This is a genomic window from Amycolatopsis sp. H20-H5 (assembly GCF_035828755.1).
Classification (GTDB): domain Bacteria; phylum Actinomycetota; class Actinomycetes; order Mycobacteriales; family Pseudonocardiaceae; genus Amycolatopsis.
The window spans coordinates 5,731-61,013 of sequence record NZ_JAYMZS010000038.1; the positions used below are offsets into that span (position 1 = coordinate 5,731).

Consider the following 55,283-nt stretch of genomic DNA (forward strand, 5'->3'; position numbering starts at 1 on the left):
GGCCTCGGCGGGTGCCAGGAGGCGGATCGCTTCCTGGACGGCGACGTCGGTCGCGGCCAGCCGGTCGGCGACCTTCGCCCGCAGGGCCAGGGCCAGCTTCCGCTGCTGGGTGGCCTCGGTCTGCTTCGAGTTCGCGTCGGCCAGCGCGGCCGCGGCCTGCTCCCTGCGGGTCTTGACCTCTTCAGCGGCACCCCGCTCGGCTTCGGCGCGCTTCGCCGCGGACGCCTCCTCGGCCTTCTTGTCGGCGGCGGCACGCGCGCGCTGGGCCTCGGCGTCCTGCTCTTCGCGCTTCTTGGTTGCGGCGGCGGCCGCCGCAGCGATCTCCGCACGGCTTTCGGCGAGCAGCTTCTCGCGCTCGGCCTGGGCCTCCTTCGCGAGCTTGTCCATATTCCGCTGGGATTCGTGGGCGTACTTGTCCGCCTCGGAGCGGGTGGATGTCGCGTCGGCTTCGCCTGCCGAGCGGAGATCGGCGATCTCCTCCTCGGCGAGCTGCATCATCATGCGGACGCGCTCGGCCATCGCGCCCGCGCCGGACGGGCTGGAACTCATCCTGACCAGGGCGGCCTTCGTGTCGGCGAGCTCCTTCTGCGCGTAACTCAGCGACTTCGACAGCTCGGAGGCCGTCGCGACCGCTTCATCGCGCTTGCGCGCAGACGCCTTGAGCTCGGCCTCCAGCTTCGCGAGGCGTTCGTCCACCTGGTTCTGGTTGTAACCGCGCATGCCGACGGCGAACTGGGCCGTCCTCGCCGCGGGCTGGGACTTCTCGGGAGCGACCATGCGCACACCTTAGTGAGCCAGCGGCTGACCGCAAGTACCGCCAAACGGCTGTACTCACCGATTGGCGCTCCCGGATCGGCTTGGCATCGTGCACTGTTGACAGGTCGTTAGCAGCGCGGCGAGGAGGCCTGGTTGAACGTCTCGGCAATCCTCGACGACATCGGGCGGCACTGGCACGTCTACATCACGATGCCTTTCATCGCCGCGCTCATCGGCTACCTCACCAAACGCGTGGCCATCGAGATGATGTTCAAGCCGCTGGAGTTCGTCGGCGTCAAGCCGATCTTCGGCTGGCAGGGCGTGATCCCGGCGAATTCACGGCGGATGGCCACCACGGCTGTCGATCTGTTGACCAGGAACCTGGTCGACCCGCAGGAGATCTTCTCGCGGCTCGACCCCGAGGAGATGGTCAAGGAGCTCGAAGAGCCGCTGCTGAAGGCCGTCGACGACGTCACGCGCGAAGTCATGGAGCAGTTCCAGCCCAGGCTGTGGGAACTCATGCCCGTCCGCGCCCAGCAGTTGCTGATCGACCGGGTCCGCGCGCAGGCGCCGAAGGTCGTCGCCCGGCTGATGCGGGAGGTTTCGACCAATATCGACGAGGTCCTCGACGTCGACGACATGCTGATCGAGGCCATGGTCCGCGACAAGGCGCTGACCTGCCGCCTGATCAAGGAGGTGGCGACGCCGGAGTTCAAGTTCATCGCGCGGTCCGGGATCTACTTCGGGTTCGTCATCGGGCTCGTGCAGTTCGTGGCCTGGGCGCTGACGAAGGAGCCGCTGATCATGCCGATCTTCGGCTTCTTCACCGGCCTGATCACCGACTGGCTCGCGCTCAAGATGATCTTCTACCCGCGAGCGCAGCGCGGTTTCCTGTTCTTCCACTGGCAGGGCATGTTCCAGAAGCGCCGCAAGGAGGTCGCCCGCGACTACGGGACGCTGATCGCGGACGAGGTGCTCACCGTCCGCAACGTGATGGAGGCCGTGCTCACCGGCCCGAAGTCGGACAAGCTGTTCACGATGATCCAGCGAGAGGTCCAGCGGACCATCGACGCGCAGGCCAGCCTCGTGAAGCCGCTGGTCGCGCTGACCGTCGGCGGGCGGCAGTACCAGGAGATGAAGAAGACGGCCGCGGCGAAGGCCATCGAGTACCTGCCCGAAACGGTGAAACACGTGGAGAGTTACGCCACCAACGCGCTCGATGTCCGCAACACGATCTCCGAAAAGATGCAGCAGCTGACCCCGATCGAGTTCGAAGGCATCCTCCGGCCTGCCTTCAAGCAGGACGAATGGAAGCTCATCGCGGTCGGCGCGATCATCGGCGGCCTCGTCGGCGAACTGCAGGTCCTGCTCTTGCTCCACTAACCCACCACGGCCCCACCACGGCCTCAACGGAGGCGCTGCACGCCGCTGGCTCAATCCCGGATACGGTCTCGCTCAGCGAGACACGGGGAGGCCTGGAAAGTGGACGCCGTCGTCGCCGACTTCGGCGAGCACTGGCAGGTGTACGTCACCATGCCGTTCGTAGCGGCGCTCATCGGCTATGTCACCAAGCGGGTGGCCATCGAGATGATGTTCAAGCCGGTCGAATTCGTCGGCCTCAAGCCGTTTCTCGGCTGGCAGGGCGTGCTCCCGGCGAACGCCGAGCGGATGGCGTCGACGGCCACCGAGATGCTCACGAACAACCTCATCGACCCTCAGGAGATCTTCGCTCGGCTCGATCCGGCGCAGATCGCGAAGGAGATCGAGCAGCCGCTGCTGCGGGTCGTCGAGGACGTCACGCGTGAGGTGATGGAGCAGTACCAGCCCAGAGTGTGGGAAGTGCTGCCGAACTCCGCGCAGCAGCTGCTGCTCAAACGCGTCCAGTCCGAGGCGCCCAAGGCGATCACGAAGATCATGCGGGAGATCTCGGAGAACATCTCCGACGTCCTCGACCTCAAGCACATGGTCGTCGAGAACCTGGTGCGCGACAAGGCATTGCTCAACCGGCTGATCCGCGACATCTCACGCCCGGAGATGCGGTTCATCGCGCGGTCCGGGATCGTCTTCGGCTGCTACCTCGGCTGCGTGCAGCTGCTCGTGTGGGCGCTGACGAAGTCGCCGATCGTGCTGCCGCTGTTCGGCCTCGGCATCGGCTGGCTCACCGACTGGCTCGCCCTGAAAATGATCTTCCTGCCGCGCGAACCCCGGCGATTCTTCGGTTTCTACACCTGGCAGGGCGTGTTCCAGAAGCGCCGCGACCAGGTCGCGGCCGACTACGGCGACATGATCGCGCGCGAGATCATCACCATCCCCAACCTGCTGGAAGCCGTGCTGCGCGGCCCGAAATCGGACCGGTTGTTCGCGATGATCACCCGCGAGGTGCGGCGCACGATCGACGCGCAAGCCAGCGTCGTCAAGCCGTTCGTGGCGATCGCCGTCGGCACGCGGCGTTTCCAGGAGATGAAGCAGACGGCGGCGACGAAGGCCGCGGAGCGTGTCCCGGAGACCATCCGGCACGCGGAGACGTACGCGATCAACGCGCTGGACGTGCGGAACACGATAGTCGACCGGATGCGGCGACTCAGTCCGCTGGAGTTCGAAGGCCTGCTGCGTCCCGCTTTCCGGCAGGACGAGTGGAAGCTGATCGCGGTCGGCGCGTTCATCGGCGGGCTCGTCGGCGAACTCCAGGTGCTCGTCCTGCTCCACTGACCCACCGCCACCTCGACGGAGACGCGACGCGGCGCTCCGCCTGAGATACGGTTTCCCTCTCAGCTCTGGTGAGGAGATCGTGTGGACGCCGTCCTGGCCGACCTCGCCGAGCACTGGCCGCTCTACGCCGCCATCCCGTTCATCGCCGCGCTCATCGGGTACGTCACCAAGCGCGTCGCCATCGAAATGATGTTCAAGCCGCTCGAGTTCGTCGGCCTCCGGCCGCTGCTCGGCTGGCAGGGCGTCGTGCCGAAGCACGGCGGGCGGATGGCGGCGGTCGCGACCGAGCTGCTGACGTCGAACCTGCTCGACATCAAGGAGATCTTCGCCAAGATCGATCCGGCGATCATCACCCGCGAGATCGAGCAGCCGCTGCTGCGGGCCGTCGACGGGATCGCCCGCGAGGTGCTCGAGAAACACCATCCGCGACTGTGGGAGATCATGCCGACGATGGCGCAGGAGCTGCTGATCAAGCAGGTCCAGGCGTCGACGCCCCGGCTGGTCGCCGAGTTCATGGACGAGGTCCGCGAGCATCTCGAGGACGTCCTCGACGTCGAGGACATGACCGTGCAGCGGCTCACGAGGGACAAGGCGCTGCTGGTCCGGCTGATCCGCGAAACCTCGCGGCCGGAGATGACGTTCATCGCGCGCTCGGGCATTTTCTTCGGCTTCGGGCTCGGCCTGATCCAGGCGGTGACCTGGGCGTTGACGAAGGAACCGCTGGTGCTGCCGATCTTCGGCGGGTGCATCGGGCTGTTCACCGACTGGCTGGCGATCAAGCTGATCTTCCTGCCGCGCGAGCCGGTCCGGGTCGGCCGCGTCCTCGTGCAGGGCAAGTTCCAGCGCCGGCGGGCCGAGGTCGCGCGGCAGTACGGCGAGCTGATCGCCAACGAGGTGCTGACGGTCGGGAACCTGCTCGACGCGATCCTGCGCGGGCCACGCTCGGATCGGCTGCTCGCCCTGGTGGAACGGCTGGTGGACGAGGCCGTCGACGAGCAGACGAGCCGCGCGAAGCCGATGGTCGCACTGGCTGTCGGCGGGCAGAAGCTCCGCGAGATCAAGCACGCGGCGGCCGAGCGGGCGCTCGCCGAGCTGCCCGCGACAGCGCGCTACGCCGAGGGTTACCTGACCGAGGCGATGGACGTCGCGAAGATGGTCGAGCAGCGGATGCTCGCGCTGACGCCGCTGGAGTTCGAGGGCCTGCTGCGCCCGGCGTTCCGGCAGGACGAGTGGAAGCTGATCGCCGTCGGCGGCTTCATCGGTTTCCTGGTCGGCGAGCTCCAGGTCCTCCTCATGCTCGGCTGACCGCCGCAACTCGTCGACGAGTTGGGTGGTTGTGGGCTGGTGACTCACCCGGAAGGATTACGGTTGGGAGGTGGCGTCCGAACCCCAGCAGCAACTACCCGCGGTCCACGAGGCCTGGCTGCCCCGTGAGCACGCCCTGCACCGTCCCCGTCACGGCGGCAGGCAGCTGACCGCGCTGGTCAGCGCGCTGCTGTTCTTCACCACCCCGGCCCTGCTCTGGGTGTTCGGTGTGCGGCCGGGCGAGATCGAGAACCACAAGCTCGCGAGCTTCCCGAGCGTCGCCAGCGGCTGGAGCTTCTTCACCGACCTGCCGACCTGGGCCGTCGACCAGCTGTCGTTCCGCGGCGGCGCGATCGCCGCCGCCGACGGCATCAGCCGCGGCCTGTTCGGCGAGGACGCCCCACTCGACCAGTCCCTGCCCCCGCTCGCGGGCCCGATCCCGGTCGCCCCGCCACCCGCCCAGCCGAAGACGGCGCCCGCGCCGACCGGCTCGCCGAACAGCCAGGCCGGGTACCGCCGGGTCGTGCAGGGACTCGACGGCTGGCTCTACTACGGCTACGACGCCGACGCTAAGTGCGAGCCCTCACGCGAACTCTCGGAGACGATCGACAAGATCAACGAGCTCCGCAATGCCGTCGAAAAGTCCGGCCGCAAGTTCGAGTTCGTCATAGCGCCGGACAAGTCGACGATCGTCCCGCAGTTCCTGCCCGGCACGTACCCCGGCAAGGACTGCGCGCAGGCCGCGCAGGCGACCACCTGGAACCGGCTGACCACCGAAACCGGCGCGCTGGACCTGCGACCCGAGCTGAAGGCGTCCGAGGGCCGCATCGGCCACCCGATCTACCCATCCAACGACACCCATTGGCTGGACGAGGGCGGGCTGGTGATGACCCGCGGCATCGCGAACGCGATCCAGCCCGGGATCACCCGGTCGTGGCTCAGTACGCCGGTCGGCAAGTACGACACCGCCGCCGACCTGCCGCCGCTGATCAACAAACAGGGCACCAAGACGAACACCCTCTACAGCCTGATGCCCGATGGCGTGGTCGAGCGCGCCGGCGAGCCCAACGGCGACATCGACAGGCCGGTGTACCGCTCCGCGAGCCCGCTGCTGGGCACGGTGAACCAGAAGACGCTGATCTACGGCGACTCGTTCACGAAGGCGTCTTCGCGCTACCTGTCAGGCGCGTTCACGAACCTGACGATGCTCGCGCACTTCACCCAGAAGACCAGCCGGGCCGAGGCAGTGGACGAGTTCGTCAACGCGCAGGTCGTGGTGGTCGAGGCCGTGGAACGCAGTGTGGCGGGCGGTCAGCTGGCGTTCATCGACGACGGTTTCCTCAGCGCGGTGAAGCCAGCGCTGGCCGCGCATCCCCGCTAGGCGGATCCGCCTGACTGCAGTGATCCCTGAAGGCCACCTTCACGGCGTTTAACGCCGTGAAGGTGGCCTTCAGGGGCGAGCAGTCACGAGCTCTTGCTCCGCCACCACTCGCACCCGAGTGCTCCGGGCGCGCGACCACGCGATCACGCGGCAGGCCAGGTAGATCAGGAACGAGATCGTCGTGACGAACGCGCTGACCGGAAGGCCCGGCGCCAGCGACAGGATGATCCCGCCCAGCGCGGCGACCTCGGCGAACACCACCGCGAGCACGGTCGCCTTCCAGGGGCTGGAAGTGACGCGCGCGGCCGCGGCGGCCGGGGTCACCATCAGGGCCACCACCAGCAGTGAGCCGACGACCTGGACGCTCAGCGCGGTCGAGACGCCGACCAGTAGCGCGAACACGATCGTCAGCGTCTTGATCGGGACGCCGCGAGCGACGGCGACGTTGCGGTCGACGCTGGCGAACAGCAGGGGCCGGTAGACCGCCGCGAGCGCCAGGAGCACGAAGATCGCGGCGCCGATCAGCATGGTCAGGTTCGTCGAGTCGATCGTGATGATCTGGCCGGTCAGGATGCCGAACTTGTTACCCGACCGTCCTTTGTAGAACGACAGCAGCAGGACGCCCATGCCGAGCCCGAACGACAGGATCACGCCGATCACGGAGTCGCGGTCGGAATCCCGCGCGCCGAGGATGCCCAGCAGCAGCGCGGCCACCACGGCCCCCGCCAGCGCGCCGTACTCGACGCCGATGCCGAGCAGCAGCGCACCCGCCGCGCCGGTGAAGGCCAGCTCCGCGGTGCCGTGCACGGCGAACGACATCCGGCGCATCACGACCAGCGGCCCGAGCACCCCGGCGACGAGCCCGAGCACCGCCGCCGCGATCAGCGCGGTCTGAACGCCGTCGAGCCCGAGCAGGTCGATGGTCTTGCCGAAGTCGAAAAGACTGTTCAAGGGGTCAGCTCACTCGCTCGGCCGCGTCGTGTTCGCGCAAGTCGTGTTCGTGGTGGTGCGGCTCGGACTCACACAGCGCGCTCTGCGCCCCGGCGACGTGGATCTGGCCGCCGACCTTGAGCACCTCGATCCGCGTGCCGTAGAGCTCGGACAACGTCTCCGAGTTCATCACCTCGTCGGGTTTCCCGATGCGGAACTGCCCGTTCACCAGGTAAAGCACTCTGTCCACATAGGAGAGAATCGGGTTGATCTCGTGGGTGACGAACAGGACCGCGGTGTCCGCCCGGCGGCGTCGCGCGTCGATCAGGTCACTCACCGCGCGCTGGTGCGCGAGGTCCAGCGACAGCAGCGGCTCGTCGCACAGCAGGACCTCGGGGTCGCCGATCAACGCCTGCGCGACCCGCAGTCGCTGCTGCTCACCACCCGAAAGCAGCCCGACCGGCTTGCGCGCGTAACCCTGCGCGCCGACCGACTCGACGGCCTCGGCGACGCGGCGGCGACGTTCACCCATTCCGGCGAAGCCGAAGCCCCAGCGATGCCCGTCCAGGCCGAGTCCGACGAGGTCGATCCCGCGCAGCGTCAGGCCCTCGTCGAGGGCGCGCTGCTGCGGGATGTAGCCGATGTGCCGGTTCGCGCCGCCCGGCCGGTCGCCCGCGATCTCGACCGAGCCCGCGGACAGTCCCTCCAGCCCCAGCAGCACCCGGAGCAGGCTGCTCTTGCCGGAACCGTTCGGGCCGAGGATCGCGAGGAACTCGCCAGGCTCGACATCCAGCTCGAGGCCGGACCAGAGCGTGCGACTCCCGAACGCGAGACTCGCCCCGCGGACGCGGACCGCGGCGCGCGAGCCGGGAGGGACTGCGGAGCGGGACTCCGGAAGGACAGTGGCCATAGCTACTTCGGCCCTTTCAACCCTGTGCGCCGTCCGCCCAGACCACCGGCTGGGGCGGCCGACACGGTGACCCGTACCCCACTCCGTCGGGTGGCTTCGCCTCCGCCCAATCGGCTCCGCCGATTCATCAGGACAGGGCCCCGGCCAGCGCATCTACTTCCTTCGTCATCCAGACAATGTAGTCCGTCACACCGGCGGGCAGCGTTTCGGATACATCGATCACAGCGACGCTGGAAGCCTTCGCGTCGCCCACCATCTGCTGGGTGACGGGGGTGACGGTCTGGGCGTTGTTCACCAGCGCCTTCACCTGCTTGCCGGTGATGAGCCGCTTGACCTCGCCGACGGTGGCGGCGGGCACGTCCTGCTCCGCTTCGACGGCGTCGGAGAACGCCTTGGGCGTCGCGTCGGTGACTTTCGCGCTTTCGAGCAGGTAGTGCGCGACCGGCTCGGTCGCGATCACCTTGCTACCCGGATGGGCGACCCCGACCGCGGTGACCTTCTTGAGCAGCTCCTCGACCTTGCCCTTGAAAGCGGCGGCGTTGGCGGTGAAGACGTCCTTTGACGCGGGCTGCACCTCGCCGAGCTGAGCGGCGACCTGGTCGGCGATTTTCTCGACGCTGGGCAGGCTGTACCAGACGTGCTCGTTCTCGTTGCCGGTCGCGGCGATGTCGTAGGCGACGAGCTTCTTGGCGCCGGACGCCTGGTCGGCGAGCTTGCCGAAGAAGTCGTCGTAGCCGCCTCCGTTGGCGAGGAGCAGCTTCGCGTTCTTCGCCGCGAGCGCGTCGTTCGCGGTCGTCTCGTAGGAGTGCGGGTCCGCCGAGGGGTCGTGGATGATCGAGGTGACCTCGACCTTGTCCCCGCCGACGGCGGTGATCACGCTGCCCCAGACGTCGGTGACCGCGACGGCCTTGATCTTCTCCCCCGCGGCGACCTGCGTGCCGCCGGCGGCCTGGTCGTCGCTGGAGCAGGCGGCCGCGCCGAAGGCGAGCACGGTCAGTGCCGAAGCGGCGGCGAACACGCTTCTGGTGCGTCGGGAACTCATCGAAGAACACTCCTGCTGATCCACACGCCGATACGCGCTGTAGCTAATGGAAACCGTTGTCAGATTCACTTTACCCCCACCGAGGGACGAGAACGCAAACCAGCCGAGGCTGATGTACCGAGGGTCACCACCGGATCGAGATCCTGCACACAGTGTTCACCCGGCCTTCATCACCCCGACCACCCTCGCCGAGGCCGGAAAAACCGGTTTTGCCCGGTGGATGGCCTGACGACGGGGTCGCGCGATGGTCCGTCCGAGTGCCACGGCACGCCCCGTGGGCACGCCGCGTGGGGTGTCGCTTCTCGGAAACGATCTGAACCGTTACGGTTTGCGGATGGGTCGTCCTATACGCACCAGAAGGCAGGCGACGCTGGCGTCGCTGGCCGCGGAGCTCGGTGTGTCCAGGACCACCGTGTCCAACGCCTACAACCGGCCGGACCAGCTCTCCCCCGAACTCCGCCGCCGCGTGCTGGAGACAGCGCGCCGCCTCGGCTACCCCGGGCCGGACCCGGTCGCCCGCTCCCTGCGCACGCGTAAAGCGGGCGCGGTCGGGCTGCTGCTCACCGAGAACCTGTCCTACGCGTTCCGTGACCCGGCCGCGGTCGGCGTCCTCGAAGGACTCGCGCTGGCGTGCGAGGACGCCGGAGTCGGGCTGCACCTGGTACCCGCGAGCCCTGGCCGCGAGGACGTGGCCGCGGTGCACCGCGCCGGCGTCGACGGCTTCGTCGTCTACTCCGTACCCGACGACGACCCCAGCCTCGCCGCCGTGCTGGAGCGCCCGGTGCCGACCGTGATCATCGACCAGCCCCGCGTCGACGGCGTGGACCGCGTCGGCCCGGACGACGCGGCCGCGGTCACCGAGCTGGCCGAACACCTCGTCGCGCTCGGCCACCGCCAGGTCGGCGTGCTGTGCATGCGGCTGGCCCGCGAGCGCAACGACGACTTCGTCTCCGTGCAGCGCCAGAGCGCCGCGCACTTCCACGTCCAGCGGATCCGGCTGGAGGCGCTGGCGACGGCGTTCTCCGTGGCCGGGGTCGACTGGGCGACCGTCCCGGTGGTCGAGCGGTTCGACCACACGGTGGACGACGGCGCTTCCGCCGCCCGCCAGCTGCTCGACGCGTACCCGCAGGTCACGGCCGTGATCTGCACCTCGGACATCCTCGCGCTCGGCGCGCTGGCCGAGGCAGAACGCCGGGGCCTGCGCGTGCCGCAGGATCTCACCGTGACCGGGTTCGACGGCATCTCCGAAGCGGAACGCTCCGGCCTCACCACGGTGCACCAGCCCGTGCTGGAGAAGGGCAAAGCGGCGGGAAAACTGCTGCTCAGCTCCGCCGAACGGGTCGGTCCGAAGATCATCACCCTGGCCACCGAGCTGCGCATCGGCCGCACCTCCGGGCCGCCACGGACCGTCGAGGAACCCTGGTTCGGTCCCTAACCCTGGTGACGTACCTTTCGAAACATTGCCTCGGAGGCGGGCCAGCAGTTCCAATTGGGGTCAACGTCTGGCCGAAAGGTGACCATGACCTCCATCGAACTGCTACTGCAACGCAACAAGGCGCTCGGCGACATCGCACCAGGTGACCGTTCGTCGCCCAATCCGTCACTCCACGTGTCCATCCTGACCTGCATGGACGCCCGCGTCCGAGTCTTCGAGATCTTCGGCCTGATCCAGGGCGAGTCCCACGTCCTGCGCAACGCCGGCGGCGTGGTGACCGACGACGTGATCCGGTCCCTCGCGCTCAGCCAGCGCAAACTCGGCACCCGCGAGGTGCTGATCGTCCAGCACACCAACTGCGGACTGTCCACGGTGACCGAGGACGACTTCAAGGACGAACTCGAAAAGGCGACCGGACTGCGGCCCACTTGGTCAGTCGAGGCGTTTCGGGAAGTCGAGGACAGCGTCCGGCGGTCCGTGCAACGGGTGCGGCGGAGTGACTTTCTGCCGCACACCGAGGATGTGCGGGGGTTTGTCTACGACGTGAAGTCTGGGCATCTGACTGAGGTGGTTGTGTCCTGAGTCTTTTGGCCGGTGCTCGCGTGCGCCGCTGGGTCGTTACTGGTGCTCAGCGGCGGTGCGGGTTTTTGGTTTAGTCCTGAGGTGCGGCTAGAAGCCTGTGTTTTTTGGCCAGCGCGCTCACAAACTCGCGCCGCCAGGCCGCCCCGATTCCCAGCATAAGTGCGGCTTTTGCTTTGAGGGGGGCGACCTGCCGTCGCGAGTTGGGAGGGCCTGGCGGCCCTAAAAGAGGGCGCGCGGCGGTGAAGTCTCCGCTCGCAGGGCTCGCGGAGACGCTGTGGTCCCGGAGCACGCTGGGGTTGGGTTTTTGTGGTGTGTGTTGGGGGTAAGTCTGGGCGGTTCCGGACGCTGTTTGGTCTTGGGTTCGTTGTGGGGTTGGGGAGATGGCGGCGCGGGGGGTTTGGGCTGGACGCTTAGGGTGGTGGGGTGGCTGCTGCTGTTGATGTCGATACTCTGCTGGGCTGGTTTGGTACTCATGGGCGGGATTTGCCGTGGCGTGAGGCTGAATGCAGTGCCTGGGGTGTGCTTGTCAGTGAGATCATGCTTCAGCAGACTCCGGTTGCCAGGGTTCAGCCGATCTGGCTGGAGTGGATGAGCCGGTGGCCCGTTCCGTCCGCGCTCGCGGGCGAGGCTCCGGGCGAGGTTGTGCGGGCCTGGGGGAAGCTGGGGTATCCGCGGCGGGCTTTGCGGCTGCACGCTGCTGCCTCAGTTGTTGCCGCTGAGCATGGGGATGTTGTTCCGTCCGATGTGGACACTCTGCTCTCGCTGCCGGGGATTGGGGCTTATACCGCGCGGGCGGTGGCTGCTTTTGCTTATGGCAAGCGGGCTCCGGTGGTTGATACGAATGTTCGGCGGGTGGTCGCGCGAGCCGTTCATGGGGCTGGGGATGCCGGGCCTCCTTCGAATACCCGGGATATGGCTGACGTCGAGGTCATGTTGCCGCTTGAGGATGCGGTCGCCGCTCGGTACTCCGCTGCGTTGATGGAGCTGGGGGCGTTGGTTTGCACGGCGCGTTCGCCACGGTGTGCGGACTGTCCGATTTATGATGAATGTGCTTGGCAGCGTGCCGGGAAGCCTGCTTATGCCGGGCCCGCCAAGCAGGTGCAGAAATTCGCCGGGACCGATCGGCAGGTGCGCGGACTGCTGCTGGACGTGCTGCGCGGGACCGACACGCCCGTTGAGAAAGCGCGTCTCGATTTGGTCTGGCACGAGTCGGGGCAGCGGGACCGGTGCCTGGACTCCCTGCTGGTGGACGGGTTGCTGGAACAAACTCGCGACGGGCTCTTCGCCCTGCCCGGTGAGCACTAACAGACTACGACAAAAGTTGGTCAATGGTTGTCATTGGCGCGGTCGCGGGTTAGCTTCTCCTCCAACGCAGTCGGCGAGGGAGTTCTGGATGGCCGAGTCGAGTTTTGACCGCCGAGTCCTGCTCAAGGGCGGGATGACGGTGACCGCCGCGGGCGCGCTGGGGCTGGCGGGCGTGGGGACCGCGAGCGCCGCCGTGCCGGTGCCCACCATCTACGGGACGTCGACCTGGGGCGCGCGAGCCGCTTCGGGGGCGATCGTCGTGGAGAACCACAAACCCACGTACATCGTTGTGCACCACACCGTCGAGCCCGGCAACAACACCGACTACTCGCTGGCCCACGCGTACCAGATCTCGCGGGACATCCAGACGTTCCACATGGACACCCGCGGCTGGATCGACACCGGCCAGCAGTTCACGAACAGCCGCGGCGGGTACGTCACCGAAGGCCGCCACCGCAGTCTCGAGATCCTGCGCGGCGGCACCCAGCACGTCCAGGGCGCGAACGTCGGCAACCACAACAGCGAGTGCATCGGCATCGAGAACGAGGGCCTGTACAGCACCGTCGACGTGACGCAGGCGCTATGGGACTCGCTGGTGAAGCTGGTCGCCTACATCGCGAGCCAGTACGGGATCGCGCCCTCGTTCATCAAGGGGCACCGCGACTTCAACTCGACCGAGTGCTGCGGCCAGGTCCTCTACAACCGGCTGCCCGAGCTCCGCGTCGCGGTCGGCCGGGTGCTCGGGCAGGGCGTCCGCGAGGAGGCTTCCTGGCCGCTGCTCAAGCCGGGCGACACCGGGGAGAAAGTCCAGCTGGCCCAACGACTCCTGCGCGCCCAGGGCGCCGACGTCCCCACCGACGGCGTCTTCGGGCCCGTCACGCGGGACGCCGTCGAGGCGGTCGCCAAGGCACACGGCATCCAGCCGGACACCTGCGCCGCGACGGCCCGCACCGACGAGACCGGCTTCCTCGGCGCCGACATCTGGCCCCTGATCACGCCCTCGACGCAGTCCTCCCAAGCCTGGAAGAACCAGCTGGCCGTTTCGCGCTGACGGCTCGGGCCCGGCTCTCCGAAGTGTCATGAAAGACCCTTTCAGGGCAATTTTTGTCCTGAAAGGGTCTTTCATGACACTTGCGGGCCGCGGGAGGGCTGGGGGGGTCAGCGGGACAGGAGCTCGCTGAGGAACGCCTCCACCGCGCCGCGGTACGCCTCCGGTGCCTCCTCGTGGACGACGTGTCCCGCGTCGGCCACGATCAGGTGGCGGCCAAGGCCGCTGGGGACACGCGCGGCCAGCTCGGCCTGTTGCCCGGCGGGCATCGCCGTGCGTTCGCCCTCGATCGACAGCAGCGGGCAGCGCACGCGCTCGACGAGGTCCCAGTAGTCGCGGCGGCCCCATTCGGCGGCGATCAGGTAGAGGTCATCGAGGTCGGCGATCAGGTGATAGCCGTCTTCGCGTTCCTCGAAGCACTCCGTGAAGTAGTTCCCGGCGACGCCGAAGAACTCGCGGACGTGGGCCAGCGACTCGAACGGCACCGGCCAGGACGCGAAGTGGCCACGCCAGGCGTCGACGGTGCGGCCGCGCTGGTCGGGGGCGAAATCCTCGACCACCACCGCGCGCACCAGGTCGGGGTACGCCGCCGCCGTCACCCACGAATGGAGGCCGCCCATCGAATGCCCGATCAGGATCGCGGGGCCGCCGTCGAGCTCGCGCAGCACGGCGGCGAGGTCGTCGGCGAACCGCTCGGTGTGCCAGGGACCGGTGCGCGGGCCTCGGCCGTGACCGCGCGCGTCGAGGCCGTGGACCGGGCCGTACGGCTTGAGCCACTGGGCCACCCGCCACCAGGTCGACGCCCGGCCCATCAAGCCGTGCAGCAGGACGATCGGCGGGCCCGCCGACCGGTCGCCGCCGAACGTAACCAAACCGTCGCGCTGGATCACCTAAGCTCCGTTCATGGACAGCCGCAGAATCCTGACTCTCGTCCTCTGCAGCGTTTTCACCCTGATTATCGGCTGTAGCACTGACAAACCGCCGCCCTCACCGTCGTCACCTGCGCCGATCCGCCCGGCACCGGGCGCGGCGGGCGCCGGGGACGCCTACTACCCCGGCGACGGCAACGGCGGCTACGACGCCCTCGACTACCAGGTCGACATCGGCTATGACCCGGTCAGTGGGCATCTCGACGGCGACACCGTGGTCACCGCCAAGGCCACGCAGGATCTCAGCCGGTTCGACCTCGACCTGCGCGGACTCGAAGTCAAGATGGTGGAGGTCGACGGCAAGCCCGCGAAGTTCACCCGGGAGAAGGACTTCGAACTGGTGATCACCCCGGCCGAGCCGCTGCGCCGGGGCAGCACCTTCCGCACCCGGATCGGCTACGGCGGCAAGCCGTCCGACACCCCACACGCGGGCGGCAGCGAAAACGGCTGGCAGCAGTCCCACTCCGGCGGCGCGTTCATGGTCGGCGAGCCGCATTCGGCCTCGTTCTGGTACCCGGTCAACGAGACCCCGCGTGACAAGGCCACATTCGCTCTCACCGCGCGCGTGCCCGACGGCTGGTCGGTGGTGTCGAACGGCCGCGAGCAGCCGAGCACCTCGGCAGGCGGCTGGACGACGTCGAGGTGGCAGGAGACCGATCCGATCGCGAGCTACCTGACCACGGTGGCCATCGACAAGTTCAGCATCGACCGGTCGACGCTGCCCGACGGCACCCCGGTGGTCAACGCCTACGCCCCCGGCGCCGAGGCCCGCCGCGACACCGGCTCGCGACTGCCCGAGATCCTCAGCTTCCTGACCGAGCGGTTCGGCCCGTACCCGCAGTCCGCGGCGGGCGGGATCTACCTCGCCGAGCCCATCCACTTCTCCCTCGAGACGCAGACCAGGCCGACCTACGCGAAGTGGGCCGACCTGGCGACCGTGGTGCACGAGAACGCCCACCAGTGGTTCGGCGACTCGGTCTCCCTCTCGGCCTGGTCCGATATCTGCCTCAAGTAGTGTAGTTGCGAACGCCTTACACTTCCCACACAGCTTTGATCACGACCGACGCCGGTCCACGCCACACCTCGGGCGGGTTGACAGTTATGGTCTTGATCAGCTTGCCGAGCAGCTCACGCTTTCGTTTTACCGAAATAATGTCCCAGTCTTTGAGCAATTCCACAGCTACCGCCCGAGGCGGTGCGGTCTGGCTCTTAACCAGAGACTCCGCTTCGTGCAACCGCCTATTGAGCACCGCCAACTCTTCTTTTATCTGGTCACGTATTCCGATGTAGACCTCGTCGGACTGGACGCCCTTCGCGTTTTTGCGGGACGCCATGATGAGTTCTTGATCAAGGGCGACAATCTGAGAAGAAAGGACCTTCACATCGGATTGAGAGCGAACACTGACTCTCTTCAATTTTGCCTCGTCGGCGCTACGATCCACCTCGCTTGCGACCCCATCGAGCCACTCGAGCACCGTCCTATAAACTTTAGATTCCACAACCGTGACTGCTCGCACTGAACGCGTGTTGAACCAGTAACCACACGCGAACTGAGTCGAGTTGTCCTTGCGCGCACGCCGAATCATCGAATGCTGGCAATCTCCGCAGACCATAAGACCCGGGAACGGATGCCGTGGCGTGATTTGCCCCGACGGCACAATTGACCTTGCCAGACGCGCCCGTCGGTATTTTTCCCACATCTTTGTCTCGATTATGGCATTGTGCGCACCTTTCTCCCACGACAAGGAGGCGAAGGGCACCGGAACCCTCTTTCCGGGTTCGGATACCGGCGACCTGACAAGAAGACCCGCTGCGAATCCCGAGTCGCACATCTGCTTAAGTGATTGCGGTTGCCAGGCCTTACCTGTTGAGCTAAGCACGCTGCGCAGGTTCAGATCCTTGGCGATCAGTGGCCAACCCGCGCCGTCAACGTAAGACTCGTAAATCGACTTTAAGGTCTCGGACGTCGCCGGGTCGATTACATACAGTTCCCCGTCTTCCTTGTTTCGTATGTGATGGTACCCGTAACGATGACCGCCAGTCGCCGGAAGACCGCGGGCACGGCGATAGTCGTGCGTCTCCCTCCATGCTTCACCGATTCTGTCGGATTCAAACTCTGCCATATCAATGAGAACGTTACGGGAAAATCGACCAGAGGCAGTTGTCACATCACTCGGCTCAGTGGCCGAAAGGATGGCACCACCGAGCTTCTCTACCTGGTCTTCAGCGACTGACCAGTGCAGCTTTTTACGAGATAGTCTTGACCAACGCCACAACAGAATGACGTCTACCTGGCCAGATTTGACCATATCCATGGCTGCATTTACACCCTTGCGCTTGTGCCAGATGCGCCCGGATTCTTGCTCCCAAATCTCGCCAACGATGACGATACCGTTGCGCTCCGCGTACATATCGCACGCCGAGCGTTGGATCTCGTCTGAAATTGTTTCCTCTTTTTCCATCGACTGACGGAGGTACTTAACACCTCGCAGCGGCCCAGTCGTTAACGCGCTGGTCGCAACCAATGCCACTATTTGCACCCCTTCCAGCAGGACGCGGCCTTGCGGCGCACATTGAGTTGACTCAAGCGACCCCGACGTACCCGCGACGACAGGCCTCGTTCGGTCACTGCCTGGCCGCTGAACCCTGTTGAAGATAGCTGAACATGGTGCCGTTTGGCAAGGCCATATGGTTGAACTTGGTTGAACTTGGTAGCGTTCGTCAGATGGAACGCATCCTGAACATAGGCCCGGTTAAGCGCCAGGAGGCCGTTGCCGCGGCCGGGTTGGTCCTCGCCATGGCCCGACGCGACCTTCTTGAGCGCAGTCCGCGCGAGTCCGCACTTGCTGCCTACGTGTCGGGCGGGCCGTCTATCGACGAGCTTGAACGGCGCATCGCCGATCGCCTCGGACTTACTTGCGCCGCATGACCTCGGTAGAGCCACTGCCGAGCACCACCCGAACGACCGTAGGCGTTCAGGCTGCGTCCTCGGCTTCGCGGAACCGCATGGTCCAGTAGAGGGCCATCACGTCGACACCCGGTTCGTCCCAAGGCGCCGACTGGCGCGGAATCAGAAGGTCGAGCTTCAGTTCGGCGTCAGTCATGAATGACGCCCCGTCGATGTTACGACCAGGGAATGACACGGGGATGCTGATGGGCGACGGGTGTCCCATCGAGTGAACGACGACCAGCTGCCGCCTCGTCGAGGTTGCCGCGCCGCGGCCCCCAACGTCGTTCTCACGCATGAACTCAAGCACCGCGGCCGCGGCGTTCGCGCGCACCGCGGTCGCGCTGGACAAGGCGTGCGGCCCGGCCTCCTGCGCCTGCTGGACCAGCTTGCGGACGTCTGGCGGCAACCGCACACGACCGTCATTTCGCGCATCACTCGCCGCGAACAGCCGTGCGAACGCCTGCCACCATCGCGGGCGCACCCTTCCCTGCTTGCTCATCGTCCCCCCTGTCTGGATGAACACACGCGTTCGATCTGACAGGAAGTTGAAAGGTAAAGCAAGTTTCAATTTCATGATCGACGCATCGCGGCGTCCGATCGGCCCAACCTTCGCGATCCGAGCGGTTTTCCTGTAACGCCCACGTCCCGCGCGGCGAGATACAACATCAATTTCTCTGGCTCGCCTTCTCCGCAGCCAACCGGCGCCGAAAGATCACCACCTCATCGAAGAACGCGTTCGCCGCCTCGTACCCCTCGGCCCGCTCGATCTCGGCGCCGAGAACCCCGAGCTGTTCGAACCCCATCTCTGCGAGTTCCTCAGGGGTCGGCCTCATGACCTCGGCGGTGGCCGACCCCTGAAGAAGGTGCGAGATGTAGCCCGTCGGCCACTGCAGGGCGTGCTCGATCGCGACGTAGTGACGGTCCTGGGTCACTCTGCTGCCGTCCTCAAGGGACGTCCAGGTGGCGCGGTCGATGTTCGCGGCCGCGGCCGCGGCCCTGACGCTCAGCCCGAGATGTCGGCGCCGTTCCCGAACCTCTCGCGACAGCTGCTCTTGCGGCGTTTCGGTGCTGCCCATCTTCGGCTCCCTCCCCGTCGGAGACGCTGAATCTAGCTGAACATGGCTGCACAAAGCACGTCAGCGGTACCAAGTTGCCACCTTTGGTGGAATTTGGTTGTTGAACTTGGCTGAACTTGGTAGGGTTTAGTCATGTTCACCGAACCCGCCGGGGTCCGGATCGCAGGCACCAGGTTGCGCCAGCTCCGCAAGCTCACCGGCTCCAACCTCAAGACTTTTGCAGCTCAAATCGGTTGCAGCTTCCAGTACTTGAGTCAGCTCGAACGCGGCACCCGCAAGCACGTCGGCCCGGCACTGTTCGTCCGCATCTGCGACGAACTGGAGATCGCCAGGACGCAGCGGCGCGAACTGATCGACGAATCGGCCAGCGAAGCCGCCGCGTGACACCAGCGTCGACAACCACCTAGCCCCAACAAAAAAGCGCCCGCTCCCATGCCGTCCAGGGCACGGGAGCGGACTTGCCAACGAGAAAGGCACTTCTCATGACCAACACGCAGGTTACCGCCCGAGGCTGGTTCGAACCCGTGAACCCTGTCCCCACCGCGCCACCCGAGCCGACGCCGCTCTACGACGAGCTCATGCCCGCCGCCGAGTTCGCCGCGATGCTCACCCGCCAGCTGCCGGGCGTGGTTGTGACGGTCGCCGAGATCGACCACGAGAACTGTTCGTGGTGCGCTACGGACGGCCAGGTAACCACGGTCCGGATCTACGGCCAGCCGGAGGCAAATGATCCGGGCTGGCCGCTGGACAGTGCGGAGACGTGCCGGCGTTGCTGCCGCAGGGCGATCAAGCAGGCCCGGATCGAGCAGGATCTCAACTCCGACCGTGACATCCGGGTCGAGGTGTCGAACTGATGAAGAGCCTTCCCGATGCGCTCACCGAGTGGGCGGCCTCGCTCGACGACGGCAACCGAGCGGCCGTGCGGCTGCTGATCGAACACGACTTCTGGCTGCACCGGAAGGACTTTCTCGAACCGTGCGTGCACGTCGACCGGCACGGTATGGCCTGGGTGTCCTGGCCGACCGCCGGTGAGTTGCTCGAACGCGCCGAGTTCGACGTCCCCGATAGCGCGCTCGCGCTGCTCGACTTCGCTATCTGCCTCGCCGAGGACGCGTTTCGGCTGTCGAGGCTCGAACCGGCAAACCGGGCACTAGTCGTTGGGGCCGTCATCGTCGCGGTGGGCGGCGACCGCCTAGCTGTCAGGACGGACGAGTGACCTCCACGCTCATCGGTACCAGCTGGGCGGTCCCTGCCGCCCGGCTGGTGCTCCCGGCCGACGCCGACCGCGAGACGTGGCTCGTCGAGCGCCGTCTCGGACTCGGCGGGTCCGATGCACCAGCACTGCTCTGCGAGTCGCCCCACCAGTCGCGCTATGGGCTCTGGCTGGACAAGACGGGTCAAGTCGAGGACAGCGAGGCCACCGACGCGATGCGCCGGGGCAACTGGCTGGAACCGTTGCTAGCTCGGTGGTTCACCGAACGGACAGACATCGCGGGGCGCCGGTGTGGACTCCTGGCGTCCCGCGAGCTCGACTTCATGCGCACCACGCCGGACAGACTCACCGCCGATGGTGGCGTGTTAGAGATCAAGACCATGGGCGCGTTCGCCAAGGTCGCCGCGGAGTGGAAAGGCGGCGGTATCGCCAGGCACGCGTACATCCAGGCGCAGCAACAGCTAGCAGTCACCGGCCGAACGCACGCCTGGTTCGTGGTGTGGCAGGACCCGACCCCACAGCTACGCGGACCGGTCCCACGCGACGAGGCGCTCATCGAGGAGATCACCGCCGCGACCGTCGAGTTCTGGACCGAGCACGTTCTCACCGGTGTGCCTCCCGAGGTCGATCTCGCGAACCTGACTGACGACGAGATCGCGCTCCGCTGGCCGTTGGCGATCGGTGACAAGGCCGTTGAGACGCCGTACCCCGCGCACACCGAGGCGATGCTCGCCGAGCGCGCCGAGGTGAAGAAGCGCATCGCTGATGACGAGCAGCGGGCGAAGGAGATCGACCGGGCGCTGCGCGTCCTCACCGGGGACGCCGAAGCGTTGACGCTCGACGGCCGCTCCGTCGTGACCTTCAAGAACCAGGCGAACTCGCCCCAGCTCGACAAGGCCCTACGGGCCGATCACCCCGAGATCTACGACCGGTACGTGACGCGCGGGACCTCGCGCCGCATCCATGTCGTGAAGACGAAGAAGAAGGATTCTTGATGGCTACCAAGGAATTGACGAAGAGGCCCGCCGGGTCGCTGGCACTCGACCCCGGACAAACCAGCTGGACCGACGTGCAGCGCGCGGCCCTCGTACAGCTCGGGCTTGACAACGCACCTGACGCCGATCTCGCGGTCTTCCTGCATTTCGCGCAGAGGACCGGGCTGGACCCGTTCGCGAAGCAGATTTACATGATCGCCCGGTGGGACCACCAAGCCAACGCGCACAAGTACACGATTCAGGCCGCGATCGATGGACTCCGGATCGTCGCCGAACGGCACGGCCAGTACGGTGGTCAGATCGGGCCCGAATGGTGCGGCGCGGATGGCGTCTGGCGCGACGTGTGGCTCGCGAATACCCCGCCAGTCGCCGCGCGAATCGGGGTGATCCGGCGCGACTGGTCGACGACGATGTTCGCTACCGCCCACTTCGCCGAGTTCGCCGGAACTACCAAAGACCGTTCTCTCACAAGGATGTGGCGCGACAAGGGCTCTCACATGGTCGCCAAATGCGCCGAGGCTTTGGCCCTACGTAAGGCTTTCCCGCAAGACTTGTCCGGGGTGTACACCGACGACGAGATGTCGCAAGCAGACAGCATCCAGGTGGAGAGCGAGCGGGCCGAGGTCCCCCGGACGATGCCACAACAGCGCAGCGCCCCCGATCCGATCGATTGGGACGCCAAGATCGCCGAAGCCGGAACCGACGTCGCCGCGCTGCGCGCGCTCTACGAGCTTGCGAAGGGAATCGAGCCGGGAAACCTCGCGCTCGCCGAACGGCTCGCGGCCGCCGGAAAGGCAGCGAAGGCGGCAGCAGAGGCCGAGGCGCCGCAGGCAGAGCCGAACCCCCCGGCCGAGCCCGCCGAGCCGCATGACCAGCAGGACGACACGGGAGTGCAGGACGCCGAAGTCGTCCAGGACGAGCCACCTCGCGTCACGAAGAAGGCCAACGAGCAGCAGCTCACCGCTGTGCACGCGGCACTCAACGCCCATGGCGTGACCGAGCGCGAGGCGAAGCTCGCCGTCCTCTCACACATCGTCGGCGAACGGGTCGCCAGCAGCAAAGACCTGTTCTCGCACGAAGCAACGAGCGTGCTCGCCGAGCTGGACGCCCAGCACAAGGAGGGCAGGGCCGCCGAATTGGTCGCCTCCGCCCTCGCGCAGTGGCAGTCAGCCCGCCCGGAAACGGCGATCTCCTGATGGCCCCGCCTCGCACCCAGACGTGCCGCTGCGACGATCCGGCCGCCGGGAAGATCCGCAAGATGTGCAGGCCCTGCTACCAGCGGCAGTACTACACAGGCGGCTTCACCAAGGTGAGGCGATACCGGCCCATCGCCGACACCGCCGAAGACTACGAGTTCCTCCGTTCACAGGGCGCGAACCACGAGGCGATTGCCGACTATCTCGGCCTCACGCCCTCGTCGCTCAGTATCGCCTTGAGCCGTGCGAAGAGAACACGCGAGTCAGGCGCATGACGCCCGCCTGCTCTGAGTCCCTGGACGCGCTGTTCCGCGCATGGATTGCCGACATCGAGTCAGAGCCATTCCCCGACATCACCACGCCCCGCCGCCCCTGATCGCTGCGGGCCCGGTACGTCCCCCGCGACGTTCCGGGCCCGCCGACTTCCACCCGAAGGAAGCCACGGTGCCGCTCCTGACCGGAGACCGCTACCTCGACAGCCTCGTACCGTCGGCCGTCCGGCTCATCCGCGCCGTCCGCCAGAACCGCCCGATGCCCATCGAGGCCGTGTTCGCTGACGCCGAAACCATCTACGACAGGCCGCTCGACGCCGCTCGCGCGCTGGTGATCCTGCTCGCCGCCATGGTCCCCGACGACCGCACCGCAGGCGACTTGCTGCGCTGGCGGGCGAACCCGCACGAGTACCTGCGCTTGCGCGCCGCCGGACTCAACGCCGACGCAGCAGCCATGCACGCCGCCATGCTGTCCCCCAGCGGCCGGAGGTCGTCGAGGTGACCACACCGCCCTCCGAGGACGAGTCGCCCGTTCAACGGCCCGTTGGCCGGTTCGAATGGGAGCGCATCGTGCGCCGCGTGCCGATGCCCCAGCGGGTCAAGCTGCTCGCCCTCACGCTGTCCAGCTACGCCGACGCCGACGGAACCCGAGTACGCCCCGGATTCGACATCCTGGCCGCCGTAACCGGACAGTCGGACCGCACCGTCCGCCGCTCGATGTCCGCGCTCCGCGACGACTTCGGCCTAGTCGACCAGGTGTCACGCGGTGGCGGTCGCGCCGGTCGAGGCAAGGCCGCCGAGTACCGGCTCACCGTGCCGACCGACCTCCTGGACCGGGTTGCATTGCTGCCCGTCGGAGACGCCGCCCGCAGCGTCCAGAAGGCCAAACGACCGGCCAACCAGGTGACCGACCAATCGCCCGATTCACCGGTCACCAACGTGGCCGATCAACCCGAACCGTCCCCCGTGGACAAACCGGATTCACCGGCCAACCAGGTGACCGACGAAACGCCCGAACCCGAGCTCAATGACCGGTCACGCGAGGTCGGTTTTGACCGAATGACCGGTCAAACGGACCGATTGACCGGTCACTCAGGTGGCCGACTACCAGCCACCACACCACCCACAACAGACCACAACATCAGTCCCGACCCGACGCAACCACCGACCGCTCACGGGCCCGCAGTCGAGCGGAAACCGGCGAAATGCCCGCACGGCCTCCCCGCTCATCTCCGGCCAGACGGCAGCCCCACGTGCCCGATGTGCCGCCGCAACCCGACCACCCAGGAGACCCCGTGAGCCCTCCCAAGACGCGCGCCAACGGATCCGTGGCGCTCTTCGCCTGGAATCTCGTCGGTGAGCCCGACGTCCTCACGCCCGGCAACGCCGCGCCCAACCCGCTCACACAGCCCTGCCGACGCGACCGGGGCGGATGCGGCTCCGCCCCGTTCCAGCGCTGCACCAGCCCGAGCCGTCGACTCGGCGGCCGCCGGAACCTCGACGCGTTCCACACCGCCCGTACCGACCGAACCCCGCAGACGGGAGAGACCCGATGAATACCCGACTCGAAGGCAGCGAACGCGACACTGGACATGCGGCAGCTACTCGCCGAAGTCTTCGAAATTCAACAGGTCAGCCGCTTCTACCCCAACCGCGGACAGCCCAACGTCGGACAGATCTACCTCACCGTGGCGGCGCAAACGAACCGGAAGGACGACCAGTGACCGCGACCGGTCGCGCCCCCTTCTTCGCGCGCGCGGCGACCCTGACTGTTCCGCTTCTCCGCTGCCGCCGGTCCCGCTGTGCTTGCCTGCTCGACGTGCCGTTCACCTGGCAAGGCCCGTACTGCTCGACTCGGTGCGCGGCCATCGGGCGGGCCGACCTCGCCGAGCGCGCCGCCGGACCGCACCCCGTGATCGTCACTGTGACGACCGTTGAGCACCAGGCGCTCGACGAGCTCGCCGACCCGTGGACGTCGTCGGCCAGCTGGGGCAACGGGGACGCAACCGGTCCCGGCTGGCTGGGACGTGCGCTCGATTGGCTGGTCCTGTGAAGCGGCGGCCGCGGATCACGAAGGAATCCGGGCAATGGCGGATCGAGCGGGACGGCTACGGCTTCAACCGACCAGAGTCCCTCGGCCCGTTCCGCTCCCACGCCGCCGCCTGTACGCGGCTAGCCGCGCTGGTGCCCGGCTCCGCTGCTGCCCAGGTGGAACGCACCAGGACGCCCGAGCAGTACTGGCCGCCGACGCTGTGGCCACTGATCGTCCAAAGAGCCGACCACCCGAAGTGCCGGTTACCCGAACCCGACCTGAGGACCACGTTGTGAACCTCGTCCGCTCGTGCCTGCTCCGCTGCAAGTCCGCCAACGGCCTGCCCTACCGCGCCGCACCCGGTCGGTACGCGTGCGACCAGTGCACGGAGAGGCTCGCCCAGATACTCGCCGAGCTGGTCACCACGTACACCGACATGACCGAGGTGGACGAGCTGGTGCCCGGAGGCGGCCCGGACAACCCCGGCGGCCGCCAAGCCCCCGGCCCGCGGTCCCCAGCAGTCGACGCGCTGCTCGTGCACACTGATCCTCGCTCGGTCACCGACTCCGGAGCATCACCAGCAGCGCTGGCCTCGATCGCCGGGTGGGCCCGCATCGTGCGAGAAGAACAGACGGTCGACGTCGAGCCCGAGAAGATGCTCGGCACCGTGCCGACAGGGCGAGTCACCATGGCCCGCGAAGCACAGACACTCCGGTTCAACTGGCACTGGATCATGGCTCAGCCCTGGCTCGACGACTTCGCCGACGAGCTGCGCCAGGTGCTCAACGCCCTGCGCACCGTCCGGCGTCTCAATGTCCCCACGCTGCGCGTCGGCACCTGCCCGGCCGTCGCCGACGACGGCTTCAAGTGCGGCGCCTCTCTGTCCGTCCGGGTCGATGCCGTCTTGATCAGGTGCCGCGGCTGCGGGGCGCACTGGCCCCAGTCCCGCTGGCATGAGCTCGGCGACGCGCGAGCGGACTACGCGCAGCTGTCCGAAGATCTCGGCGTTCCCGTTGGCAGCCTCTACCGGTGGGCTGGCGAAGACGGCTGGACCATCTCCGGCACGCGCGCCCGACGACTCGTCAACCGCGCCGACGCTCTCGCTTCCTATGCGCGTCGCAGAGGCCCGTTGTTCGCCGAACAGGCAGGATGAGTTACGAGCCGACGACCTACGTCAAGCAGGTCGGAGCCATGCAGCTGATCAGCGCGAACTTAGCGGTCTGAGCTGGCCTGTTGGCGTCGGATTGCTGTTGGCGCGCCCAAGAGAGTGGGCAACCAGGTTGGTGTCGATGAGATTGACGAGCGGAGCTGATCGAATTGGACGCAGCGGTTGCCGCACTGATCGGTGCTGGAGTCGGCATGAGCGGAACCTTGTTTGCGCCGTGGGTGACATGGCGCCTGGGCAGACGAGCACGCCGAGAGGACCTGAGACGGGACGCTTACCGCGACGGAGTCCGACTAGTAGCAGAGCTATCCAGCGTATCTCCGAAGCAGCGGGCTGAACTCGGCGCGGCGATCATGGCTGCGAACCTACACATCCAGATCGTGGGTTCCCGGGCCGCTGTAATTGCCTTTGGTGCAGTAACGCGCCACTCAGTCGCCTACGCGAACGGCGAAGCGTTTGAGGAGGAAGTCCTGTCGTCCGCGCTATCGAAGTTCACTTTGGTCGCTCGTCATCAAGTTGGTGCTGGACAGGATCGTATCGGGCGCGCCCTGCGGAAGGTCGACAGAGTGATCGTCCGAGCTTGGAAATACTTCATCCGAAGTGTGCGGAGACCCAACGCTGTACCACCCGATTGACCCAACATCAACTACGGCACAACCAGTCTCAGGCGTCGGTGACGCTGATGACCTGATTCCGGCCGTTGACCTTCGCCCGGTACATCGCCTGGTCCGCGGCGTACAGGAGGCGATCGATCACGACACCCGCGTCGGGGTAGGTCGCGATTCCGATCGATGCCGATAGGCCGTTGATCACTGTTGCGTGCTGATCGAGGACGACGATCACCTCAAGTTCGGCGATCGCGCGCCGGATGCGCTCCGCGACGGCACGCGCTCCGGGGTCCGGGATTTCGGGCAGGAGGACGACGAACTCCTCGCCGCCGAATCTGCCGACGGAGTCGTAGGCGCGGACCTCCGCGCGGATCGTGTCGGCGACCGCGCGCAGGACGGAGTCCCCGGCGAGGTGACCGCGGGTGTCGTTGACGCGCTTGAAGTTGTCGAGGTCGACGATGAGGACGGCGAACGCGTCGTGTTTGTGCGCCGCCCTTGCGAGCTCGCCTGCGGCCCGGTTGCGCCACTCGCGGTCATTGAGCAGGCCGGTCTTGGCGTCCTGGGTAGCCATCTCCTGCAGCTGCCGCATGAGCACGCAGCGGTGCAACACCACGACCGGCAGCAGCATCAAGATGGTCAGGTTGGGGAAGGAGATGAGTACCGCCGCGGTCAGGCCGCCGAGGCAGAGGGTGCCGAGTTCGAGCGCGTTGTCCGCCCAGGTACCGACAAGCGGCAGGAAAGCGCGAGCCGGGTTGTGCAACTTGATGCCGATCATGATCAGAATGCTGTTCACGGTCGTGTACGCCAGGATCGTCACGACGATGGCCGCCAACGTGCGGACGTCGGGTGAGGCGTCGACGACGGTCTCGCCAAGGCCGAACACCCGGAGCACAGGAGCCACCGCTAGAACCGACAGCACCACGGTGCAACCACTGAAGATCACCCGGTACGCGGGCCGACTGCTGATCGGCCGCCACACCCGTACCCAGAGGTGCCCATAGATCAGCGCGACAAGCAGCACCGAGAGCTGAGGCGGTAGCAGAAGGGCACCGGCCAGCAGCCAGACCGCGGTCATGTTGACGTGCGGGACACCAGCGAACCACCGGCGGATCTGCTCGGTTCCACGCGACAACTCGGCCTGAACGACGCCGATCGCTAGTAGCGCGGCGAGCCGAACCCAATCCGCTTTGACCGGGTCGTTTCCGGGAGCGAGCACCGTCAACGCGATCGCCGCGAGCATTACCCCCACGTAGAACGGCCGTACGCCCCGGGGAGCCACGCGCACCGCCCAATCCGCCGGATGGACGAAGATTGGCCTGCTAGTGCTCATCCTTTAACCCTCCCAAGCACGACGCACGCAACCTGTGTACGTTTTGTTTCCGTTGGCGGGCTGGACACGGCCGCGCCCGGCCAAAGACAATGGAGTCAGGACAGATCCCCTCGGCCTGGGGCCGCAATCGAAGGAGGGGACCGCATGTCGAAGGAAGACTGAGCGCGCCGGTAGTCACGCTGTAAGTCCGGGGCTGGTCCGTCCAGCGGTGGCGCGCAGCCACGCCACCAACCCGGCAACAGCCAGCCCTACACCGACAAGAGCAGCGATGCCGATCGTGGGCGCGGTCCCGACAAACTGAGCGAACGCACCCGCGATCATGATGCCGAGACCCTGCACGGCAACAAGTGCGGTGGACGTCAGCCCAGATACCTGTCCGCGCACATCGTCGGGAACAGCCCGCGTGATCATGGCCGTGGCCTGCATCTGATACGGCGTCGACATGACTCCGCTGACCGCGATGAGCAGCAGAGAACCGACAACGCCCGGCTTGAGGAACAGGAAGACCAGCGGCACCCCGGCACCGATGGCGAGCCAGCCCACCAGCCGGGAACGCCATTCGACAGGCACCTGGGTGAAGGCCCACGCGCCGATCACCGAGCCCACCGGGTCGCTGGCGAGGATCAGCCCGACGACGAAGGCTCCCACGCCCAACTCGGCGGCGTACGGAGCGGCCAAGCCCTCGGGGATCACGTACAGACCGGCCAGCATCTTGAATCCGAACAGCGCGGTCGCGCCGGGCGCCGCCCGGATCGCTCCAGGTCCGGCCCCGAGCCAGACCGCCAGGCGATTGGCGGCAGGCTTCCCGGGCTCGGCCGCGGCCTTCCGCTTCTTGACGCCGAACCGCACGAGAGCGGCCGAGAGCAAGAACGTCACCGCGTCGATAGCCATGCCCCAGTACGGGCCGGTGAAAGCGATCGCCAAGCCGCCAGCGCCGAAGCCTACGACCTGCGCGAACTGCACGGTGATGTTGCGGACACCCAGGGCGGCTACGTAGCGTTCCTCGTCCTCGAAGACCGCGGGAAGCATCGACAGCTGAGCGGCGCGAAACGGTCCCCCGGCGATCGTGAGCACCACCAGCAGGCCGCACAAGACCGTGAACGGGACGCCGGGTATGGCCATCAGCAGGGCGATCGCCGCCCTGAGCAGGTCGCACACGACCATCACAGTTCGGCGCGGAAACCGGTCGGCGAGCTGGGAAAGCAGCGTGCCGCCGATGAGGGTAGGCAGGAACGTCAGCCCGTAGGCAAGACCGGTGAGTCCCACCGAGTTGGTGCGCTGGTAGACCAGCACGGACAGCGCGACCCTGGCTAGCTGATCGCCTGCCTGAGACAGCGCCTCGGCGGCCCAGATCGCCCGGAACTCCGCCACGGCCAACGCAGACCACAAGGATCCCCGCCTGACTGCTTGTCCCACGATGTCCTAGCTCCCCTGGCCTTATCGGCCCGCCCTCCCGCGAGCGGATTTGCCCACAGTAACTAGCTCAATTCAGACTGTCAGCAATCCCGAGTGTCTCAGTCGGGTCACAGTCACCCGTAAGTGGACTGTCTTGCATTCTGCCAGCTTCGCCGTTTCTGCGTAATGGCCTTGACTGCATGTCTAAGTATCGAACGCATGTTCTATCCTTACAGGGTCCTTGAGGCGCGGCAACCGCCCTGGTCAGCCGGCTCGCCGACGCGCATCTTGTACGCGATCCCGCGGTCGCACACAGAGCGAGCAGTCCTGCCGCAACCCTTCGATTAACAGCAACCGAGCAGTTGCACATGACCAAAGCCAGAAACGGGGGCCCGTGCTGGTAGACACGAAGCACCCGAGTCGACGTGAGACGAGCCGGGCAACGGCTAGCGTGCGCCCCGGATCGCCTTGAACAGCTCGATCACGTTGCCCATCGTGACACCGCAGACCCGCAGCACCACCACAGCAACCAGCAGAAACCCTGCGACGAAGACCAGCACGCCGAACGCGCGCCGGTAAAGCTCTTTGCTCGCCAGGACGTGAATCACGACCCCTAAGGGGGTCGGCTCCGATGGATCGTCATGACGGCCTTGACCGCCAGAGGTACTCTCGGGCATAGCGATGCTCATCTCGGTTAGTGGCCGTGGGTTTGTCGCTGGGGCACTCGGTCCGGCAAGACCGAGTGCCCCGTTTTCGTTCAGTGGAGCCATGCAGTGGATGCTCCACACACCATCATGGCGTTACGAAGTGTAGTGGTCAAAGTTCATTCTGTAGCTATGTACCTCGTACAGTTGTACGACCTGCTTTGCTACTGAATTCACCCTAGAAGTCCACAGGGGTTTCGTCATCGCCGTAAGGATCATCGACAATCAGTCATAGAAAACCTGTAGGACATCACTCTTCGTAGGCATACTGCTCGGCCTTACCCACAGGGACACGGCGCGCAGCGCTGCTGACGGCGCATTACCCCCCGCGTTGTCACCCTTGCCGTTGCGCAACCCCGGTGTTGCGCCTGACCTGCATCGAAGGTATGTTCGATCACGGTGGTGAGTTGTACCCATCAGACACCGCGCGTTAGCTGCCGTTCGCGTTGATGATCGAGACAAGATCTTGTCCGCGCACAAGCAAGACGACGGCAACGAGGCCGCAGACGAACAACAGCGAGACGACCAGCAAAGCCAGGCACCACATGAGACGTCGGTAGCGAAGCCTGCTGGACAACGCATGATCAACAACGTCCCGCCAATGCCACGAGGACCGAGGGGGCTTCTTCTCGCTAGGCATGGGGGTACTAGGATTGGACATGCGACGCTCCTTGTTCAGTACGCGCTGGCGGGGTTGGTCGTACCGGGCGCCTGGACTGCGCAAACAGTCTGGGCGCCCTTCTCATTTCAACTCCTCGACCGAGGATGGCGATTACCTTAGCACCCGGCGGCACACGCTCAACATTTCGACCCGCCCAATCCAAGCAGCCCATCATCAGGCAGGTATCCCGATCGACCATGATGGACACTGCAGGGCTCTGACCTGGCGATTTACCTCAAACATCTACACGGGAACGCTATCTTTGTCACAGATTATTAGACCGATATTATACAGATGCAGCTCTGTAATACAGGCAGATACACCTCGACCACATATTTTTCTTAAATAAACTATTGGCATCTATGTAGCTATAGTCGCAAAGAAATAAACATCATCTAGTCAAGATTACTTCTAGGATTTTCGTGTTGGAGGGTGTCATCATCCCCAACAGTCCACCAAGACCTTTGACCAACGAAGACCGCGAGCGCGTCCGCGCGCTGCATGCAGCAGGCCGCAACCGGAACCAGATCGCGAAGGACATCGGTCGATCCGGCGCGACGGTCTCCAAGATCGCCCGCGAGCTCGGGCTCAGCTTCGACCGCTCGGCGACCGCGGCCGCGACCGAGGCGAAGGTCATCGATGCCAAGGCCCGCCGCGCCGCGCTGGCCGTAGCGCTGCTCGGCGATGCCGAGCGTCTGCGCGAGCAACTGTTCGCCCCGGCGGAGATCCACAGCTTCGGCGGTAAGGAGAACACCCACAACTCCGTGCAGGTGCCACAACCGCAGTTCGCCGACCAGCGCAACATCATCCAAGCCACCTCGACCGCGATCACGACGTCGCTGCGGCTGGACCAGCACGATGGCGACAGCAGCAACGAGCAGGTCGGGTCGCTACTCGGCGCTCTGTTCGAGTCCATCAGCACCAAGCACGCCGAGCCCGCCACCGATGGTGGCTGAGCTGCGGCTGTCGACCGTCCAAGAGCGATCCATCGCGCAGGCCACAGCCCGCATCAACGTGTGGGATGGCAGCGTCCGATCCGGCAAGACCATCAGCTCGCTTCTGCGCTGGCTGATGTTCGTCGCGAACGCACCGCGCGGTGGCGCCCTGGTCGTCATCGGCAAGACCTACGACACCGTCAGCCGCAACGTGTTCGGCCCACTCACCGACCCCGCCATCACCGGCGCCAAAGTCGCGAAGCTGATCAGATACACCCGCGGCGCACCCACCGCGACGATCCTCGGCAGGACCATCGAGGTCATCACCGCCAACGACGCGCGAGCAGAAGGCCGACTCCGCGGCCTCACCGCGGCAGGCGCTTACGTGGACGAGGCGACGCTCATCCCGGAAAACTTCTGGGACCAGCTGCTAGCCCGCCTGTCCGTACCCGGCGCGCAGCTATTCGCGACGACCAACCCGGACAACCCGGGGCACTGGCTGCGGAAGAAATTCATCCTTCGCGCCGGTGAGCTCGACCTCCGGTACTGGCATTTCACGATCGAGGACAACCACGCCCTCGGCCCGGCGTACGTCAGGAACCTGAAAAAGGAGTACGTCGGGCTCTGGTACCGGCGCTTCATTCTCGGGCATTGGGTGCAGGCCGAGGGCGCCGTCTACGACATGTGGGACCCCGAGAAGCACGTCGTCGACCAGCTGCCACGCATCGTCCGCTGGATAGGGCTCGGCATCGACTACGGCACGGTCAACCCATTCGCTGGGTTGCTGCTCGGGCTCGGTGACGACCGTCGTCTCTACCTGACCAGCGAGTACCGCTACGACTCGAAGGTCTCGCGCCGCTCGAAAACCGACGCCGAATACTCAGCCGCGCTGACGAGCTGGCTCGACGGCATCGACAACCCCAATGAGCCCGACGTCAAGGGCGTCTATCCCGAATGGACGGTCGTCGACCCATCGGCCGCCAGCTTCGTGCAACAGCTGCACCGCGACGGCCGGGTCACCCCGGCGCTGGCGAACAACGCCGTGTTGGACGGCATCCGCACCGTGTCGAGCCTGCTCGCCGCGGACCAGCTGCGGGTGCACCGCTCGTGCGAAGGCTGGACCGACGAGATCGGCGGTTACAGCTGGGACGACGCCGCCGCGGCCAAGGGCGAGGACAAGGTCATCAAGGTTGACGACCACTCACTCGACGCTGGCCGCTACGTCCTGCACACCACCCGCGCCGCTTGGCGCAACGAACTACAGGAGGCAGCGTGAACGAGCAAAGGCCGTCCGTCGGACGAGATGTCCACTACGTCAGTCACGGCACGCCACCGCGAGCGGACGGCTCGCAGGCGTACACCTCACTCTGTCGGACGGCGAAGATCACCGTGGTTGGCGCCTGGATCGACGTCGAGATCTCGCCCCTGCCGCCGAACGGACGGCAGCGCAAGGTCACCCAGACCTGGGACTCGACCGCGTGTGCGCTGCACGTGCTCAACCCGACCGGCGAGTTCTTCCACAGCTGCCAGCACGACGAGGGCAAGTTGCCGGGCACCTGGCACTGGCCGGAGCGCGTGTGATGCTCCGGCGCCGGTTCGCTACCCGAGCGGAGCTCGTCGCGCTGCTGGCCGAGGACCGCGACGAGCAGCTCGTCGCCGACGTCGTTGACCACCTGGCCGTCGTCGGGGTGCCCGTCGAGGCGCTGGCCGAGATCGACGCTGTCGAGAGCGGGGGGTGAGTAGTCGTGCCGCTCCCCTCCGCTGACACCGCCTGGCCGCCAGCTTCACTCGGCTCGGTGTCAGAGCGCATGTCGGTCTGGTCCGCTTGGTACTCCGGCGACCCGGACGAGCTCTCGGCCGTCTACGAGGGCATCGGGCGTCGCAACGTCCGGCACCCGAACCTGCGGCCCTCACAAATGCGCGGCGGCCTCGTCGGCACGCTTGCCCGCTGGTTCTGGGGCCAACCGGTTCCAATCGGCGAGAAGCGGACGAAGCTGCACCTGCCCGTCGCCTCCGACATCGCGGCGACCTCGGCGGACCTGCTGTTCTCGGAGCCGCCGAAGTTCACCGTCGCCGACACCGCGACACAGGACGTGCTTAACGAGCTGGTCGACGACGGGGTGCACGCCGGGCTGCTCGAAGGTGCCGAAGTCAGTGCCGCGCTCGGCGGGGTCTACCTCAAAGTCTGCTGGGACCGCGAACTGATGAACCGGCCATGGCTGGCCGCGATGCACGCCGACGCCGCGGTGCCCGAGTGGACCTGGAACAAGCTCGCCGCCGTCACGTTCTGGCGGGTACTGCACGAGGACGCCAACACCATTGTTCGCCACCTCGAACGGCACGAACCCGGCCGGATCCTGCACGGCGTCTACGAAGGTGGGCACCACAACCTCGGCCGCCCCGCCCCGCTGGCGGACTACCCGGAGACGGCCGGAATCGCGGACGCGCTCGACGGTGGAGAAGGCGACACAATCCTCACCGGTATCGACCAGCTCACCGCCGTCTATGTGCCCAACATGCGGCCAAACCGACTGTGGCGCAACAACCCGGCGGCCGCATACCTCGGCCGGTCCGATTACGCCGGGGTCGAGCCGTTCATGGATTCGCTCGACGAGATCTACACCTCGTGGATGCGTGACATCAGGCTGGCAAAGGCCCGCCTTCTGGTGCCTGACACCTACCTGACCTCGCGCGGGCCTGGCCGGGGCGCACTGTTCGACCCAGACCGCGAGCTCTACGAAGCGCTCAACGTGCTGCCAGGCGAGGGCGATATGCAGATCAAGCCCCAGCAGTTCGAGATCAGGATCGAGGAACACCGCGCGTCGGTCGAGCACTGGCTCGGGAAGATCGTCGGGGGCGCCGGCTACTCGGCGGGCACCTTCGGCGAAGTCACCGACGGGGCCCCGATCACCGCGACCGAGGTCCGGGCCCGGGAACGCAAGACCTACCGGACCAGAGCGAAGAAGATCGTGTACTTCCGGCCACCGCTCGGCGAGATCATCGAGGCCCTGCTCGGGGTGTACGCGATCCAGTTCGGCGCACAGGTCACGCCGGAACGGCCCGACATCGCCTTCGTCGAGGCCGTCAACGAGGATCCGAAGATCCTCGCCGAGACGGCGAACCTCCTGCACCAGGCCGAGGCAGCTTCCACCGAAACGCTGGTGCGCCTGATGCACCGCGATTGGGACGACCCTCAGGTGGACGCCGAGGTCGAGCGGATTCTCGACCAGCAAGGCGCATCAAACCCCGATCCGGTCGAGCTGGTCCGCGCGGCCGCCGCTCATGGTGCCCTGCCAGATCCCGGCACCACCGACGAGAAACCCCCGGACGACCCCGAGCAGTAAGAACCGGAGGTGATCGGTGGTGGTGGTCAACGCAGACGAAGTCGACCAGATCGCCGCCACTGTCGCCGACATCTACCGCGAGGCCGAGCTCGCGCTAGTCCGGATCATTGGCCGCTATCTAGCCGGGAACCTCGACTCCGACGCCGAGGCCCCGCAGTGGGCACAGGAGAAGCTCAACGACGTCGGTGCGCTGCGCAAGGCAGCGCAGGCAGTCGTAACCGGGCTTCAAGGCGACTCCGGCGGCGCGATCACCGAAGCCGCAGCAAAGGCGTTCCGTTCGGGCTGGCAGTCCGCCGTCACCGAGCTGCCGTCCGCCTGGTTCCCGAAGTCCGGCATTGGCCAGGCCGCGAAAGCAGCCACCGCAGAAACGCCCGGCTTCGCCGCGGTCGAAGCGCTGGCGGCCGCCGTGCACCGCGACATCGGCATTCGATCCGGCAACGTCCTGCGGGACGTCGTCGACGCCTACCGCGAAGTCATCACGGCCGCCACCGCGCGCACCGTGACCGGTACACAGACCCGGCGCCAGGCATCACAGGCCGCGTGGCAGCGGCTGATGAACCGCGGCATCTCCGGATTCATGGACCGCTCCGGGCGGCGCTGGCAGCTGTCGTCCTACGTCGAGATGGCCGTCCGGACTGTGACACAGCGAGCGGCCGTACAAGGCCAGACAGACCGGCTCGACACGTTCGGCGTCTCCCTGGTGATGGCCAGCGACCACGGCCAGGAATGCGCGCTGTGCCGCCCGTTCGAGGGCCAGGTGCTCGCGCTGACCGGACCGGCGGGCCAAATCACCGTCCCGCACGCCACCCGGGACAGCGAGACCGTCACGGTGACCGTGACGGCCACGCTCGACGACGCGCGCCGCGCTGGCTTCCAGCACCCCAACTGCCGCCACAGCGTCTCGGCGTACCTACCGGGCGTATCCCGGCTACCCGAGCAACCGACCGCGGACCCAGCAGGCGACCTTGCTCGGCAAAGACAACGCGAGCTGGAGCGCAGGATCCGTAAGGCGAAGGTCTCCGAGGCAGGAGCGCTGACAGACCAAGCACGCACCGCTGCGCGGGTCAAGGTGAGGGCCGCTCAAACGCAGCTGCGTGACCACCTGGCCGCCAACCCGAAGCTCAAGAGGCTGCGCTACCGCGAGCAGGTCGGCGCCGGGAGTATCCCGCCGAAGGGCAAGGGTGACCCGGCCGGAGGCATCGGGGCACCGGTGCAATCGACTCTCGACGGCAGCGCGGCAGTACGACCGGTTCGCACGCCGCACGCCAGCGTCGGCGATGTGGCCCAGGCTGCACGCGACGCCGAAGCGGACGCGCGTCGACCAGGGCTCGGACAGCTCGAACTTGGCGCAGATCCGCTCGCCGAGCTCGACCTCTCGAAGCTCACCGACGACGAGGTGAGCGATCTTCTCGGCGAACACGCCGATGATGACCTCGCCGTCGAGCAGGTTCTTAGAGAGCTCGACCGGCGCCAAGCCGTACAGGACGCAGCAGCAGAGCGGCGTGACGCCGACCGCGGCCGCCGCGAGCGAGCCAAGCAGCAACGGGAAGAGAAGCAGTGGAACGAGTTCGAAAAGCTTCTCGAACTCGGCCACGACGAGGAATCAGCGGTAGCTGAGGTGTTCGGCCGCACTGTCGAACAGCAACGACGAGACCGCGCCATAGCGTCCTTGCGGGACCAGGGATACGCAGGAAAGGGATTCGACGAATTGGCGCGCCAGGCGTACCGCGACCATGTGTACGAGCAGTACATCGCAGCAGAAGGCCCTACCCGGGGACACATGCTCACAGCGGACGGGCAAGCCCGGGGGATCAACCCACAGGAGTTGTTCTCCGGGCCTGAGTCCCGGGCCCGCAAGTGGGCAAGCGATGAGCTGAAAGAGTGGTGGGACCAGAACGGGCGGGTAACATTCGATCAGTACAAGAGCGATCTACTCGGCAACACCCCGGGATACCGAGGTTCCGCCGGAGACGGGTTCCTGCAATGAGTACGCCAGCCGGAGAGGCACGAGCAGCGTTGCGCGCTGGTCGAGCAGCCGCCGAGTCGAAACAGGCCGCCGATACGAACCCCTACAGGGGTGACGCATCGACGGCCCGCGAGCGCGTGCTCTGTCGCATGTGGACGCTCGGTTACTCAGGTGGCAATCCGATGCCAGTCGTCTACGAGGGTTGACGCGCTGGCCGACCTCCGCCGAAGCCCCGCCCGGGACGTTGTCCATGCCATCGGAACCAGTCATCCTTGCGCTCGTGCGCCCATCCCGGGTGCGCTCCGACCTTGACGTCCGGCTCGGGACAGGGGTGGGTTTCGGCGTAGCGTCCCTGCCACTTCGACACGGTCCCAGCGCTCACGCCGAACCACTCCCCGACCTGCCCCATATCGAGGTATTCGACCACCTCACACGCCCGCGAGCGCGTATTGCCCAGCACCAAACAGGTCGATGATGCCCGGCTCCGTGCCGTAGGACACCCCGGCGCTTACAGCCTGCCCACGGGCAAACTCGTCGAAAAAGTCGAGCTGCTCGGCAATCGGACCGAAGAGTTCCTCGTCGGTGAACAGCATCTCGATCCCCTTTACTTCGTCGAAGCACTGGACAAAGTAAAGGGGATCGACTCACCGTTGTCAAGAGTCGCGGCAACGGAATGGCGTTTACCCGCCCAGCTTCGCGAGCTCCTTCTCGTATTTCGGCCGGTCTGCCGCCGGAGTGCGCGCGCCCGTGTACGAGAGAACGACGCGCCCCTGTCTGTGGGTGCTGTCCGCGGCGGCCGCAGCGTAACGAGCCGCCGAAGTCTCGTCCGGGAATGACACGACCGTAATCGCGTCGGTCGTGATCATCTGTGCGCAACCCAACTGCGCGCAGTTCTTCGAGTTGTCTCGCGGTTTCGGCGCGCGCAGGCCAGCCGCGGCAAACCCGTCGACCACCTGTTGAGCAGTAAGCCCGGCAGCAACCGCACTTGGCGCGGGAGTCGCCGCGCCAGTCCCCATCGCCACCGTCGTCACCACCACGTCACTCGACCCCGCTCCCGGTTGCGACGTGGCGCCGCTCCCGCAGGCCGTGACGAGTCCGGCCATCCCCAAAACCACCGCTACCAAGATTCGCTTCACGCGAGATGCGTCGTTGCGCGGTCGCGGTCCGTTACCCGCCGAGTCAGGCGCTCGGCGGCTTCGAGGCTCCAGGAGGGCCGAATGTCCAGCACCACAACCGATGTCCTGCCCAGCGACGACGACCGGGAAACCGGCGACGCGCTCGGGGCGGGCGACGGCAACCAGCCCGGCGCCGAGCAGAACGCGGACAAAGCGAAGGCCAAGGCTCCGAAGCTCGAAGGCGAGTTCAACGAGGCCAGGGCCGCGAAACTGATCGAGAACCTGCGCGCCGACGTCGCCAAGGAGAAGGAGAAGCGCACCGGCGTCGAGACGGCCAGTAAGGCGCGGCTCGACGAGCTGGCGAAGCTGCTCGGCTTCAAGAAGGCAGATGACCTCGATCCGGAGAAGCTCGCCGCGGATCTCACCACGGCCCGCGACTCCGAGCGCACGACGAAGGTTGAGCTCGCCGTGCACCGCAGCGCGGGCAAGCTCGGCGGCGACCCGGACGCGCTGCTCGACAGCCGCTCGTTTCTGCGCGCGGTCGCCGACCTCGACCCCACGGCGAAGTCGTTTGGCACGGACGTCGAGGCCGCGATCAAGGACGCACTGAAGACCAACCAGAAGCTCAAAGCCGCGGCGGCAGGTTCCGCGCGGTCCGGGGGCGACATGCCAGGCGGCCCCGGCACGGGCGCCAAGGAACGCCCGAAGTCCCTCAATGCCGCGATCGGCAACCACTACCGCAGCGGCTCGTAACTACCTAGGAGAACCACATGCCCGTCACCCTCGCTCAGGCGCAGGTGAACACTCAGGTCGATGTCGACTACGCGGTCATCGACAACCTTCGCCGGTACAGCTGGCTGCTCGATCAGATCGTGTTCGACGACACGGTCACCCCTGGCACCGGCGGCGGCACCCTGACCTACGGCTACACCCGCCTCGTTTCCCCTGCGGCGGCCGGGTTTCGTCCGCTGAACTCGGAATACACCCCGGGGCAGGCCGTGCGGCAGCGCTACAGCTCGGATCTCAAGCCGCTGGGTGGCGCGTTCAGCGTTGACCGCGTGCTGGCCAACCTCGGCCAGGCGCAGACCAACGAGACGAGCTTTCAGCTACAGCAGCTGATTACCGCGACGCGCGGCAAGTTCCAGCGCGAACTCATCCTCGGTGACACCGCCGTGGACGGCAACGGCTTCGACGGACTGTCGAAGTCCCTGACCGGCACCGCCACCGAGAAGGTCGCCGGGTACGTCGCGGGCTCCGCGGACTGGACCCCTGCGGCGATCACCACGCAGCCGCTCGCGAACACGCGGCTCGACGAGGTCGACGATTGGCTCTCGGGCATCGTGCCCTCGCACACCGGGGGCGGCGACCAGGGTGCGCCCGGCGCGCTCCCGCCCGGGATGAAGGCCATCCTCGGCAACACGAAGAGCATCACCAGGTTCCGGGCGCTGGCACGCTGGGCGGCGCTCTACGAGAGCACGAAGGACGACCTCGGCCGCCAGATCGAGAAGTACGGCGACTGGTTCCTCGTCGACCTGGGCGACCGGGAGGACGGCGCTGCGCCGATCATTCCCCTCAGCGCGACTGGCACGACCGACCTGTACGCGGTCACCTTCGGGCTCGACGCGCTGCACGGTGCGTCCGTCGCGGGCTCGCCGCTGGTGCAGACCTGGATGCCGGACTTCTCGACCGCCGGGGCGGTCAAGACCGGCGAGGTAGAAATGGGCCCGGTGGCGATGGTCCTCAAGAACACCAAGGCGGCCGCGGTGCTGCGCGGGGTGAAAGTCCAGTGACCGACTACCGCGTTTCCACCCCGGTCAAGGACTTCACCGGCGTCGTGGGCGGCTGCGCGTTCGCGCAGGGCGTCTACTCCGGGCCCGTCGAGTCCGGCCCTCTGGGCTACTTCAACCAGGCCGGATACACCGTCGAGCAGCTCGACACGGCGCCGGAGGTTTCCGGCGAAGCCGAGCTCGCACCTCTGCCCGCGAAGTCCGCCAGCAAGGGCGAGTGGACCGCGGCCGCCGTCGCGCGCGGCCTGGCGGAGGCCGACGCCGACAAGCTCACGCGTGACGAGCTGGTCGCGCGTTACCTGAAGGAGGACGACAAGTGAGCCAGCTCGGTACGTACAAGGGCGTCGTCCGCGACGGCATCGGCTGGCTCAACTCGGCCGACCGACCGGACCCGACGCAGGTGTTCCACCGCGCGAACCTGCCGCGCGTCGGACTCGACGACGAGGCCGCGCTCAGTTCCGGCGTCATGACCGCGGTAGCGGTGTGGCTCAACGCCGGGGATCTCGTGACGAGCCTGTCGTTCATCTCCGGTGGGACCGCGCTCGCGGGGGGCACGAACCACTGGTTCGCGCTGTACTCCAACGCCGCAACCCCCGGGTTGCTCGCGCAGTCCGCTCCGCAGGGCGCAGCAGCGTGGGCGGCGGATACTGCGAAGACACTCGGCCTGGCCGTCCCGCAGCGGATCGCCTCGTCGGGGATCTACTGGGCCGCGTGCATGGTCGCGGCCGCCACCGTGCCGACGCTGGTCGGCACCATCGGCGCGAAGCCGGTTCTCGGCGGTGAGGGCAATCTCGCCGTCACGTCCGGATCCGCGCTCGCGGCGCTCGCGGCGGCAACTCTGGCGGCGCCCACGTTCAACCGCACCGTCCCGCTGGCGATCGCCAGCTAGTAACCAGACCACGAAGGCCGCGCCGCTCCCCCGGCGCGGCTTTCGTGCTGTCCAGGAGGAAACCCGATGCCCACCTACGAACGGATCGACGAGAGCGGAACCGTCGTCGAGCGCGTCAACCTCATCGACGGCAGCTACGAGCACACCCGAATCGGCATGGCCGCCATGGAAGGGCGCAGCGGATGGCGTACGCCACCCAAGCCGACGCCCGACCCGCCCCCAGAACCGCAGGACACCAAGGACAACCCCACCGCGGCCGCCCGACGGCGTACCGCCCGCACCGAAGGCGAGAACTAACGCCATGGCCCGTGACATTCCTGCCGCGCAGCTGTTCACCAGCGGCGGCCTGGCCCCGAACTACGCGCCTGTGACGGCGAACAACGACCAGATCCAGAACAACGGGCGCCGCCTGGTGCACCTCAAGAACGGCAGCGCCGCGCCGGTCACGATCACAGTCACCCTCGGCCGTGGCATCGACGGTACCTCGCCACCGACGAAGGTCGTCACCGTCGCGGCTGGAGCCGATCGGTTCGTCGGCCCCTGGGCGGCGGCCTACAACCAGGCCGACGGCACGGTGTCCGTCGACTACTCGGCGACCGTCACCGTAACGCGGGCCGTGCTAGAGCTCCCGGCGGTCTGACCGTGGCGACGCGCGTCTACGCAACCCGCGGTGACCTCCCGAGCGCCACCCCTGCAGGGAACCCAGTCCCTGCCGGCCCCGAGGCGACCCGGCTCCTGACCAGCGCGTCACGACTGATCGAGCGTGCGACGAAGGCCGCGGTCTACGCGACCAACGCCGCGTTCTATCCGACCGATCCAGACATCCGCGATGCGCTCCGGGACGCCACGTGCGAACAAGCACTGTGGTGGCTGGACAACCCCGGCGAGGAATCCGGAGCCACGCAGCAATACGCCAGCGTGGCTATCGGCACGGTGAAACTCGACCGCGGAACCGGCTCGACGGGCGGAGTCCCCGGACAGCGGCTCGCGCCTCAGGCAGACACCGTACTGAGCACCGCCGGACTTCTCCCCGGACACATCGTGCAGATCCAGACGTGGGAAGGGGCGTGGTTCTGATGGCCGGACTCCCCGCGCTCTTCCTGCGCCACACCGCGACGATCGAGCCGTTCGAGGGCGCCGGGCCCGCCGGACCGCTGTTCGGGACGCCCGTTTTGGTGCGGTGCTTCGCCGACGATCAGCGGCGCATGATCCGGGGCGACAACGGCACCGAAGTCGTGTCCAATACGACCCTGTACTGCCCGCTGATGACCGTGGCGCCGCCGGAATCGCGGGTCACCGTCAACGGCCGGGCAGTGTCAGTGCTTGCCGCGTATCGGCGCGACGGCGGCGGGCTGCCGACGCCGGACCATCTCGAACTCGCGCTGACCTGATGGCCAAGGGCTACGAGATCAACGTCGGCGATCTCGCAAAGATCACTGGCGCGACCCGCTCGGCCACAGTGCGCGGGCTGGTTCTGGCAGCCGAGCACGTGCTCGGCGAGGCACGCAAGATCGTCCCGCACGAAGAAGGCACTCTCGAACGCTCCGGTACGGCGTCCCTCGACGAGGCCGCACTCGCCGCGGCGATCTCGTTCGACACCCCGTATGCCGTGCGCCAGCACGAGGACATGTCGCTCAAGCACGACGACGGCCGCACAGCGAAGTACCTCGAAGGCCCGCTCACCGCCGAGGCTGCCACCGTGCGCGAGCTCATCGCGGCCGAGATCCGGAAGGGGCTGGCCACGTGAGCCTGACCGGTGACCTGGCTCGGCTGCTGGCCGAGCTGGGGCTTGGGACGTACACCCCAGGCGCGTCGGGCGGGTCGATCTACCTCTCGACGCTGCCACAGGTGCCGGACACCTGTACGGCCGTGGCGCGCTACGCCGGGCCAGAGTCCGATACCCGGCTGCCTTACGACGAGCTCAATGTTCAGGTGCGATGCCGCGGAGCGGTCCCGGATGCCGAGGGAGTCGAGGACCGGGCGCAGGCGGTTTACGACGCGCTGCACGGGCTCGGCGATCGCCGTCTCGCCGGAGGCGCGGTGCTGCAACTGGCCGTGGGCAACCAGTCCGGCCCGGTTTTCATCGGGCGCGACACCAACGGCCGTCCCGAGTGGACGGTCAATTTTCGTATGGAGCTTCGGCGAAGTACGCCGAACCGAATCGCATAGGAGAGGCGCATGGTCGCCCGGAAGATCAACGCACGAGACATCATCATTCAGGTTCGCGAGGCCGACGGCATCACCTGGTCTGCGATCGGCGGTCTCAACTCGGCTACGCCGAACCCATCGGAGAACGAGGAGACCGTCGACACGACGACCTTCGGCAGCCAGGGCAACTACGAGCAGGAGATCATGCAGCGCGGCGCGTCGCTAGCGCTGGAAGGGTTCTTAATCAAGGACGACACCACCGGTACGCAGGACCCCGGGCAGGCGCGGTGCGAGGTCGTCGGCACCCTGACCGGCTACGCGTCGCTCGGTGCGATCCGGTTCCGCCACCCCATGGACGCCGCGTGGAAGGTGTGGCCCGAGGCCACGTTCACCATCGGCGAGCAGGGCGGCGGCAACAACGACAAGACCGGTTGGAAGTGCGACATCATGCGGTCGGGCCCGAGCACCGTCGTGGCCGCGCCGTGAGCGCGCCAATCGCGTCCGGCCAGCTGCCGGAGTCCTACCGGCCGCCGATGCCGCCGCCGGAGCTTGAGGACGTCGACCACGACTTTGATGCCGCGTGGGCCGAGCGGCGCCGCAAGGGCAAGCGCGTCCGGATCCGCGGCAACGTTTACGAGCTGCCCGCCTCGGTTCCCGCGAAGGTGATCCTGTTCGCGGCTAAGGCGAAGCGGACCGGCGCCGATCTGGCGAAGCAAGTCGACCCGGTCGAGATCATCGACCTGCTGTCGAGCCTGCTCGGCACGGAGAACATCGGCCAGCTGCTCGCGGACGGCCTGGACTTCGACGAGATGGGCGACGTCATGGGCTACTGCATGGCGTCCTACCGGACGGACGTCGCGCCGGGGGAAGAGCAGGCCCCGGCGGTGGGGCCAGCACCGACCACACCCTCAGCCTGATCTTCAAGCACTGGCGGCTGCTGCGATCGGACTGGCGGCGCGAGTACCACGCCGACCTCATGCAGGAACTCGACGACGGCCTGCCCTGGGACACCTTCGTGACCTACTTGTCCGGCCTATCCGGCGAGTCCGCCTGGCGCACCGTCGCCGCCAACGAACCCGTCGAGCTCGACAGCGAGGACGCACAGCGCGCCCTTGCCAACCTGTGAAAGGAGGCGACCGTGGCGCTCTCGATCGGCGAGCTCGTCGGCTTCATCAACCTTGACGACAAGGGCTTCGCCTCAGGGCTCGACGGCGCGTTCGAGAAGTTCAAGGGCTTCGGCGGCAAACTCGGGGTCGCCGCGCTAGGCCTCGGCGTCGCCGCTGCCGGTGCCTTGGGCGTCGGGCTGGCCGGGGCGATGGACGCCAGCGCCGCAAACTCCAAGCTCGCCGCACAGCTCGGGTTGTCGAAGGACCAGGCGGCAGTCATCGGCAAGACGGCCGGAGAGGTCTACAGCGCAGGGTTTGGTGACTCCCTCGAGGGCGTCAACGACGCGCTCCGCTCCGTCATTCAGAACATGGACGTGCACGAGCTGTCCGGCGACGCGCTCAAGGGCCTGACCGAGGCGGCGCTCAATCTGTCTACGGCGTTCGGTGTCGACGTCACCGAGTCGACCAAGGCCGCCGGGCAGATGATGAAGACCGGGCTCGCCAAGGACTCGACCGAGGCGTTCGACATCATCACCGCCGGTATGCAGAGCGGGGTCAACGCGTCGGACGACTTCCTCGACACACTGAACGAGTACTCGACGCAGTTCCGCAAGCTCGGGCTCGACGGCGTGACCGCGACCGGTCTCCTGTCGCAAGGACTGCAAGCGGGTGCACGCGACAGCGACATCGTCGCCGACGGGCTCAAGGAATTCGCCATCCGGGTGAGCGCCGGGGGCAAGGCGACCAACGAGGCATACCAATCGATCGGGCTCTCGGGCCAGCAGATGACGGCCGCGGTCGCCGCCGGAGGTGATCGCGCGTCGGTGGCGTTGCAGCAGACGCTCGACGCGCTGCGCGGCGTGAAAGATCCGGTCGCGCAGTCCGCGGCCGCCGTCGCCTTGTTCGGCACGCAGGCCGAAGACCTCGGCGCCGCGCTGTACGCGCTCGACCCGTCGACCACTGTCGACAGCCTGGGCCAGGTCGGCGGCGCAGCCACCGAGATGGGCCAGACGCTCAACGACAACGCGACGGCGAACCTGACCAGCTTCACCCGGCAGATGAGCCAGGCGTTCGTCACCGTCGCCGGAACGTACGTGCTGCCGATCGTCGAGAAGATCGCCTCCGCGCTGGCGACGCTGCTCGGGCCCGCACTCCAGCTGATCGGCGGTTTCCTGACCGGGACGGTGATTCCGGCGCTGATGGGCTTCGCTCAATGGGTCGAGCAGAACTCGACGACGATCGGCATCGTCGCCGGGATCATCACCGCAGTGTTCCTGCCCGCTCTGATCGCGATGGGCGTCCAGGCCACCATCAACGCCGCGCGGGTAGTGGCCGGGTGGGTGCTCATGCAGACGGCGGCGATCCTCGCTCTCGTCGAACAGTCCGTGGCCGTGGTCGGCGTGGTGGCCGGGTGGGTGCTGATGGGCGTGCAGTCGCTCATTCAGGCTGCGCGGATGGCGGCGGCCTGGGTGATCGCCATGGGCCCGGTCGGCTGGATCATCGCGCTCGTTGTGGGGCTGGTCGCGCTGATCATCGCGAACTGGGACTCGATCAAGCAGTGGACGATCGACGCCTGGAACGCGATTTGGAAATGGGTGTCGGATCGGATTACCGACGTCCGTGACTGGGTGCGGGACAGGCTGCGCGACGTCCTGTCGTTCTTCGAGTGGCTCGGCGATCTGCCGGGCAAGGTCTCGGCCTGGTTCGGCGACATGAAGGACGCAGCCGCGGCGAAGCTAATCGAGTTGATCAACTGGGCGCGGGGCCTGCCGGACCGGATACTTGATGCACTGGGCGACTTGGGACAGCTGTTGGTCAACCAGGGCAAGGCGATACTCCGCGGCTTCCTCGACGGACTCAAGAACCAGTGGCACGCGATCACCGACTTCGTCGGCGGCATCGGTTCGTGGATCGCCGATCATAAGGGACCGCTGTCCTACGACCGGCGGCTGTTGGCCCCAGCGGGCCAGGTAATAATGCAGGGCTTTCACGAGTCACTGCGCGAAAATTTCGCTGTAGTGCAGGATTTCATCGGCGACATCGCACCATCCATTGCGGACAGTGCTGGCGATATGACTGGAGTCCTGTCCGGCGGCGGACGCTACGCCATCGCCGGAACCGTTGGCGGGCAAGCGATCGCGCCGGGTATGACCGGCGGCGGCCGCGCCTTGGTGCACATCGACAACTACCACCCGCCTGCCGACGCGCCGCCGGACGAGGTAGCTCGCGGCCTCGACTGGTTGTCCAAGAGCGGGGGGTACTGATGGCGGGCGAACTGCTCACGACCGACGGGCAGGTCGAATGGCGCGGGACGCTGCTCGGGCCGGGCACTCCGTTCGGCACGGTGAAGATCACCGGGCTGTGGGACCTGCCCGGCCAGCGCGGCGGCAATCCGCCGCTGCCCGGTTTCCACGGGAGTTACCTCGGCCAACGCCTGTCCACTGACCGGCAAGTGACATGGGACTTCAAGACCAAGACGGCCCGAGCGGATTTCGCCGGGGCCATCGCGACGTTGCGCGCCATCACCGCGCCCGACGAAAACCCCGGCAACGAGCCGCTCTACGTCCAGCTCGACGGCCTGGCCATGATGGTCAACGCCCGGGTCACCGGGCGGGCCATCCCCACCGACGTGCACTACAGCCTCGGCTACAGCGCCGGGTCGATCGCGTGGGAAGCCAACGACCCGAGAGTGTACGGGCGGGTCGAGAAGTCGACCTCGACCCGGCTGGCCGTGGCCGCCGGGGGTGGGCTCGATTTCGGCGGCGGTGGGCTCGATTTCGGCGGCGGCGGGCTCGCCTTCGGCGCCGGGGTCACCGGCGGCCAGTGCTTCGCGCTGAACGCTGGCCACGTCCCGACCTGGCCGCGCTTCGAGGTCGACGGGCCCACGCTGGGCCCGCAGATCCTCTACGGCGGCCGCGCGCTCCAGTTCGATCCTGCCTGGTCGCTGCTGGCCGGGCAGACGTTGCGCATCGACACCGCTCCCGGACGCCGCACGGTGGAAGTCAACGGCGTCAACGTGCGCCAACGGCTATTCACCGCACAGTGGACCGCCTTGCAGGGCAACGAGAACACCCGAATTCAGTTCCTGGCAGGCGCGTACAACGCAGCTGCCGAGCTCCGGCCGTACTGGCGGGACGCCTACCAATGACAAGGAGGTACGGCCGTGGCTGAGCGCGACTCCTGGGCCGTGATGAACGGCGCCACCCGTGTGGTCGACGCCGAGGACACCCGGGTCGGCACCGGCGCGCTATGGACCCCGGGCGCGACGACCGGCGCCGCCCGGACCGGCGTCGTCCCGGGCCCGAATGACGGCGGAAAGGTCGCTGCCACAGCCCCGACGCCCGGCGGGACGGTCACCGTGCAGCCCTTCCCCGCAGTGGTCAACGCCTCGCGCGGGCTCGGGCCGTACGTGGCGACGCTCGACTCGGTGAAGTCGGTGCCGATCCTCGACATTCCGGCCGATCCGTCGAACCAGCGGAACGACCTCATCGTGGCGCAGCAGTCCGACACGTACTACAACGACGCGACCACCTCGTACGTCGTGCGCCGAGTGCGCGGCACGGCCGGGCAAAACCCGCTCGACCCGCCGGTGACCGGTAGCCCTGACTACGTCGTGCTCGCCCGCGTGCGGGTAACCGCCGGGGCGCAGCAGATCACCGACTCGATGATCGACGACTTGCGGCCCGGCTGGACCGTGGCCGTGGGCGGAATCATCCCGGTCACCGGCCGGGTCCAGCGGGACGCGATCCCGAACCCGTTCCCCGGCATGAGCGTGTACCGGCGTGACAAGAACTGGATCGAGACGCGCAGCCTCACTGCCTGGCGGACACCGGACCTGGTGAAGACATCCGCCCTGGCCGATATTACGGACCCGCTTACCGGCCAGCTGGCGTTGCTGACCGCGGACAACATGCTGTATCGGTGGAGCGGCTCGGTGTGGGTCATCACGGCGAACCTGTCGGGCACCACGCCGGGCGGCGACTGGGAACTCAGCGCCGACAAACAGATCGACCGGCCGACGCTGATCGACAACATGAACGTGGTCAACACACCGCCGGTCGGCATCACGCACTTAAACGGCGTCTTCACCATCCAGACGCCGGGATGGTGGATCGTCACGTTCAGCGTCCGGTTTTCGAGCCCGGCCGCGGACAAGTACGCGTTCATCGCCGGAACGTCGCCGACGAACGTGCTCGCCAAGGACTCAACGAACGGCACCGCGAACACTCAAGCCGCCTTGACGAAGAAGTTTCAGTCCAACGCGCAGTTCCGCTGCTACGCCTGGTCGGGCACCTCGTCGCTGGCGGTCCACGAGTCGCCGGACGACGACATCACCGGCGTGTCCGCTGTCTGGGTGGGCCCGTAGTGGCCGTCCCGACCTACACGTACATGGTTCACGACCTGCTAACGAACAACCCGCTCGGCGAACTGCCGCTCACCGGCGTCGAGTTCACGAAGAAGGCCAACGACTCCGGCACGCTGCGCGGCTCGTTCACCGTGCAGCCGCGCAGCCTGCCCGATCGGCTCGTGCGTGACCCCTACGACCTGACGATGCCGTGCAGGCGGGCGATCTACGCCTATCGCGACGACCGGCCGATGTGGGGCGGGATCATCTGGACTCGCCGCTACGACAGCTCAAGCCGGGTGGTCGAGCTCGGGGCCGGAGACTGGTGGAGCTACTTCGATCACCGGCGCGTCGTGCCGCTGCTGACGAAGCCCGTGAACCCGGCCTACGACGTCGCCGAGCTGGTGCTCACCTACTCCGGCGTCGAGCAGAACCAGATAGCGCGCAACCTCGTCGCGCTGGCGCAGTCGCACACCGGCGGGAACCTCGGCATAGTGTTCGACGACTCGGCCGCGCTCATCCCTCGAGACCGCATGTACCGCGGCTATGAGCTGTCCAGCACCGGGGAGATGCTGCGCCAGCTGGCGAACGTCCTCGACGGGTCGGACATGATGTTCGATACCGCCGCCGATCCCAACGGGCGCCCGGTACGGCTGTTCCGGCAAGGCGCGCCGTACCTGGGACAGCAGGGCAGCCCGTGGGTATGGGAGTACGGCGCGAACCTCTCGTCGTACACCTGGCCGTCGGACGGAACCCGCTACGCCAGTCGCGTATTCACCACCGGTGAGGGCACCGTCGAGGGAACGCTCATCGCAGTGTCCGAGGACACCGACCCGTACACGCACGGGTTCCCGCTGATCGAGGCCGAGACCTCGTACACCACGGTGTCCAACCCGGGCACGTTGCAGCAGCACGCCGACGCCGACCAGTTCAGCGCGCGCCTGCCGGTGGTGCTGCCAGAGCTCACCATCCGCGGCGACATGGATCCGATCGTCGGGGCTTGGGGCATCGGCGACGACGCCCGGGTCCTGATCGAAGACGACTTCGTGCCCAGCGGCATCGACACCTCGCTACGGATCGTCGGTTCCAGTATCGCGCCCGGCGAAGACCAAGAAGTCGTCAGGCTGACAGTCGCACCCTTGCTCGACGACGTGGCATGAAAGAAGGGAAACCGTTGTGGGACAACTGAATCAGCCCACCAACATCATCGATCGCGTGGTTAAGCTCGAACGTGGCCTCGAAGCCATCCGCAAGATGGCTGGCCTTACCTCCGCGATCATCAGCCGCGGTGGCCTCACCCTGCTGAACAACTCGTTCGTCAAGATGGTCACCTCCGCCGGGATCGAATCCATGTACTTCGGGCCGGACAGTAACGGAAAACAGACGTTCATCCTCCGGCGCGACAACGGCAGCGCACTGTTCCACACCGGTTTCTACGCCGGACAGCCGTTTTTCGCACTCAGGGACCAAAACAACGCGATCCTCTTCTCGGACAACGCAGCTGGCGGCGGCGGCATGGCGCGTCCCTGGATTCCTGTGCCCTTGAAGCAGATGTTCCGCAGCCGATCGTCCGACACAGTCGTGAGCAGCAGCGGCGAATTGTTCGGCTACCACCACATCGCCAACTCACTTATTGCCTCAGAAACCGTTATGTGGCAAGGAAGAGTCTCGTCAATCCTGCACAGATTCATGGAAGTGCACGGAACATGGGGCCCCGCGATCGGCACCGGGACCGCTCAGTACCGGCTCAAGATCTCCGGCACCACAGTCGGAGCCTGGACCGCGAGCACGCTCGCGAACTCCAAGCAAGGCCCGTTCAACGTCGCCGAGTTCTTCGACCGAGACGGACAGACCATTCAACTCACATGCTCGACATCGGGCAACAGCACCGACGCGACCGCGTGCGATCTCGACTCGGTCTACCTGCGGGAATGACCAAAAACCAGGAAGGAACCCCGGCATGACCGGTGTGACCATCACGAACGAGGAAATCTTCGCCGAGCTCCGATCGGTGTCGGACAAGGTGAACCAGGTGGGCGGCAAGCTTGACGGCCTGGTGCGCGAGACGACCGACCACGAAAGCCGCATCCGCTCGTTGGAGAAGATCAACGTAGCCGACCACGAGAGCCGTATTCGCGCGCTGGAACGCAAGGTGTGGACGGCCGCCGGTGCGGCCGCTGTCGCCGGTGGCGGCCTCGTGCAAGCCCTGCACGCGATCGTGGGCGGCTGACGTGACAACCGTTCTCGACTACTCTGCGGGTCGTCCGCGCGGCGCCGCGGTGCGTGATGCCCGCCATGATGGCGTCGTCCGCTACATCGGGACGCCCGGCAGGACCAAGAACATCACCCGCGCCGAGTACGCCGACATGGTCGCCGCCGGGCGTGGGGTGGCGCTGGTCTACGAGAACCACGCCGGTGACGCTGCAGGCGGCTACGCGGGCGGACAGGCCGCCGCACGGGCGGCCCGTGCCGACGCCGACGCGATCGGGTTCCCCGCGGACCGGCCGGTCTACTTCGCGGTCGACTCTGACCAGGTGACCCGCGGCCAGTTCGCCGCGGTGATGGCCTACCTCGACGGCGCGGCCTCGATCCTCGGCGGGCTCGAGCTCGTCGGCGTCTACGGCGAGTTCGACGTGATCGAGATGGCTGTCGGCGTGCACGCCCGCTACGGCTGGCAAACCGCCGCCTGGTCCACGGGCAAACGCTCGAGCAAGGCCGCGCTCTACCAGCGGCTCGGACAGATCTACGTCGGCGGAATCCAGGTCGACGTCTCCGACATCCTCGCCCCGGATTGGGGCCAACACAACGCGCAGACGACCGGCGCAACCCAACGTGCCGGAACTGCCGGCACTCTCGACCAGGAGGACAGCATGGCCACCGCGCCCGCAGGAACAGATGATCACCTCAACCTCATCGTGAAGGGCAAAACCGCGCTCTACCTCGGGTGCAGCTGGAACGAGCGGGTCGAGGTCCACGCGATCCTGTTCTACGGCGACACCGGGCCCGACGCGCACGGCACGGGCGTCGGCGGCGCGGTGAACGCCACGACGTGGCAGTCCAACCGGCCCGGCCCGGTGCCCATTCCGCCCGGCGCGGCGATGGCCACCGTCCGCTACACCGCCAAGCATTCGTTCGCGGTCGGTGTCGTATGACGCGCCTCGACGTGGCCCGGATCCGGAAGTTCCTCGCAGGCGTCGCCGGGGCGATCGTCTCCGCCGGGGGAATCGCCGTCCTGTTCCCCGACCTGTCCGCCGGATGGGCGACCCTCATCACGGGCGCGGTGACCGCACTGGCCGTACTCGGTGGCCCGGCCAACACACCGAAGCCGCCCGTGGCCCCGCCAGTTGCACCAGTCGAACAAGTGTTCTAACGTGGCGTCGCCGGGCGGGTGGGGAAGACCCGCCCGGCCACCTGACCAGGAGTAGCGATGCCGTACCGAATCGTCCACCACGAAACCCGCGAGGCCCGCGCGTTCGACGACGCTCACAGGACTGCCTACTGGCTCGCCGACCAGGACGCCGCCCTTGACCGTAGGTCGCTGCCTGCCTTCATCGAGGACCAGGGGCTCACGCTTGAGGCGTCCGGATCCGCCCCGCTGATTGTCGGCGGTTGGGAGATCTACGAGCACGGCGACCCAGCTTGGTCGATGGGGCTTCAGCCGCGGACGAACGGCACCGCCCATGACGGCGTGCAGGTTTACGACACGGACGACGGCCACCCGGCCAGATGAACAAGCCCCGTCCGACCGGCTCAATCCGGTCGGACGGGGCGTTTCAGTCTTTTCTGTCTGACAAAGCCGCAGCTAGAAGCGAAGATCGCTGATCGACGCGAGGTCGATTCCGTAACGCGCGTAAACCTTGGTCGTGTTCACGCTGGTCAACTGGTCGGCGGCGAAGCCCAACAAGCTGGCGGTCTCGCGCACCTCGTCTGCGGTGTTTCCCTCGATCTCCAAGTATGGGGGAATGAGCGGCCACTCATCGAGCTCTATCGCCACCGTGCCCACCAGGTAACTGGTCCGGCGGTTCTCCTGGTACGCCTTCGGGGTGTACTTGAGTCGGCCCAACAGCTCGTTGGCGGTGTCGAAGTCCCCCACAGTGGTCTCCCACTCATGAGTGCCGTCAATGCCGTCATGCTCGATCTTCTTGACAGCCAGCGTGACCCGCTCGCCGTCGTCGCGTAGGCGAATCCACGTCGACTGATCACCCGGGTCGATGTCGTACACGTACCGACGCTGATGGCGAGACCCTAGGAGCACACCGTGCTCTAACAAAATCGCTGTGACCTTCTCGACGTCGATGTCAAGGATCTTGGCTTCGTTCTCGACGGTCATTACCTGGCGCCTTCCGGATCGTCACTGTCTCGGAGATCCAAGATCTCCCGCGCGAGCGCGCTACCGACGAAAGTATCCACGTCTTGACACAGGTCCATCCGTTGGATGCACACCCCGGCAAGCCATTGCCCGTCCTTGGTCTTGTACAACCTCGTCCCGTAGAACCCTTCCTGACAATCAGTGCCGTTGTTATACCGGCACTCGGAACACGTATCCGGCAGCCGTGTCGGCCGGATCCTCTTGACATAAATGCGACGTCCCTCGGGCAGCATGTACGAGGTGCGATAGCCGGACACGCCCCGGGTCACATGGTGAGCCTCGGCAACGGCGCCACGCTCGTGCAACACGGTGTCGATCGCATTGAGCGACTCGCGACCATCGTCGAGGGAGTTCAGCAGACGCACCGACAAGTCACAGCTGTACTCGTCAAGGAGACGATGCACCCGCTCGACATGAGTGTGGTCGACGACGACGATGTTCGCGTCCGCCTTCACCCCGCTGTCGAGACAGGCGCGAATCGAGTCTTTCAGCGCGGTGATTTTCTTCCCGGCGCGTGCCGGGTCTGCGAACCGCTGGTGCTGTACTTGCACCAGCTCGTCGGCGGTGGTCCCGAAGACAGAAAAGTTGACTTTCGTGAGTCCGGCTTTCGCGGCGGCGGGGATGGTGCGGGCACCATTTTCGCCATTCGACGTCATTCGTACCGAGTACCCCGCTTCGGTCGACAAGCGCACGATCTCGGCTAGCTTCGGGTGCAACGTGGGTTCGCCGCCGGTCAGATGCAGTTCTGTGTAGCCAAGGGTGACGCGAAGTTTGTTGATGGCCGCGGCGTACTCCGGTCCGGGCAGCATCGTCGCCGGAACGAAATCGACCCCGTTGCGCTCTGCGTAGATCGACATCCGGCCGCTGGCACCGGTTGCCGCCATCGGCAGGCCCACCCGCTGGTCTGCGGCAACCGGTGTTCCCTCGTTGTGGCAGAAGGTGCACGTCATCCCGCAGGCGTCGAGGATCTTGACTCGAAGGGTGCGATCTGGCGTAACTCGAATGGGTAGAGCAGACATGGTCGGGCTCCAATTCCGAAGCGACAGAGGGTGAGCCGATGAAGCGGCCAGCTGGCGAGCTCCACCGGGGTTATGAGGGCGCGTGGAAGCCCGGCCGCCGCACTGCACGAGGGGAACGGTGCGACGGCCGGACGATCAGGGGGCGGCTACAGCCGCTCGTGCCAGTGCTCGCAGGCCCACGCGTAGCCAGCCGACCGGTAGACCACGTGGCAGTGGAAGCAGGCCCGGATCTCCAGCTCGTAGGGCGTCCAGGTCGTCATCTCCTCCGGCGTCGCACGCCCCTTCGCGGCGGACGGCAGGGGCGTTGCCTGCGTGCGCAGCTGGACGCCGGTCATCGCTCGCCCCGCTGGGCGAGCTTGCGCAGATCCGCTAGCGACTGCTCGATGTTCACGGCCACGTCGAGGGTGTCGAGGATCGCGGTCGGGCCGTTGCCGACGCCGATCGCGGCGACAACCTCACCCGCTGTGTTGGTGGTCAGGCCGATGGTCACGGTGACCGGACGGCCGAGGGAGTCGACACTCGACACCACCCGTGTCCTACGCCAGCCACGCGGATCCGTCACGAGATCCGCCCGGTGCGGACCAGCGTGAGTTCGGCGCGGCACTCGTGACAGACCTGGAAAGGGGCGCCCGTCGTAATGGGGCCGGGGTCGATGTCCCGGCGCCGGTGCAGCTCTGGTGCGAGTTTCCCGACCAGGCACCACGGCGTCAGCTCACCAATCGAGCTGTCGGCCAGCTCCCGCTTCAGATAGAGGTGCGGCGCACCGTGCGCGCGGTAGTACCGCGCCGCGTAGTTGGCCTCCGTGACGACCGAGGCGGCCTCGACCAGCGTGTGTCTTCCCATCGCGTCCAACTCCCTCACTGAAAGTCGCGAAAGCGATGCTAAGAGCAACCAGGTGTCCGAAAGGACAACAAAGGGACACCTGCGACGACGACCCCGTACCGTGGGAGTGGATGAGCGCATTTGATGAGCAGCAGGGAGCGGTGGGGATGGCGACTGAGGGTGTCGGCGCGCGGCTCAAGGCGGCGCGCAAGCTGGCCGGGGTCACACAGGTGTGGCTCGAATCACGGATCGGTTACACGCTCTCGATGATCAAAAAGGTCGAGCAGGGCAGCAAGCCCGCCAGCGCTGCGTTCGTGGCCGAATCAGCCCGAGCGCTCGGCATCAACCCCGCCACGCTGTACGGAACCAACGGACGTGAGGTCGTGGCCGAGCCCAGCCAAGACTCCGCCAGCATCGCCGAGTTGCGCACCGCGCTCGACCTGTTCGACGACCCCCGCCCGGAGGGCAGGCCGCTGACGCTCGCCGCGATCGACAGGAAGCTGTCCACGGTCGCCGAGGACGTGCTGAGGCTCCGGCTCGGTGCTGCCGCCCGTGACCTTCCTGCTCTGCTTCACCACCTCTACGTCCTGGCTGAGCGGCCAGACCACAAGGGCGAACAGGCCCGTGCACTGCTGCACGATGCGTACCGCCTGACCGCCACCGTGGCCGGTCGATTCCGGCAAACAGACCTCGCGGCGATCGCCTCTGAGCGTCATGTCCAGATCGCCGAATCCACAGGCGACCCGCTCCGGGTCTCCATCAGCAAGTACCACCGAAGCAGGCGCTACCTCCAAAACGGCGACTTCAGCGCCGGGCTCCGGCTGCTAGAGCGCGCCCGGGAGAACGTGGGCAGCAACACGGCGGGCAAGGCTGTCACGGTCCAACTGGACCTATGCGCGGCAATGCTTGCCGCCCGATCCGGCGACGTAGTTCAGGCAGACGGCTACCTTGAGGAAGCCCGCTCGCTATCCACGGAGTTCCGTCTCCCGGAAGCGCCGTACCACGGCGTGGACGCCAGCATGACGAACATCCTCGCCCACTGGTGCGCCGCGCCGGTCGAGAATTACGACGGCACGGAGGCAGTCCGCCGGGCGGCCGAAGTCGAGATAGAGGACCCGCACCGGCCGGAGCGCGTCGGGCACCACCACATCGACATGGCGCGCGCATGGGTACTCCACGGAGACCGCCGTCACGCGTTGAAACAGCTCAACATGGCTCGCCGGGTGGCGCCGAACACCACCCGCCACCACCCGGCCGTCCGGGAAACGGTGCTCGCGATGGCCAACGCGGACCACCGGGCTACGGACTCCTTGGCCGGATTCGCTCAGTGGGCTCACATCAAAGTCTGAGCCATCGCAACGACCGAAGGCCCCGGCGATTCGTGAACGCCGGGGCCTTCGTCGTCAAGACCTGTTCTCGCAGGTCAGGCCATGTGTCGTTCGCAACTTCACTCGAACGAGTGCTTCGCGTCGTACTCCCCATGGCTGTGGTCGGAGGCGAAGGACGGCG

General features: G+C 66.8%; 70 protein-coding genes and 1 pseudogene (1 of these 71 running past the window's edge). 53 read left to right on the forward strand and 18 right to left on the reverse strand.

Annotated features, from left to right (window positions below; all coding sequences use genetic code 11):
• The coding region (locus QMK34_RS21480) for a DivIVA domain-containing protein (protein WP_326415968.1) at positions 1–777 on the reverse strand (777 nt) is incomplete at its 3' end.
• 132 nt (positions 778–909) lie between these two features.
• Between QMK34_RS21480 and QMK34_RS21485 the strand changes: the two genes are divergently transcribed.
• The 4 genes from QMK34_RS21485 to QMK34_RS21500 all read left to right on the forward strand — a co-directional run bounded on the left by QMK34_RS21485 (position 910) and on the right by QMK34_RS21500 (position 6,151).
• Positions 910–2,139 (forward strand): DUF445 family protein, encoded by a 1,230-nt coding sequence (locus QMK34_RS21485; RefSeq protein ID WP_326415969.1) that lies wholly within the window; start codon positions 910–912, stop codon positions 2,137–2,139.
• A gap of 150 nt (positions 2,140–2,289) precedes the next feature.
• A complete protein-coding gene (locus QMK34_RS21490) occupies positions 2,290–3,465 on the forward strand; it encodes a DUF445 family protein (protein ID WP_326416053.1) in 1,176 nt (391 codons plus the stop codon).
• An 81-nt stretch (positions 3,466–3,546) separates the two neighbouring features.
• Positions 3,547–4,770, forward strand: coding sequence for a DUF445 domain-containing protein (locus QMK34_RS21495; protein ID WP_326415970.1), 1,224 nt, complete (start codon positions 3,547–3,549; stop codon positions 4,768–4,770).
• Positions 4,771–4,840: 70 nt separating this feature from the next.
• On the forward strand, positions 4,841–6,151 hold the full coding sequence (locus tag QMK34_RS21500; RefSeq protein WP_326415971.1) for an alginate O-acetyltransferase AlgX-related protein: 1,311 nt from the start codon (positions 4,841–4,843) through the stop codon (positions 6,149–6,151).
• Between the two features lie 69 nt (positions 6,152–6,220).
• Here QMK34_RS21500 and QMK34_RS21505 read toward each other — a convergent pair whose 3' ends face one another.
• The 3 genes from QMK34_RS21505 to QMK34_RS21515 all read right to left on the reverse strand — a co-directional run bounded on the left by QMK34_RS21505 (position 6,221) and on the right by QMK34_RS21515 (position 9,033).
• A complete protein-coding gene (locus QMK34_RS21505) occupies positions 6,221–7,102 on the reverse strand; it encodes a metal ABC transporter permease (RefSeq protein WP_326415972.1) in 882 nt (293 codons plus the stop codon).
• 4 nt (positions 7,103–7,106) lie between these two features.
• Positions 7,107–7,991: a metal ABC transporter ATP-binding protein gene (locus QMK34_RS21510; protein WP_326415973.1), complete on the reverse strand. Its 885-nt coding sequence runs from the start codon at positions 7,989–7,991 to the stop codon at positions 7,107–7,109.
• A gap of 127 nt (positions 7,992–8,118) precedes the next feature.
• Positions 8,119–9,033, reverse strand: a complete 915-nt coding sequence (locus QMK34_RS21515) for a metal ABC transporter solute-binding protein, Zn/Mn family (protein ID WP_326415974.1) — start codon at positions 9,031–9,033, stop codon at positions 8,119–8,121.
• 334 nt (positions 9,034–9,367) lie between these two features.
• Between QMK34_RS21515 and QMK34_RS21520 the strand changes: the two genes are divergently transcribed.
• The 4 genes from QMK34_RS21520 to QMK34_RS21535 all read left to right on the forward strand — a co-directional run bounded on the left by QMK34_RS21520 (position 9,368) and on the right by QMK34_RS21535 (position 13,406).
• Positions 9,368–10,468, forward strand: a complete 1,101-nt coding sequence (locus QMK34_RS21520) for a LacI family DNA-binding transcriptional regulator (protein ID WP_326415975.1) — start codon at positions 9,368–9,370, stop codon at positions 10,466–10,468.
• Between the two features lie 84 nt (positions 10,469–10,552).
• A complete protein-coding gene (locus QMK34_RS21525) occupies positions 10,553–11,050 on the forward strand; it encodes a beta-class carbonic anhydrase (RefSeq protein WP_326415976.1) in 498 nt (165 codons plus the stop codon).
• A gap of 423 nt (positions 11,051–11,473) precedes the next feature.
• The gene (locus QMK34_RS21530) at positions 11,474–12,355 is read left to right on the forward strand and encodes an A/G-specific adenine glycosylase (protein WP_326415977.1); all 882 of its coding nucleotides are present in this window, start codon (positions 11,474–11,476) and stop codon (positions 12,353–12,355) included.
• Between the two features lie 88 nt (positions 12,356–12,443).
• Complete coding sequence (locus QMK34_RS21535) at positions 12,444–13,406, forward strand: peptidoglycan recognition protein family protein (RefSeq protein WP_326415978.1); 963 nt, start codon at positions 12,444–12,446, stop codon at positions 13,404–13,406.
• Positions 13,407–13,513: 107 nt separating this feature from the next.
• Here the strand turns inward: QMK34_RS21535 and QMK34_RS21540 are convergent, their stop codons facing one another.
• The gene (locus QMK34_RS21540) at positions 13,514–14,275 is read right to left on the reverse strand and encodes an alpha/beta fold hydrolase (RefSeq protein ID WP_326416054.1); all 762 of its coding nucleotides are present in this window, start codon (positions 14,273–14,275) and stop codon (positions 13,514–13,516) included.
• A 136-nt stretch (positions 14,276–14,411) separates the two neighbouring features.
• Here QMK34_RS21540 and QMK34_RS21545 point away from each other — a divergent pair.
• Positions 14,412–15,341, forward strand: a pseudogene (locus QMK34_RS21545) (M1 family peptidase); the annotation flags it as partial.
• Positions 15,342–15,363: 22 nt separating this feature from the next.
• Here the strand turns inward: QMK34_RS21545 and QMK34_RS21550 are convergent.
• A complete protein-coding gene (locus QMK34_RS21550; RefSeq protein WP_326415979.1) occupies positions 15,364–16,872 on the reverse strand; it encodes a recombinase family protein in 1,509 nt (502 codons plus the stop codon).
• A 185-nt stretch (positions 16,873–17,057) separates the two neighbouring features.
• On the opposite strand from QMK34_RS21550, the gene QMK34_RS21555 reads away from it, so the two are divergent.
• On the forward strand, positions 17,058–17,261 hold the full coding sequence (locus tag QMK34_RS21555) for a hypothetical protein (protein WP_326415981.1): 204 nt from the start codon (positions 17,058–17,060) through the stop codon (positions 17,259–17,261).
• A gap of 46 nt (positions 17,262–17,307) precedes the next feature.
• Here QMK34_RS21555 and QMK34_RS21560 read toward each other — a convergent pair whose 3' ends face one another.
• Both QMK34_RS21560 and QMK34_RS21565 read right to left on the reverse strand, forming a co-directional pair.
• Entirely contained in the window at positions 17,308–17,781 is a 474-nt protein-coding gene (locus QMK34_RS21560) for a hypothetical protein (protein ID WP_326415982.1), read from the reverse strand.
• Between the two features lie 166 nt (positions 17,782–17,947).
• On the reverse strand, positions 17,948–18,358 hold the full coding sequence (locus tag QMK34_RS21565; protein WP_326415983.1) for a helix-turn-helix domain-containing protein: 411 nt from the start codon (positions 18,356–18,358) through the stop codon (positions 17,948–17,950).
• Between the two features lie 132 nt (positions 18,359–18,490).
• Here QMK34_RS21565 and QMK34_RS21570 point away from each other — a divergent pair, with 132 nt between their 5' ends.
• From QMK34_RS21570 to QMK34_RS21630, 13 genes are all read left to right on the forward strand, one after another.
• Complete coding sequence (locus QMK34_RS21570) at positions 18,491–18,742, forward strand: helix-turn-helix domain-containing protein (protein ID WP_326415984.1); 252 nt, start codon at positions 18,491–18,493, stop codon at positions 18,740–18,742.
• 98 nt (positions 18,743–18,840) lie between these two features.
• Positions 18,841–19,212 (forward strand): hypothetical protein, encoded by a 372-nt coding sequence (locus QMK34_RS21575; protein ID WP_326415985.1) that lies wholly within the window; start codon positions 18,841–18,843, stop codon positions 19,210–19,212.
• The gene (locus QMK34_RS21580) at positions 19,212–19,574 is read left to right on the forward strand and encodes a hypothetical protein (protein WP_326415986.1); all 363 of its coding nucleotides are present in this window, start codon (positions 19,212–19,214) and stop codon (positions 19,572–19,574) included. The genes QMK34_RS21575 and QMK34_RS21580 overlap by 1 nt, the downstream gene beginning before the upstream one ends.
• Positions 19,571–20,566 carry a YqaJ viral recombinase family nuclease gene (locus tag QMK34_RS21585; protein WP_326415987.1) on the forward strand — a complete coding sequence of 332 codons (996 nt, stop codon included), beginning with the start codon at positions 19,571–19,573 and terminating at the stop codon, positions 20,564–20,566. The genes QMK34_RS21580 and QMK34_RS21585 overlap by 4 nt, the downstream gene beginning before the upstream one ends.
• Entirely contained in the window at positions 20,566–21,762 is a 1,197-nt protein-coding gene (gene bet / locus QMK34_RS21590) for a phage recombination protein Bet (protein WP_326416055.1), read from the forward strand. Before QMK34_RS21585 ends, bet begins: the two co-directional genes overlap by 1 nt.
• On the forward strand, positions 21,762–22,037 hold the full coding sequence (locus QMK34_RS21595; RefSeq protein WP_326415988.1) for a hypothetical protein: 276 nt from the start codon (positions 21,762–21,764) through the stop codon (positions 22,035–22,037). Before bet ends, QMK34_RS21595 begins: the two co-directional genes overlap by 1 nt.
• A gap of 169 nt (positions 22,038–22,206) precedes the next feature.
• Positions 22,207–22,536, forward strand: coding sequence for a hypothetical protein (locus tag QMK34_RS21600; protein ID WP_326415989.1), 330 nt, complete (start codon positions 22,207–22,209; stop codon positions 22,534–22,536).
• Entirely contained in the window at positions 22,533–23,333 is an 801-nt protein-coding gene (locus QMK34_RS21605; protein WP_326415990.1) for a hypothetical protein, read from the forward strand. The genes QMK34_RS21600 and QMK34_RS21605 overlap by 4 nt, the downstream gene beginning before the upstream one ends.
• Positions 23,330–23,590, forward strand: coding sequence for a hypothetical protein (locus QMK34_RS21610; RefSeq protein ID WP_326415991.1), 261 nt, complete (start codon positions 23,330–23,332; stop codon positions 23,588–23,590). Before QMK34_RS21605 ends, QMK34_RS21610 begins: the two co-directional genes overlap by 4 nt.
• A 36-nt stretch (positions 23,591–23,626) precedes the next feature.
• Entirely contained in the window at positions 23,627–23,758 is a 132-nt protein-coding gene (locus QMK34_RS21615; protein ID WP_326415992.1) for a hypothetical protein, read from the forward strand.
• Positions 23,755–24,087 carry a hypothetical protein gene (locus tag QMK34_RS21620; protein WP_326415993.1) on the forward strand — a complete coding sequence of 111 codons (333 nt, stop codon included), beginning with the start codon at positions 23,755–23,757 and terminating at the stop codon, positions 24,085–24,087. Before QMK34_RS21615 ends, QMK34_RS21620 begins: the two co-directional genes overlap by 4 nt.
• Entirely contained in the window at positions 24,084–24,362 is a 279-nt protein-coding gene (locus tag QMK34_RS21625) for a hypothetical protein (RefSeq protein ID WP_326415995.1), read from the forward strand. The genes QMK34_RS21620 and QMK34_RS21625 overlap by 4 nt, the downstream gene beginning before the upstream one ends.
• Positions 24,359–25,219: a hypothetical protein gene (locus QMK34_RS21630; RefSeq protein WP_326415996.1), complete on the forward strand. Its 861-nt coding sequence runs from the start codon at positions 24,359–24,361 to the stop codon at positions 25,217–25,219. Before QMK34_RS21625 ends, QMK34_RS21630 begins: the two co-directional genes overlap by 4 nt.
• Positions 25,220–25,894: 675 nt before the next feature.
• On the opposite strand, the gene QMK34_RS21635 is transcribed toward QMK34_RS21630, so the two are convergent.
• The 3 genes from QMK34_RS21635 to QMK34_RS21645 all read right to left on the reverse strand — a co-directional run bounded on the left by QMK34_RS21635 (position 25,895) and on the right by QMK34_RS21645 (position 29,253).
• Complete coding sequence (locus QMK34_RS21635) at positions 25,895–27,169, reverse strand: GGDEF domain-containing protein (RefSeq protein ID WP_326415997.1); 1,275 nt, start codon at positions 27,167–27,169, stop codon at positions 25,895–25,897.
• Positions 27,170–27,343: 174 nt separating this feature from the next.
• Complete coding sequence (locus tag QMK34_RS21640) at positions 27,344–28,540, reverse strand: MFS transporter (RefSeq protein ID WP_326415998.1); 1,197 nt, start codon at positions 28,538–28,540, stop codon at positions 27,344–27,346.
• A gap of 470 nt (positions 28,541–29,010) precedes the next feature.
• Positions 29,011–29,253 (reverse strand): hypothetical protein, encoded by a 243-nt coding sequence (locus QMK34_RS21645; RefSeq protein ID WP_326415999.1) that lies wholly within the window; start codon positions 29,251–29,253, stop codon positions 29,011–29,013.
• A 1,140-nt stretch (positions 29,254–30,393) separates the two neighbouring features.
• Between QMK34_RS21645 and QMK34_RS21650 the strand changes: the two genes are divergently transcribed.
• The 6 genes from QMK34_RS21650 to QMK34_RS21675 are packed head-to-tail and all read left to right on the forward strand — an operon-like array spanning position 30,394 to position 36,195.
• Positions 30,394–30,885 carry a helix-turn-helix domain-containing protein gene (locus tag QMK34_RS21650; RefSeq protein ID WP_326416000.1) on the forward strand — a complete coding sequence of 164 codons (492 nt, stop codon included), beginning with the start codon at positions 30,394–30,396 and terminating at the stop codon, positions 30,883–30,885.
• Positions 30,875–32,140, forward strand: coding sequence for a PBSX family phage terminase large subunit (locus tag QMK34_RS21655; protein ID WP_326416001.1), 1,266 nt, complete (start codon positions 30,875–30,877; stop codon positions 32,138–32,140). The genes QMK34_RS21650 and QMK34_RS21655 overlap by 11 nt, the downstream gene beginning before the upstream one ends.
• Complete coding sequence (locus tag QMK34_RS21660) at positions 32,137–32,445, forward strand: hypothetical protein (protein ID WP_326416002.1); 309 nt, start codon at positions 32,137–32,139, stop codon at positions 32,443–32,445. Before QMK34_RS21655 ends, QMK34_RS21660 begins: the two co-directional genes overlap by 4 nt.
• Positions 32,442–32,603: a hypothetical protein gene (locus QMK34_RS21665; RefSeq protein WP_326416003.1), complete on the forward strand. Its 162-nt coding sequence runs from the start codon at positions 32,442–32,444 to the stop codon at positions 32,601–32,603. The genes QMK34_RS21660 and QMK34_RS21665 overlap by 4 nt, the downstream gene beginning before the upstream one ends.
• A gap of 57 nt (positions 32,604–32,660) precedes the next feature.
• A complete protein-coding gene (locus tag QMK34_RS21670; protein WP_326416004.1) occupies positions 32,661–34,208 on the forward strand; it encodes a phage portal protein in 1,548 nt (515 codons plus the stop codon).
• 19 nt (positions 34,209–34,227) lie between these two features.
• On the forward strand, positions 34,228–36,195 hold the full coding sequence (locus QMK34_RS21675; protein ID WP_326416005.1) for a phage minor capsid protein: 1,968 nt from the start codon (positions 34,228–34,230) through the stop codon (positions 36,193–36,195).
• A 407-nt stretch (positions 36,196–36,602) separates the two neighbouring features.
• Here the strand turns inward: QMK34_RS21675 and QMK34_RS21680 are convergent, their stop codons facing one another.
• Positions 36,603–36,767 (reverse strand): hypothetical protein, encoded by a 165-nt coding sequence (locus QMK34_RS21680; RefSeq protein ID WP_326416006.1) that lies wholly within the window; start codon positions 36,765–36,767, stop codon positions 36,603–36,605.
• 87 nt (positions 36,768–36,854) lie between these two features.
• Positions 36,855–37,211, reverse strand: a complete 357-nt coding sequence (locus QMK34_RS21685; protein ID WP_326416007.1) for a hypothetical protein — start codon at positions 37,209–37,211, stop codon at positions 36,855–36,857.
• A gap of 180 nt (positions 37,212–37,391) precedes the next feature.
• Between QMK34_RS21685 and QMK34_RS21690 the strand changes: the two genes are divergently transcribed.
• From QMK34_RS21690 to QMK34_RS21795, 22 genes are all read left to right on the forward strand, one after another.
• The gene (locus tag QMK34_RS21690) at positions 37,392–38,042 is read left to right on the forward strand and encodes a hypothetical protein (protein ID WP_326416008.1); all 651 of its coding nucleotides are present in this window, start codon (positions 37,392–37,394) and stop codon (positions 38,040–38,042) included.
• A 17-nt stretch (positions 38,043–38,059) separates the two neighbouring features.
• Positions 38,060–39,079 (forward strand): major capsid protein, encoded by a 1,020-nt coding sequence (locus tag QMK34_RS21695; RefSeq protein ID WP_326416009.1) that lies wholly within the window; start codon positions 38,060–38,062, stop codon positions 39,077–39,079.
• Positions 39,076–39,396, forward strand: coding sequence for a hypothetical protein (locus tag QMK34_RS21700; RefSeq protein ID WP_326416010.1), 321 nt, complete (start codon positions 39,076–39,078; stop codon positions 39,394–39,396). The genes QMK34_RS21695 and QMK34_RS21700 overlap by 4 nt, the downstream gene beginning before the upstream one ends.
• Positions 39,393–39,965 (forward strand): hypothetical protein, encoded by a 573-nt coding sequence (locus QMK34_RS21705; RefSeq protein ID WP_326416011.1) that lies wholly within the window; start codon positions 39,393–39,395, stop codon positions 39,963–39,965. Before QMK34_RS21700 ends, QMK34_RS21705 begins: the two co-directional genes overlap by 4 nt.
• Before the next feature lie 66 nt (positions 39,966–40,031).
• Positions 40,032–40,262, forward strand: coding sequence for a hypothetical protein (locus QMK34_RS21710; RefSeq protein WP_326416012.1), 231 nt, complete (start codon positions 40,032–40,034; stop codon positions 40,260–40,262).
• Between the two features lie 4 nt (positions 40,263–40,266).
• Complete coding sequence (locus tag QMK34_RS21715; RefSeq protein WP_326416013.1) at positions 40,267–40,605, forward strand: hypothetical protein; 339 nt, start codon at positions 40,267–40,269, stop codon at positions 40,603–40,605.
• A 2-nt stretch (positions 40,606–40,607) separates the two neighbouring features.
• Entirely contained in the window at positions 40,608–41,042 is a 435-nt protein-coding gene (locus QMK34_RS21720; RefSeq protein WP_326416014.1) for a hypothetical protein, read from the forward strand.
• Entirely contained in the window at positions 41,042–41,356 is a 315-nt protein-coding gene (locus QMK34_RS21725; RefSeq protein ID WP_326416016.1) for a hypothetical protein, read from the forward strand. Before QMK34_RS21720 ends, QMK34_RS21725 begins: the two co-directional genes overlap by 1 nt.
• Positions 41,356–41,712 (forward strand): minor capsid protein, encoded by a 357-nt coding sequence (locus tag QMK34_RS21730; protein ID WP_326416017.1) that lies wholly within the window; start codon positions 41,356–41,358, stop codon positions 41,710–41,712. The genes QMK34_RS21725 and QMK34_RS21730 overlap by 1 nt, the downstream gene beginning before the upstream one ends.
• A complete protein-coding gene (locus QMK34_RS21735; RefSeq protein WP_326416018.1) occupies positions 41,709–42,134 on the forward strand; it encodes a minor capsid protein in 426 nt (141 codons plus the stop codon). The genes QMK34_RS21730 and QMK34_RS21735 overlap by 4 nt, the downstream gene beginning before the upstream one ends.
• Before the next feature lie 9 nt (positions 42,135–42,143).
• Positions 42,144–42,599: a phage tail tube protein gene (locus QMK34_RS21740; RefSeq protein WP_326416019.1), complete on the forward strand. Its 456-nt coding sequence runs from the start codon at positions 42,144–42,146 to the stop codon at positions 42,597–42,599.
• A complete protein-coding gene (locus QMK34_RS21745) occupies positions 42,596–43,030 on the forward strand; it encodes a hypothetical protein (protein WP_326416020.1) in 435 nt (144 codons plus the stop codon). Before QMK34_RS21740 ends, QMK34_RS21745 begins: the two co-directional genes overlap by 4 nt.
• 59 nt (positions 43,031–43,089) lie before the next feature.
• Positions 43,090–43,239, forward strand: coding sequence for a hypothetical protein (locus QMK34_RS21750; RefSeq protein ID WP_326416021.1), 150 nt, complete (start codon positions 43,090–43,092; stop codon positions 43,237–43,239).
• A 12-nt stretch (positions 43,240–43,251) separates the two neighbouring features.
• Positions 43,252–45,483, forward strand: a complete 2,232-nt coding sequence (locus tag QMK34_RS21755) for a phage tail tape measure protein (RefSeq protein WP_326416023.1) — start codon at positions 43,252–43,254, stop codon at positions 45,481–45,483.
• Positions 45,483–46,367, forward strand: coding sequence for a hypothetical protein (locus QMK34_RS21760; RefSeq protein WP_326416024.1), 885 nt, complete (start codon positions 45,483–45,485; stop codon positions 46,365–46,367). The genes QMK34_RS21755 and QMK34_RS21760 overlap by 1 nt, the downstream gene beginning before the upstream one ends.
• Positions 46,368–46,382: 15 nt before the next feature.
• Positions 46,383–47,585 (forward strand): hypothetical protein, encoded by a 1,203-nt coding sequence (locus tag QMK34_RS21765; RefSeq protein ID WP_326416025.1) that lies wholly within the window; start codon positions 46,383–46,385, stop codon positions 47,583–47,585.
• On the forward strand, positions 47,585–48,724 hold the full coding sequence (locus tag QMK34_RS21770; RefSeq protein ID WP_326416026.1) for a hypothetical protein: 1,140 nt from the start codon (positions 47,585–47,587) through the stop codon (positions 48,722–48,724). Before QMK34_RS21765 ends, QMK34_RS21770 begins: the two co-directional genes overlap by 1 nt.
• Positions 48,725–48,740: 16 nt before the next feature.
• The gene (locus QMK34_RS21775) at positions 48,741–49,499 is read left to right on the forward strand and encodes a hypothetical protein (RefSeq protein ID WP_326416027.1); all 759 of its coding nucleotides are present in this window, start codon (positions 48,741–48,743) and stop codon (positions 49,497–49,499) included.
• 25 nt (positions 49,500–49,524) lie between these two features.
• Positions 49,525–49,794 carry a hypothetical protein gene (locus tag QMK34_RS21780; protein ID WP_326416028.1) on the forward strand — a complete coding sequence of 90 codons (270 nt, stop codon included), beginning with the start codon at positions 49,525–49,527 and terminating at the stop codon, positions 49,792–49,794.
• Between the two features lies 1 nt (position 49,795).
• Positions 49,796–50,716: a glycoside hydrolase domain-containing protein gene (locus tag QMK34_RS21785; RefSeq protein WP_326416029.1), complete on the forward strand. Its 921-nt coding sequence runs from the start codon at positions 49,796–49,798 to the stop codon at positions 50,714–50,716.
• Positions 50,713–50,934 (forward strand): hypothetical protein, encoded by a 222-nt coding sequence (locus QMK34_RS21790; RefSeq protein WP_326416030.1) that lies wholly within the window; start codon positions 50,713–50,715, stop codon positions 50,932–50,934. Before QMK34_RS21785 ends, QMK34_RS21790 begins: the two co-directional genes overlap by 4 nt.
• A 57-nt stretch (positions 50,935–50,991) precedes the next feature.
• Positions 50,992–51,294 carry a hypothetical protein gene (locus tag QMK34_RS21795; RefSeq protein WP_326416032.1) on the forward strand — a complete coding sequence of 101 codons (303 nt, stop codon included), beginning with the start codon at positions 50,992–50,994 and terminating at the stop codon, positions 51,292–51,294.
• A gap of 72 nt (positions 51,295–51,366) precedes the next feature.
• Here QMK34_RS21795 and QMK34_RS21800 read toward each other — a convergent pair whose 3' ends face one another.
• The 5 genes from QMK34_RS21800 to QMK34_RS21820 form a co-directional block, all read right to left on the reverse strand.
• Positions 51,367–51,894 carry a class IV adenylate cyclase gene (locus QMK34_RS21800; RefSeq protein WP_326416033.1) on the reverse strand — a complete coding sequence of 176 codons (528 nt, stop codon included), beginning with the start codon at positions 51,892–51,894 and terminating at the stop codon, positions 51,367–51,369.
• Positions 51,894–52,952 carry a radical SAM protein gene (locus tag QMK34_RS21805; protein ID WP_326416034.1) on the reverse strand — a complete coding sequence of 353 codons (1,059 nt, stop codon included), beginning with the start codon at positions 52,950–52,952 and terminating at the stop codon, positions 51,894–51,896. Before QMK34_RS21805 ends, QMK34_RS21800 begins: the two co-directional genes overlap by 1 nt.
• 146 nt (positions 52,953–53,098) lie before the next feature.
• Positions 53,099–53,287 (reverse strand): hypothetical protein, encoded by a 189-nt coding sequence (locus QMK34_RS21810; protein ID WP_326416035.1) that lies wholly within the window; start codon positions 53,285–53,287, stop codon positions 53,099–53,101.
• Positions 53,284–53,478 (reverse strand): hypothetical protein, encoded by a 195-nt coding sequence (locus QMK34_RS21815; protein WP_326416036.1) that lies wholly within the window; start codon positions 53,476–53,478, stop codon positions 53,284–53,286. The genes QMK34_RS21810 and QMK34_RS21815 overlap by 4 nt, the downstream gene beginning before the upstream one ends.
• 32 nt (positions 53,479–53,510) lie before the next feature.
• Entirely contained in the window at positions 53,511–53,795 is a 285-nt protein-coding gene (locus tag QMK34_RS21820; RefSeq protein ID WP_326416037.1) for a hypothetical protein, read from the reverse strand.
• 110 nt (positions 53,796–53,905) lie between these two features.
• On the opposite strand from QMK34_RS21820, the gene QMK34_RS21825 reads away from it, so the two are divergent.
• Positions 53,906–55,123, forward strand: coding sequence for a helix-turn-helix domain-containing protein (locus QMK34_RS21825; protein ID WP_326416038.1), 1,218 nt, complete (start codon positions 53,906–53,908; stop codon positions 55,121–55,123).
• Positions 55,124–55,204: 81 nt separating this feature from the next.
• Positions 55,205–55,283, forward strand: the start of a protein-coding gene (locus QMK34_RS21830) for a M1 family aminopeptidase (protein WP_442785187.1). It continues 350 nt past the right edge of the window; 79 of the gene's 429 nt are visible here — the first part of the coding sequence; it begins with the start codon at positions 55,205–55,207; its stop codon lies off the right edge, out of view.

Coding starts and splice junctions, on each gene's coding strand:
- QMK34_RS21690 (WP_326416008.1), top strand. CDS start 37,392: ATGTCCAGCACCACAACCGATGTCCTGCCCAGCGACGACGACCGGGAA.
- QMK34_RS21635 (WP_326415997.1), bottom strand. CDS start 27,169: ATGAGCACTAGCAGGCCAATCTTCGTCCATCCGGCGGATTGGGCGGTG.
- QMK34_RS21490 (WP_326416053.1), top strand. CDS start 2,290: ATGCCGTTCGTAGCGGCGCTCATCGGCTATGTCACCAAGCGGGTGGCC.
- QMK34_RS21655 (WP_326416001.1), top strand. CDS start 30,875: ATGGTGGCTGAGCTGCGGCTGTCGACCGTCCAAGAGCGATCCATCGCG.
- QMK34_RS21725 (WP_326416016.1), top strand. CDS start 41,042: ATGGCCGGACTCCCCGCGCTCTTCCTGCGCCACACCGCGACGATCGAG.
- QMK34_RS21695 (WP_326416009.1), top strand. CDS start 38,060: ATGCCCGTCACCCTCGCTCAGGCGCAGGTGAACACTCAGGTCGATGTC.
- QMK34_RS21790 (WP_326416030.1), top strand. CDS start 50,713: ATGACGCGCCTCGACGTGGCCCGGATCCGGAAGTTCCTCGCAGGCGTC.
- QMK34_RS21820 (WP_326416037.1), bottom strand. CDS start 53,795: ATGGGAAGACACACGCTGGTCGAGGCCGCCTCGGTCGTCACGGAGGCC.
- QMK34_RS21515 (WP_326415974.1), bottom strand. CDS start 9,033: ATGAGTTCCCGACGCACCAGAAGCGTGTTCGCCGCCGCTTCGGCACTG.
- QMK34_RS21825 (WP_326416038.1), top strand. CDS start 53,906: ATGAGCGCATTTGATGAGCAGCAGGGAGCGGTGGGGATGGCGACTGAG.
- QMK34_RS21715 (WP_326416013.1), top strand. CDS start 40,267: ATGGCCCGTGACATTCCTGCCGCGCAGCTGTTCACCAGCGGCGGCCTG.
- QMK34_RS21645 (WP_326415999.1), bottom strand. CDS start 29,253: ATGAGCATCGCTATGCCCGAGAGTACCTCTGGCGGTCAAGGCCGTCAT.
- QMK34_RS21680 (WP_326416006.1), bottom strand. CDS start 36,767: ATGCTGTTCACCGACGAGGAACTCTTCGGTCCGATTGCCGAGCAGCTC.
- QMK34_RS21565 (WP_326415983.1), bottom strand. CDS start 18,358: ATGGGCAGCACCGAAACGCCGCAAGAGCAGCTGTCGCGAGAGGTTCGG.
- QMK34_RS21555 (WP_326415981.1), top strand. CDS start 17,058: ATGGAACGCATCCTGAACATAGGCCCGGTTAAGCGCCAGGAGGCCGTT.
- QMK34_RS21710 (WP_326416012.1), top strand. CDS start 40,032: ATGCCCACCTACGAACGGATCGACGAGAGCGGAACCGTCGTCGAGCGC.
- QMK34_RS21800 (WP_326416033.1), bottom strand. CDS start 51,894: ATGACCGTCGAGAACGAAGCCAAGATCCTTGACATCGACGTCGAGAAG.
- QMK34_RS21595 (WP_326415988.1), top strand. CDS start 21,762: ATGGCCCCGCCTCGCACCCAGACGTGCCGCTGCGACGATCCGGCCGCC.
- QMK34_RS21805 (WP_326416034.1), bottom strand. CDS start 52,952: ATGTCTGCTCTACCCATTCGAGTTACGCCAGATCGCACCCTTCGAGTC.
- QMK34_RS21575 (WP_326415985.1), top strand. CDS start 18,841: ATGACCAACACGCAGGTTACCGCCCGAGGCTGGTTCGAACCCGTGAAC.
- QMK34_RS21795 (WP_326416032.1), top strand. CDS start 50,992: ATGCCGTACCGAATCGTCCACCACGAAACCCGCGAGGCCCGCGCGTTC.
- QMK34_RS21535 (WP_326415978.1), top strand. CDS start 12,444: ATGGCCGAGTCGAGTTTTGACCGCCGAGTCCTGCTCAAGGGCGGGATG.
- QMK34_RS21750 (WP_326416021.1), top strand. CDS start 43,090: ATGCAGGAACTCGACGACGGCCTGCCCTGGGACACCTTCGTGACCTAC.
- QMK34_RS21615 (WP_326415992.1), top strand. CDS start 23,627: ATGCGGCAGCTACTCGCCGAAGTCTTCGAAATTCAACAGGTCAGCCGC.
- QMK34_RS21760 (WP_326416024.1), top strand. CDS start 45,483: ATGGCGGGCGAACTGCTCACGACCGACGGGCAGGTCGAATGGCGCGGG.
- QMK34_RS21810 (WP_326416035.1), bottom strand. CDS start 53,287: ATGACCGGCGTCCAGCTGCGCACGCAGGCAACGCCCCTGCCGTCCGCC.
- QMK34_RS21560 (WP_326415982.1), bottom strand. CDS start 17,781: ATGAGCAAGCAGGGAAGGGTGCGCCCGCGATGGTGGCAGGCGTTCGCA.
- QMK34_RS21780 (WP_326416028.1), top strand. CDS start 49,525: ATGACCGGTGTGACCATCACGAACGAGGAAATCTTCGCCGAGCTCCGA.
- QMK34_RS21730 (WP_326416017.1), top strand. CDS start 41,356: ATGGCCAAGGGCTACGAGATCAACGTCGGCGATCTCGCAAAGATCACT.
- bet (WP_326416055.1), top strand. CDS start 20,566: ATGGCTACCAAGGAATTGACGAAGAGGCCCGCCGGGTCGCTGGCACTC.
- QMK34_RS21740 (WP_326416019.1), top strand. CDS start 42,144: ATGGTCGCCCGGAAGATCAACGCACGAGACATCATCATTCAGGTTCGC.
- QMK34_RS21510 (WP_326415973.1), bottom strand. CDS start 7,991: ATGGCCACTGTCCTTCCGGAGTCCCGCTCCGCAGTCCCTCCCGGCTCG.
- QMK34_RS21525 (WP_326415976.1), top strand. CDS start 10,553: ATGACCTCCATCGAACTGCTACTGCAACGCAACAAGGCGCTCGGCGAC.
- QMK34_RS21570 (WP_326415984.1), top strand. CDS start 18,491: ATGTTCACCGAACCCGCCGGGGTCCGGATCGCAGGCACCAGGTTGCGC.
- QMK34_RS21520 (WP_326415975.1), top strand. CDS start 9,368: ATGGGTCGTCCTATACGCACCAGAAGGCAGGCGACGCTGGCGTCGCTG.
- QMK34_RS21580 (WP_326415986.1), top strand. CDS start 19,212: ATGAAGAGCCTTCCCGATGCGCTCACCGAGTGGGCGGCCTCGCTCGAC.